Annotated in this window: 58 protein-coding genes and 2 tRNA genes (2 of these 60 only partly in view); 21 read left to right on the top strand and 39 right to left on the bottom strand. The window is 65.0% G+C overall.

Features of this window, described 5'->3' with window-relative positions:
* The 4 genes in view from ASF79_RS01965 to ASF79_RS01950 are tightly spaced (at most 1 nt apart) and all read left to right on the top strand, a layout consistent with a single transcriptional unit that may run on beyond the window.
* Positions 1–783, top strand: partial view of a glycosyltransferase family 4 protein gene (locus ASF79_RS01965; RefSeq protein ID WP_055851354.1) — the 3' portion only. It extends 279 nt beyond the left edge of the window; the window shows 783 of its 1,062 coding nt (coding positions 280–1,062); its start codon lies beyond the left edge, outside the window; it ends in the stop codon at positions 781–783.
* Between the two features lies 1 nt (position 784).
* Complete coding sequence (locus ASF79_RS01960) at positions 785–1,825, top strand: glycosyltransferase family 4 protein (RefSeq protein ID WP_055851350.1); 1,041 nt, start codon at positions 785–787, stop codon at positions 1,823–1,825.
* Complete coding sequence (locus tag ASF79_RS01955) at positions 1,822–3,063, top strand: hypothetical protein (RefSeq protein WP_156366129.1); 1,242 nt, start codon at positions 1,822–1,824, stop codon at positions 3,061–3,063. The genes ASF79_RS01960 and ASF79_RS01955 overlap by 4 nt, the downstream gene beginning before the upstream one ends.
* Positions 3,056–3,763, top strand: coding sequence for an SGNH/GDSL hydrolase family protein (locus ASF79_RS01950; protein WP_082495631.1), 708 nt, complete (start codon positions 3,056–3,058; stop codon positions 3,761–3,763). The genes ASF79_RS01955 and ASF79_RS01950 overlap by 8 nt, the downstream gene beginning before the upstream one ends.
* A gap of 237 nt (positions 3,764–4,000) precedes the next feature.
* Here ASF79_RS01950 and ASF79_RS16995 read toward each other — a convergent pair whose 3' ends face one another.
* The 9 genes from ASF79_RS16995 to ASF79_RS17265 all read right to left on the bottom strand — a co-directional run bounded on the left by ASF79_RS16995 (position 4,001) and on the right by ASF79_RS17265 (position 13,646).
* Positions 4,001–5,131 carry a glycosyltransferase family 4 protein gene (locus ASF79_RS16995; RefSeq protein WP_082495630.1) on the bottom strand — a complete coding sequence of 377 codons (1,131 nt, stop codon included), beginning with the start codon at positions 5,129–5,131 and terminating at the stop codon, positions 4,001–4,003.
* Between the two features lie 22 nt (positions 5,132–5,153).
* Complete coding sequence (locus ASF79_RS01945) at positions 5,154–6,134, bottom strand: GDP-mannose 4,6-dehydratase (protein ID WP_055851336.1); 981 nt, start codon at positions 6,132–6,134, stop codon at positions 5,154–5,156.
* A gap of 5 nt (positions 6,135–6,139) precedes the next feature.
* Complete coding sequence (locus ASF79_RS01940) at positions 6,140–7,126, bottom strand: GDP-mannose 4,6-dehydratase (RefSeq protein ID WP_055851333.1); 987 nt, start codon at positions 7,124–7,126, stop codon at positions 6,140–6,142.
* Positions 7,127–7,366: 240 nt separating this feature from the next.
* On the bottom strand, positions 7,367–8,854 hold the full coding sequence (locus ASF79_RS01935) for a sugar transferase (RefSeq protein ID WP_055851329.1): 1,488 nt from the start codon (positions 8,852–8,854) through the stop codon (positions 7,367–7,369).
* Positions 8,851–9,552 carry an arsenate reductase/protein-tyrosine-phosphatase family protein gene (locus ASF79_RS01930; RefSeq protein WP_055851326.1) on the bottom strand — a complete coding sequence of 234 codons (702 nt, stop codon included), beginning with the start codon at positions 9,550–9,552 and terminating at the stop codon, positions 8,851–8,853. Before ASF79_RS01930 ends, ASF79_RS01935 begins: the two co-directional genes overlap by 4 nt.
* Before the next feature lie 27 nt (positions 9,553–9,579).
* Positions 9,580–10,986 (bottom strand): polysaccharide biosynthesis tyrosine autokinase, encoded by a 1,407-nt coding sequence (locus tag ASF79_RS01925; RefSeq protein WP_055852987.1) that lies wholly within the window; start codon positions 10,984–10,986, stop codon positions 9,580–9,582.
* Between the two features lie 577 nt (positions 10,987–11,563).
* Positions 11,564–12,631: an acyltransferase family protein gene (locus tag ASF79_RS01915; RefSeq protein ID WP_055851319.1), complete on the bottom strand. Its 1,068-nt coding sequence runs from the start codon at positions 12,629–12,631 to the stop codon at positions 11,564–11,566.
* 27 nt (positions 12,632–12,658) lie between these two features.
* Entirely contained in the window at positions 12,659–12,874 is a 216-nt protein-coding gene (locus ASF79_RS01910; protein WP_055851316.1) for a hypothetical protein, read from the bottom strand.
* A gap of 55 nt (positions 12,875–12,929) precedes the next feature.
* A complete protein-coding gene (locus tag ASF79_RS17265; protein WP_162239054.1) occupies positions 12,930–13,646 on the bottom strand; it encodes an SGNH/GDSL hydrolase family protein in 717 nt (238 codons plus the stop codon).
* Positions 13,647–13,865: 219 nt separating this feature from the next.
* Here ASF79_RS17265 and ASF79_RS01900 point away from each other — a divergent pair, with 219 nt between their 5' ends.
* Positions 13,866–14,528 (top strand): CPBP family glutamic-type intramembrane protease, encoded by a 663-nt coding sequence (locus ASF79_RS01900; RefSeq protein ID WP_055851310.1) that lies wholly within the window; start codon positions 13,866–13,868, stop codon positions 14,526–14,528.
* 147 nt (positions 14,529–14,675) lie between these two features.
* Here the strand turns inward: ASF79_RS01900 and ASF79_RS01895 are convergent, their stop codons facing one another.
* From ASF79_RS01895 to ASF79_RS01870, 6 genes are all read right to left on the bottom strand, one after another.
* A complete protein-coding gene (locus ASF79_RS01895; RefSeq protein WP_055851306.1) occupies positions 14,676–15,206 on the bottom strand; it encodes a hypothetical protein in 531 nt (176 codons plus the stop codon).
* 86 nt (positions 15,207–15,292) lie between these two features.
* Positions 15,293–15,919 (bottom strand): hypothetical protein, encoded by a 627-nt coding sequence (locus ASF79_RS01890; protein ID WP_055851303.1) that lies wholly within the window; start codon positions 15,917–15,919, stop codon positions 15,293–15,295.
* 86 nt (positions 15,920–16,005) lie between these two features.
* A complete protein-coding gene (locus ASF79_RS01885) occupies positions 16,006–20,595 on the bottom strand; it encodes a metallophosphoesterase (RefSeq protein ID WP_055851301.1) in 4,590 nt (1,529 codons plus the stop codon).
* Positions 20,596–20,740: 145 nt separating this feature from the next.
* Positions 20,741–21,010 carry a hypothetical protein gene (locus ASF79_RS01880; protein ID WP_055851297.1) on the bottom strand — a complete coding sequence of 90 codons (270 nt, stop codon included), beginning with the start codon at positions 21,008–21,010 and terminating at the stop codon, positions 20,741–20,743.
* Between the two features lie 334 nt (positions 21,011–21,344).
* Positions 21,345–21,761 (bottom strand): hypothetical protein, encoded by a 417-nt coding sequence (locus ASF79_RS01875; RefSeq protein ID WP_055851293.1) that lies wholly within the window; start codon positions 21,759–21,761, stop codon positions 21,345–21,347.
* Between the two features lie 182 nt (positions 21,762–21,943).
* Positions 21,944–22,399 carry an SRPBCC family protein gene (locus ASF79_RS01870; RefSeq protein ID WP_055776268.1) on the bottom strand — a complete coding sequence of 152 codons (456 nt, stop codon included), beginning with the start codon at positions 22,397–22,399 and terminating at the stop codon, positions 21,944–21,946.
* 135 nt (positions 22,400–22,534) lie between these two features.
* Between ASF79_RS01870 and ASF79_RS01865 the strand changes: the two genes are divergently transcribed.
* Both ASF79_RS01865 and ASF79_RS01860 read left to right on the top strand, forming a co-directional pair.
* Positions 22,535–23,389: an endonuclease/exonuclease/phosphatase family protein gene (locus ASF79_RS01865; protein WP_055852986.1), complete on the top strand. Its 855-nt coding sequence runs from the start codon at positions 22,535–22,537 to the stop codon at positions 23,387–23,389.
* A gap of 9 nt (positions 23,390–23,398) precedes the next feature.
* Positions 23,399–24,049: a hypothetical protein gene (locus ASF79_RS01860; RefSeq protein ID WP_055851290.1), complete on the top strand. Its 651-nt coding sequence runs from the start codon at positions 23,399–23,401 to the stop codon at positions 24,047–24,049.
* Positions 24,050–24,308: 259 nt separating this feature from the next.
* Here the strand turns inward: ASF79_RS01860 and ASF79_RS01855 are convergent, their stop codons facing one another.
* From ASF79_RS01855 to ASF79_RS01840, 4 genes are all read right to left on the bottom strand, one after another.
* Positions 24,309–25,184: a hypothetical protein gene (locus ASF79_RS01855; RefSeq protein WP_055851286.1), complete on the bottom strand. Its 876-nt coding sequence runs from the start codon at positions 25,182–25,184 to the stop codon at positions 24,309–24,311.
* Between the two features lie 123 nt (positions 25,185–25,307).
* Complete coding sequence (locus ASF79_RS01850; RefSeq protein ID WP_235500661.1) at positions 25,308–27,137, bottom strand: choice-of-anchor G family protein; 1,830 nt, start codon at positions 27,135–27,137, stop codon at positions 25,308–25,310.
* Between the two features lie 685 nt (positions 27,138–27,822).
* Positions 27,823–28,566, bottom strand: a complete 744-nt coding sequence (locus ASF79_RS17630) for a signal peptidase I (protein WP_055851279.1) — start codon at positions 28,564–28,566, stop codon at positions 27,823–27,825.
* Positions 28,567–28,606: 40 nt separating this feature from the next.
* A complete protein-coding gene (locus ASF79_RS01840) occupies positions 28,607–29,359 on the bottom strand; it encodes a SipW-dependent-type signal peptide-containing protein (RefSeq protein ID WP_055851275.1) in 753 nt (250 codons plus the stop codon).
* A gap of 272 nt (positions 29,360–29,631) precedes the next feature.
* Between ASF79_RS01840 and ASF79_RS01835 the strand changes: the two genes are divergently transcribed.
* Both ASF79_RS01835 and ASF79_RS01830 read left to right on the top strand, forming a co-directional pair.
* The gene (locus tag ASF79_RS01835) at positions 29,632–30,825 is read left to right on the top strand and encodes an SGNH/GDSL hydrolase family protein (RefSeq protein ID WP_055851272.1); all 1,194 of its coding nucleotides are present in this window, start codon (positions 29,632–29,634) and stop codon (positions 30,823–30,825) included.
* A gap of 40 nt (positions 30,826–30,865) precedes the next feature.
* Complete coding sequence (locus ASF79_RS01830; RefSeq protein ID WP_162239053.1) at positions 30,866–31,315, top strand: SseB family protein; 450 nt, start codon at positions 30,866–30,868, stop codon at positions 31,313–31,315.
* A gap of 111 nt (positions 31,316–31,426) precedes the next feature.
* On the opposite strand, the gene ASF79_RS01825 is transcribed toward ASF79_RS01830, so the two are convergent.
* Both ASF79_RS01825 and ASF79_RS01820 read right to left on the bottom strand, forming a co-directional pair.
* On the bottom strand, positions 31,427–32,245 hold the full coding sequence (locus ASF79_RS01825; protein ID WP_156366126.1) for an SGNH/GDSL hydrolase family protein: 819 nt from the start codon (positions 32,243–32,245) through the stop codon (positions 31,427–31,429).
* 21 nt (positions 32,246–32,266) lie between these two features.
* A complete protein-coding gene (locus ASF79_RS01820) occupies positions 32,267–32,956 on the bottom strand; it encodes an endonuclease/exonuclease/phosphatase family protein (RefSeq protein WP_055776302.1) in 690 nt (229 codons plus the stop codon).
* A 164-nt stretch (positions 32,957–33,120) separates the two neighbouring features.
* Between ASF79_RS01820 and ASF79_RS01815 the strand changes: the two genes are divergently transcribed.
* Positions 33,121–34,131 (top strand): LLM class flavin-dependent oxidoreductase, encoded by a 1,011-nt coding sequence (locus ASF79_RS01815; protein ID WP_200933514.1) that lies wholly within the window; start codon positions 33,121–33,123, stop codon positions 34,129–34,131.
* Between the two features lie 160 nt (positions 34,132–34,291).
* Here ASF79_RS01815 and ASF79_RS01810 read toward each other — a convergent pair whose 3' ends face one another.
* Positions 34,292–34,588, bottom strand: a complete 297-nt coding sequence (locus ASF79_RS01810) for a hypothetical protein (protein ID WP_055851258.1) — start codon at positions 34,586–34,588, stop codon at positions 34,292–34,294.
* A gap of 59 nt (positions 34,589–34,647) precedes the next feature.
* Entirely contained in the window at positions 34,648–35,208 is a 561-nt protein-coding gene (locus ASF79_RS01805) for a dihydrofolate reductase family protein (protein WP_055851255.1), read from the bottom strand.
* 93 nt (positions 35,209–35,301) lie between these two features.
* Between ASF79_RS01805 and ASF79_RS01800 the strand changes: the two genes are divergently transcribed.
* On the top strand, positions 35,302–35,586 hold the full coding sequence (locus tag ASF79_RS01800; RefSeq protein WP_055851252.1) for a DUF1905 domain-containing protein: 285 nt from the start codon (positions 35,302–35,304) through the stop codon (positions 35,584–35,586).
* Positions 35,587–35,631: 45 nt separating this feature from the next.
* On the opposite strand, the gene ASF79_RS01795 is transcribed toward ASF79_RS01800, so the two are convergent.
* Positions 35,632–36,006 (bottom strand): VOC family protein, encoded by a 375-nt coding sequence (locus ASF79_RS01795; protein ID WP_055851249.1) that lies wholly within the window; start codon positions 36,004–36,006, stop codon positions 35,632–35,634.
* Between the two features lie 69 nt (positions 36,007–36,075).
* On the bottom strand, positions 36,076–36,519 hold the full coding sequence (locus tag ASF79_RS01790) for an SRPBCC family protein (RefSeq protein WP_055851246.1): 444 nt from the start codon (positions 36,517–36,519) through the stop codon (positions 36,076–36,078).
* Between the two features lie 70 nt (positions 36,520–36,589).
* Between ASF79_RS01790 and ASF79_RS01785 the strand changes: the two genes are divergently transcribed.
* From ASF79_RS01785 to ASF79_RS01775, 3 genes are all read left to right on the top strand, one after another.
* Complete coding sequence (locus ASF79_RS01785) at positions 36,590–37,525, top strand: linear amide C-N hydrolase (RefSeq protein WP_055851242.1); 936 nt, start codon at positions 36,590–36,592, stop codon at positions 37,523–37,525.
* A gap of 129 nt (positions 37,526–37,654) precedes the next feature.
* Positions 37,655–38,674: an SDR family oxidoreductase gene (locus ASF79_RS01780; RefSeq protein WP_055851240.1), complete on the top strand. Its 1,020-nt coding sequence runs from the start codon at positions 37,655–37,657 to the stop codon at positions 38,672–38,674.
* A 10-nt stretch (positions 38,675–38,684) separates the two neighbouring features.
* Positions 38,685–40,133 carry a phytoene desaturase family protein gene (locus ASF79_RS01775; protein ID WP_055851237.1) on the top strand — a complete coding sequence of 483 codons (1,449 nt, stop codon included), beginning with the start codon at positions 38,685–38,687 and terminating at the stop codon, positions 40,131–40,133.
* 27 nt (positions 40,134–40,160) lie between these two features.
* On the opposite strand, the gene ASF79_RS01770 is transcribed toward ASF79_RS01775, so the two are convergent.
* On the bottom strand, positions 40,161–40,871 hold the full coding sequence (locus ASF79_RS01770) for a hypothetical protein (RefSeq protein ID WP_055851234.1): 711 nt from the start codon (positions 40,869–40,871) through the stop codon (positions 40,161–40,163).
* A 170-nt stretch (positions 40,872–41,041) separates the two neighbouring features.
* Between ASF79_RS01770 and ASF79_RS01765 the strand changes: the two genes are divergently transcribed.
* Positions 41,042–42,226, top strand: a complete 1,185-nt coding sequence (locus tag ASF79_RS01765; RefSeq protein ID WP_055852983.1) for a M20/M25/M40 family metallo-hydrolase — start codon at positions 41,042–41,044, stop codon at positions 42,224–42,226.
* Between the two features lie 10 nt (positions 42,227–42,236).
* Here the strand turns inward: ASF79_RS01765 and ASF79_RS01760 are convergent, their stop codons facing one another.
* Positions 42,237–42,818: a TetR/AcrR family transcriptional regulator gene (locus tag ASF79_RS01760; protein ID WP_055851232.1), complete on the bottom strand. Its 582-nt coding sequence runs from the start codon at positions 42,816–42,818 to the stop codon at positions 42,237–42,239.
* Between the two features lie 96 nt (positions 42,819–42,914).
* Here ASF79_RS01760 and ASF79_RS01755 point away from each other — a divergent pair, with 96 nt between their 5' ends.
* Positions 42,915–43,829 carry an SDR family NAD(P)-dependent oxidoreductase gene (locus tag ASF79_RS01755; RefSeq protein ID WP_055851229.1) on the top strand — a complete coding sequence of 305 codons (915 nt, stop codon included), beginning with the start codon at positions 42,915–42,917 and terminating at the stop codon, positions 43,827–43,829.
* A 59-nt stretch (positions 43,830–43,888) separates the two neighbouring features.
* On the opposite strand, the gene ASF79_RS01750 is transcribed toward ASF79_RS01755, so the two are convergent.
* Positions 43,889–44,578, bottom strand: coding sequence for an SOS response-associated peptidase (locus ASF79_RS01750; protein ID WP_055851226.1), 690 nt, complete (start codon positions 44,576–44,578; stop codon positions 43,889–43,891).
* 154 nt (positions 44,579–44,732) lie between these two features.
* Here ASF79_RS01750 and ASF79_RS01745 point away from each other — a divergent pair, with 154 nt between their 5' ends.
* Positions 44,733–45,824 (top strand): NAD(P)-binding domain-containing protein, encoded by a 1,092-nt coding sequence (locus tag ASF79_RS01745; protein ID WP_055851223.1) that lies wholly within the window; start codon positions 44,733–44,735, stop codon positions 45,822–45,824.
* A gap of 6 nt (positions 45,825–45,830) precedes the next feature.
* Here the strand turns inward: ASF79_RS01745 and ASF79_RS01740 are convergent, their stop codons facing one another.
* Both ASF79_RS01740 and ASF79_RS01735 read right to left on the bottom strand, forming a co-directional pair.
* On the bottom strand, positions 45,831–46,148 hold the full coding sequence (locus tag ASF79_RS01740; RefSeq protein ID WP_055776340.1) for a DUF7882 family protein: 318 nt from the start codon (positions 46,146–46,148) through the stop codon (positions 45,831–45,833).
* A gap of 17 nt (positions 46,149–46,165) precedes the next feature.
* On the bottom strand, positions 46,166–46,663 hold the full coding sequence (locus ASF79_RS01735; protein ID WP_055851219.1) for a MarR family winged helix-turn-helix transcriptional regulator: 498 nt from the start codon (positions 46,661–46,663) through the stop codon (positions 46,166–46,168).
* A gap of 114 nt (positions 46,664–46,777) precedes the next feature.
* Here ASF79_RS01735 and ASF79_RS01730 point away from each other — a divergent pair, with 114 nt between their 5' ends.
* Together ASF79_RS01730 and ASF79_RS01725 are read left to right on the top strand one after the other, a co-directional pair.
* Positions 46,778–47,356, top strand: coding sequence for a TetR/AcrR family transcriptional regulator (locus ASF79_RS01730; protein ID WP_055851217.1), 579 nt, complete (start codon positions 46,778–46,780; stop codon positions 47,354–47,356).
* Between the two features lie 83 nt (positions 47,357–47,439).
* Positions 47,440–47,931: a CarD family transcriptional regulator gene (locus ASF79_RS01725; protein ID WP_044442618.1), complete on the top strand. Its 492-nt coding sequence runs from the start codon at positions 47,440–47,442 to the stop codon at positions 47,929–47,931.
* Positions 47,932–48,178: 247 nt separating this feature from the next.
* On the opposite strand, the gene ASF79_RS01720 is transcribed toward ASF79_RS01725, so the two are convergent.
* From ASF79_RS01720 to ASF79_RS01700, 5 genes are all read right to left on the bottom strand, one after another.
* A complete protein-coding gene (locus ASF79_RS01720) occupies positions 48,179–48,595 on the bottom strand; it encodes a hypothetical protein (RefSeq protein WP_055776347.1) in 417 nt (138 codons plus the stop codon).
* A 127-nt stretch (positions 48,596–48,722) separates the two neighbouring features.
* The gene (locus ASF79_RS01715; protein ID WP_156366125.1) at positions 48,723–49,478 is read right to left on the bottom strand and encodes a hypothetical protein; all 756 of its coding nucleotides are present in this window, start codon (positions 49,476–49,478) and stop codon (positions 48,723–48,725) included.
* Positions 49,479–49,541: 63 nt separating this feature from the next.
* Positions 49,542–50,759, bottom strand: a complete 1,218-nt coding sequence (locus tag ASF79_RS01710) for a UDP-N-acetylmuramate dehydrogenase (RefSeq protein WP_082495625.1) — start codon at positions 50,757–50,759, stop codon at positions 49,542–49,544.
* Complete coding sequence (locus ASF79_RS01705) at positions 50,756–51,205, bottom strand: MaoC family dehydratase (protein ID WP_055851212.1); 450 nt, start codon at positions 51,203–51,205, stop codon at positions 50,756–50,758. Before ASF79_RS01705 ends, ASF79_RS01710 begins: the two co-directional genes overlap by 4 nt.
* Positions 51,202–51,648 carry an FAS1-like dehydratase domain-containing protein gene (locus ASF79_RS01700; protein ID WP_055851209.1) on the bottom strand — a complete coding sequence of 149 codons (447 nt, stop codon included), beginning with the start codon at positions 51,646–51,648 and terminating at the stop codon, positions 51,202–51,204. The genes ASF79_RS01705 and ASF79_RS01700 overlap by 4 nt, the downstream gene beginning before the upstream one ends.
* Before the next feature lie 60 nt (positions 51,649–51,708).
* On the opposite strand from ASF79_RS01700, the gene ASF79_RS01695 reads away from it, so the two are divergent.
* Positions 51,709–52,407 (top strand): hypothetical protein, encoded by a 699-nt coding sequence (locus tag ASF79_RS01695; RefSeq protein WP_156366124.1) that lies wholly within the window; start codon positions 51,709–51,711, stop codon positions 52,405–52,407.
* A gap of 82 nt (positions 52,408–52,489) precedes the next feature.
* Here ASF79_RS01695 and ASF79_RS01690 read toward each other — a convergent pair whose 3' ends face one another.
* The 4 genes from ASF79_RS01690 to ASF79_RS01675 all read right to left on the bottom strand — a co-directional run bounded on the left by ASF79_RS01690 (position 52,490) and on the right by ASF79_RS01675 (position 54,271).
* Positions 52,490–53,299: a TrmH family RNA methyltransferase gene (locus tag ASF79_RS01690; protein ID WP_055851203.1), complete on the bottom strand. Its 810-nt coding sequence runs from the start codon at positions 53,297–53,299 to the stop codon at positions 52,490–52,492.
* An 11-nt stretch (positions 53,300–53,310) separates the two neighbouring features.
* Positions 53,311–53,988 (bottom strand): CDP-alcohol phosphatidyltransferase family protein, encoded by a 678-nt coding sequence (locus ASF79_RS01685; protein ID WP_055851200.1) that lies wholly within the window; start codon positions 53,986–53,988, stop codon positions 53,311–53,313.
* 87 nt (positions 53,989–54,075) lie between these two features.
* Positions 54,076–54,149: transfer RNA gene (locus ASF79_RS01680), tRNA-Met, on the bottom strand.
* 50 nt (positions 54,150–54,199) lie between these two features.
* A tRNA-Thr gene (locus ASF79_RS01675) sits at positions 54,200–54,271 on the bottom strand.
* 118 nt (positions 54,272–54,389) lie between these two features.
* Between ASF79_RS01675 and ASF79_RS01670 the strand changes: the two genes are divergently transcribed.
* On the top strand, positions 54,390–55,524 hold the 5' portion of the coding sequence (locus tag ASF79_RS01670) for a glycoside hydrolase family 13 protein (protein WP_082495623.1). The gene runs 611 nt beyond the window's last position; only the first 1,135 of its 1,746 coding nucleotides appear in the window; it begins with the start codon at positions 54,390–54,392; the stop codon falls past the right edge of the window.

The raw sequence follows: 55,524 nt of genomic DNA, 5'->3' as shown, positions 1-55,524 counted from the left end.
GGCATGGTGGTTCATTTTCAGGGCCCCTGGGCAGCAGAAAGCGCGGTCGCCGGGGCCAACAAGCTTGTGACACGCGCCAAGACCGCAGTGGAACGAAGCTCGTACAAGCACGCCGACGCCTTCGTTGTACTCTCCCGGCCGTTCAAAGAGATCCTCGCCAACGACTACGGCGTGAGTGCCGACAAGATTCACATCATTCCGCCCGGGGTCGACATCGACGACTTCGAATTCAGCGAAGAGACGACGAACTCAGGTGCCGCCCCGCGTGTTCTCTGCGTTCGGCGGCTGGAGAAGCGCATGGGCATCGACGTGCTCATCAAGGCCTGGGCCGAAGTAGACAAGCGCATTCCGGGCGCCGAGTTGCGTATCGTCGGCTCCGGAACTTTCGAGCAAGAATTACGGGCCATGGCGGCGGCGAGCCCGGCGAAGATCACTTTTCTCGGCCGTCTCGACGACGAGACGCTGCGTCAGGAATACAGGTCAGCGTCAATAACGGCGGTACCCAGCCTGGCGCTCGAGGGTTTCGGCCTCATCGCACTCGAGTCGCTGGCGACTGGCCGCGCGCCGATTGTGACGGATTGCGGCGGGCTTCCCGATGCCGTGCGAGGGTTGGATGCGTCCCTCATCGTGCCACGGGGCTCCGTGGAGGCCCTGGCCGATCGCATCGTTCATGCCTTGTTGGGCCGAGTGCCGTCGGCGCACGAATGTCGTGCCCATGCCGAAACATTCGCCTGGAATGTCATCGCGCAGAGACATCTCGCGCTGTACGAGGAGGTGCGCTGAGATGATGAAGGTGGTGCTACTCAGTCTCGAGTGGCCTCATGAGGGCCATGTCGGCGGTGTTGGCCGCTACGCGTTCAGAATCGCCGATGAGCTGAAAGAGACGGTCGATCTCACCGTTGTGACGCTTGCCGGCGGCACGCCGCTCGAGGGCGCGACGATGGTCTATGTTCCTCGTGCCACGGGACGCATCGGCAGATATTACCTCACCCCGCTACGGCTTCGCCGCTTGATCGCCTCGCTAAAGGCCGACGTGATTCACGCGTTCGGTGACGACTGGGCCCTGTCGAAGAACGGAGCCCCGATCGTGAGAACCTTCTTGGGCTCGTCGTTGGCAGAAGCACGGGCATCGAAAGGCCTGCGCAGCATCAACCACTACGTTCTTGCCCTCACCGAAGCGCGCTCCAGGGCTCGGGCAGCATTCCGCATCGCTATCGGCCCTGACTCGTTCGAGACGTTTCGTTGCGACATTCTCATGCCCCCCGTCACCGCGGTTCCGCCGCCGGCCGGTGTAGGGAAAACTGACGGCCCTTCCGTTGTCTTCATCGGGTCGTTCCATGGTCGCAAGCGGGGTTGGCTCGTTGCGAAAGCTGTGCGGGAGGCACGCGCTACGACAGGCCTGCCCATCACCCTCACGGTGATCGGACCCGCGGGTGACCAAGCGAATTGGCCCGCCGACACTATGCACCTCTCCGGAGCCTCAGACGAAGCGGTGAGAGAGGCCGTCGCTTCGTCGTGGGTCTTGATGGCACCGTCCGAATACGAGGGCTTCGGCATTCCGCTCTACGAAGCGATGGCACTGCGCACTTATGCAATCGTGACCGACAACCCGGGCAGCTCGTACATCTACAACGCTGTGAGCCCGACCCCGCCGATCAGTCTCGTGCCCGAAACCGAGCTGCAGGGTGAGCTCGAAAAGCATATTCGAGGAACGGGCAGCCTCAGCACGGCGGAAAAGCAGAGCGCCTCCGCTGTCTCCGACTATCTAGTATCTGAGGCGTCCGCAGAACGGCTGGTGGAGATGTACGGGCGCCTATCTCGATGATGAAACTGCTGCGGTCGTTCTTCGACGGGAGCCGGCCTTCATCTGGGCGCTTCTTCCAGACGGCGTTTGTGACATATGCGGGCATGGGTCTTAGCCTTGTTTCCGCCCCGCTGCTCGCACGCACGCTAGGCCCTGATGGTCGAGGCGTGCTTGCGGGCGCTTTCGTATCCGTTCAGGTTCTGTCGTGGGTGGCGTTCCTGGGTCTGCCCCGAGGCCTGGCGTTGCAAGACCACAAAAGAGCCTTCATGTCGGGAGTGGGCGTCCTTGTCGTAGCTGGGCTGGGACCCATAAGCGCCCTCCTCGCGTTCCTCAGCGCCGACATTCTGTCAAATGGCGACGAGAGGATTTCGCTGGGCATCCGCATCGCCGCCGGTGTCCTCGTCTTCTCGGGGATTGGTCAAATCGGGCTCGAACTCGTGCTCGTCAGCGGTCGTATCTGGCCGTTCAACCTCATCAGAGCCTCTACCCTCGTATTTCCTTCACTGGCGTACATCGTCCTTTGGGCGTCAGGGACACTCACACTTGAAATAGCCTTTATCGTCACCCTCGCCGGGAATGCCCTGGGCAATCTCATCGGGTGCGTATTCGCAATATCTGGCATCAGACGATCCAATCGCACTCCAGTGCCTTGGAACTTCAGCTTACGTTTCTGGTCAACGTCAGCGTTCGACAGCGTCGGCGGGAGGCTCGATCAGTTACTCCTATCGGCGTTGAGTCCTGCGAGCGTTCTAGGAATGTATGCCGTCGCGATAACGTGCGCGAGTGCTTCTGGTGGGCTCACTCAAGCTCTCAACCACGTCACATACTCAAAATTTGCCAGCGCGCTAAACGCATCGACCGACAACGGCGCGTTGTTACGCAAACGCACCACAAGTGGTGCATTGCTTTCAGTCATAGTGGCCGTCCCCGTCGTCACTCTGGTCTACTTCTTCGGCGAGACACTTTTTGGGGTTGGATATCACGGCCTGGCGCTGGTGACGGCAATCCTGGTTGTTGCGCAGTTCCTCAACGATCAATGGCAGTTGCGTGTATACATGGACTCAGCGTCCGAGAATGCGTCTTCCTTGACTCTTGCTTCCGCTGCAGGCCTCTTGGCGCTGGCACTCTCCGCCTGGGCCTTCTATAGTTTCGGCGACCTGGACGGCCCCGAAATGGCCGTTTGCGTCGTCATCTTCGGTGTTGTACGACTCTCGATGCGAAGTGTGCTTAGAGGCAGGAGCACGAATCCCCGTGGCTGAGGTATTTTGCGTTTTTGGAGACTCAATCGCGAACGGTATGGGAACGAGAGGTCAATCGTATGGTCGACTCGTTGCGACACAGCTCGGCCTCGAATTTCGCGACTTTTCAGGCACGGCACGTCCAATATCGGAATCATTGTCGAATCTGCGCAAGTCGCCATTGCAACCAACGATCGCCGTTGTAGCACACGGTGTAACGGAAGCAATTCCACGCCCGACGCCTCAGATGGTCAGGCTCGTTCCCGACCGGTGGAGACAGCTCGGCTGGATGGATCCGCGCCCTTACTACTCGGCGGCGCTCAGAAGGCGCATCCTGCAAAAGATAGACTCTTCTGCTCGCTGGCGGGTAAAGAATCTTTTAATCCGCATTGGCGGGAGCTACTCCGTGATGCCTTACGCCGAATATGCCACAACCTTGAATGAGCTGGTGACTGAACTCCAGGACCGAAGTACACGGGTTATCGTCGTGGGACCTCCCGATATCTCTGAGCGATACTTTCCCGGCGCTGCAGCGGCCGAGAGGCTATACGAATCCGCTGCTCAAGCATTAGACGTCGAGACCCTTTCGCTGTCAGGTGTCCTGGACCTACGCTCGGACTACTTCGGAGATCAATTCCACCCGAATGTTCAAGGTCACGAAAAGATTGCGTCGAGTCTCGTCTCGCTGCTGAACGATGGCCCCGTCGCTGTTCCCGAGTGATCGCTACATTGTCCGTGGGGACGGAACTGCCCTGGGTCCCGAAGGCCGTCCGTAGGAATGCCGTTTGAGGAGCCCCCAGCTTGCGAGCCCCTGATGATGATCACTCAGCCATGAGCTGTTTAGAGACCACACATCGAAGACACCGGTTGTTGGGACCGGCGCCGTATCGGCGTTTATCTGGGTCAACGTGGTGTCGACGGCCTGCTGAGGTCTTTCCCTGTGTAAGCAAGTGTCGTTCTACGACGCCTCGCGGATAGCAGCCCCGTAAACCTCTGAGACGAGGGTTTCGGCATGGTCAGCGCTGTTCGGCCAGTCTTCGAGATGCCGCCGGGCGGATAAGCCCATACGCTCAGCCTGGCCGGTATCAGACGTGACATATTCAATCGCCTGCGTCAGGTCAGGCACATCTCCTGGCTTCGTCGCTAGCCCTGTTTCGCCCGGCAGCAGCCAATCGAGAATTCCGCCACTCGCACTGGCAATTACTGGCCTCCCCGCCCACGCTGCCTCTAACCCCACCAAACCAAAAGGTTCAGGCCACCGTCCAGGCATGACAACAACCGCCGACTCTTGATAGAGCCGAGGTAGCTCGTCTTCAGCTGCCCATCCATGAAAGTCGACACGGCCAGGAGCGAGGGACGCAGCCATCCTCTCTAGCTTGCTACGTAGATAACCATCTCCGACAATCCTTAACGACACGTTCGGCAATACCCCAACCGCTTCGATGAGGTCCTCCACTCCTTTCGGTCGCGCCAATCGTCCGAAATAAGTCACGAGGCCCGGGCTTGCCAATCCGTAATCAACATTGGCGTCGAAACGAGTAATTGGGCACGGGAGAATCATAACTTTGGAATCGGAGACCCCGTTGAGGACCGCCGTCTCGCCGACGTATCGCGAATACGCAACGACGGCGTCTGCTCCAAGCACACTTTTTAGATTCCGGCTGGTTGCGCGATAGTCGCTGAGTCGCTTATCGACACGGGGGGAGTGCGAACAGCTGGGCCAGTGCGCAACACAGGCTATGCCGTGGGCTTTGAAACATGGCTTTCCATCCCTGAGATACCTTGTCCGCGATGAGCATGCAAAATCGTGATTGTGGAGCGAGCGGACAATTGCTGCGGCACCATCCCAGCGATGTCGCCAATAGTCATGAGCATGGATGATGTCAGGCAGGAATTCCTCCGACGAGCCTGCCTCAATGACGTCAAGTGAACCTGGATCATGACGCGCGCACTCAACTTTCACCTCGTGCCCAAGTCTCTTCTGTTCTTCGACGAGGGCAAGTAAGTAGGTGCCGATACCTCCAGAGCGCGTGAAATCTTGAACAGAGTGAAGGATGCGCATATCAATCGATCCGAGGCGGAACGTCATTCAGCATTGCAGAAATCACGCCTTAGCCCTCGTAGCCTTCGCCCTTGACCATTGCCAGATCGTGATCAACCATTGAGTCGACGATGTCGTCGAAGTTCTTCGTCGGTCTCCAGCCCAGCACCTCGCGTGCTCGCGCTGAGTCGCCGACTTGTTCCACCGGATCAACCGGCCGCGAGAAAGACGAATCGATCGAGACGACCGCTCGCCAGTCTGAAATGCCCACTCGATCAAACGCTCGCTCCACAAATTGCTGAATAGAGTGAGTTTCGCCCGTCGCGATGACAAAGTCATCAGGCTCGGCTGCAGACGCAGCGAGGCGCAATGCTTCCGCAAAATCTGGAGCCCATCCCCAATCCCGCCGGGTGTCTAGACTCCCGAGGTCCAGGCGATCCTGCAATCCGTTAGCGATGCGCGCAGCACCCGCTGTGATCTTTCGTGTCACGAAGGCTTCGGGCCTACGCGGGGACTCGTGGTTGTACAAGATGCAGCTGCTCGCGAAGAGCCCCCGCTGCCGATAAACCCCGACCATGTGATGCGCGTAGGCCTTTGCGGCACCATAAGGAGAGGACGGATTGATCGGCGTCGACTCAGTCTGGGGTGATTCGACGGCCTGACCGAAGAGCTCGGCACTCGACGCCTGCACAAGCCGCACTTGCCTGCCAATTCTCTGCTGCAATTGCCACGCGGACTCGAGGAGTTGGGCGACCGGCAGGGCGTTGACCTCAGCCGTGTATACAGGCTCCTGCCACGAACGGAAGACCGAGCTGACAGCCGCGAGGTTATAGATCTCGTTGGGCTGAACCTCCGATACGATGCGATCCAGTGAAGCTGGAGCGGCTATGTCAGCCTCATGCAGCACTACATCGCGTTGGGTGTTCTGCGGAAGATCTGCCGCGGACAGCGACCTCACCACGCCCTCCACCCGATAGCCACGAGAGAGAAGTGATTCCACCAAGTACGAACCGTCTTGGCCGGATATTCCGGTGATGAGAGCTGTGGGCATTGCGGCTAGATCCTCGCCAGACGCTTCTGCTCGGCGACATCGTTGTGAACCATCATGGTGACGAGGGAAGGAAAGTCGACCTTCGGTTCCCATCCGAGTACGGTCCTGGCCTTGGTCGAATCGCCAATCAGCAGGTCGACCTCAGCAGGACGCATAAAGCGAGGGTCCTGCTTGACGTAGGGGACCCAGTCGTCGATGTTGACTGCTTTGAATGCCAGTTCTAGAAGCTCCCGAATCTCATGCGTCTCGTTGGTGGAGATGACATAGTCGTCGGCCTCGTCCTGCTGGAGCATGCGCCACATCGCGTCAACGTAGTCGCCGGCAAATCCCCAGTCGCGACGGGCGTCGAGGTTGCCCAATGTGATGTCTTGCTGCAGCCCCAGAGAGATTCGAGCAACTGCCTGCGTGACCTTGCGAGTAACGAATTCGGGGCCACGACGCGGGGATTCGTGGTTGAAGAGAATTCCAGACGACGCGTGCATGCCGTAGGACTCTCGATAGTTGATGGTCATGTAGTGGCCGTAGACCTTCGCGACACCATAGGGCGACCGCGGCCAGAGCAAGGTGTCCTCGTTTTGGGGCACTGTCTGCACCTTGCCAAACATCTCCGAGCTCGACGCCTGGTAGAACCGAACTTTCCTCGGATCGTCGTTCGAGTAGAGCCGCACCGCCTCGAGCGCGTTCAAGACCCCCATTCCCGTGACTTCGGAGGTGAGGTGAGCATTTTCCCACGAGTACGCAACAAACGAGATCGCGCCGAGGTTGTAGAACTCGTCGGGCTGAGAAGACTGCAGCGCCCTCAGCAGACTCGACAGATCAGTGAGGTCACCAGTCAGGATCTTCACACCGGGGACCGTAGTCTCCACTAACTCACGCTTCGGATTGTTCTGGCCGCGCATCAGCCCGAACACCTCATAGCCCTTACGAAGCAGAAGCTCTGCGAGGTAGAGGCCGTCTTGACCTGTGATTCCTGAGATTAGGGCGCGAGGCATGAGTTTCCTTATCGATGGAGGGATAGCGGTGGAAGTGTGCTTTTCGGCGGAAACTGGGCGGCGCGTCGATAGCCCCGACGACTGACCGACGACGTTGCGCTCGGCATGCTTCGTAGATAACAAACCCCCCAGAGTGTTGTCGCCATCGTAGCGGCTCTAAATAACGTTGATGTTGCCGGCTCGTTGCGCAATCTGACACCCGCTCTGGCTTTCATCGAGACGCATCCCGGCGAAGGTGTGTCAATAGGCTCCGTTGCGACCGATAACCGCCCTCGCGGTGCGCCACAGAATGTGGATGTCTCCAGTGATAGACCAATTCTCGACGTAATACAGGTCCAACCTCACCGTGTCCTCCCACGAAAGATTCGACCGTCCGCTGACCTGCCATAGGCCCGTAATGCCTGGTTTCACTAAGAAGCGTCGATGCACATGAGGGTCATATTGATCCACCTCACGCTCAAGCGGTGGTCGTGGCCCTACGAGCGACATATTGCCCCTCAGTACATTGAACAGCTGGGGCAGCTCGTCTAGGGAAAATCTGCGGAGAACCCTGCCAATAGGTGTGACTCGCGGATCATTCTCCATCTTGAATAAGACCGGGTTGCCCTTATCGTGATGCTGAGCTCGAAGTTGATCGAGCAGATCTTCAGCGTTGGTCACCATCGATCGAAATTTGAGCATAAAAAAGCGGGAGCCGTTGATCCCGACGCGCTCCTGACGAAATAAAACCGGCCCTGAGGAAGTCAGCCTGACGGTAAGGATAATTATCACAAGCAGTGGCGACAGAACAAGGATGAGCATCAAGGACGCCGCGATGTCAAACGCCCTCTTTGTGAACTGCTTTGAGCCCGTGTAGCGAGGCGTCTCCACATGGATCAGAGGCAAGCCGGCCACCGGACGCGTATGAATTCGGGGACCCCCAATGTCGGTAAGACTCGGTGCGACAACGAGGTGCTGTCGACCTGGTTCGAGTCCCCAACTGATCTCGCGAATCTTCTCAGCAGAAAGACTTTCGCTGCTCGCAATGACCACCGTATCTGCGCCGGTGCTTGCCATAGCCTCGTCGAGGCGATCGATGCTGATGAAGCAGGGAATGGAGGTGTCTTTCAAATACCCAGCTACGGACCCGTCGGGGATGCAGGCTCCGACGACGAGATACCCTGCCGAGGGCGAGCGAGCCAACTCTTTTGCAAGGTAGGTGGTCGACTCCTCAGATCCCACAAGAAGAACCCGGGATGAGTACTCGCCTTGAGCTCGTTTCACACCGAGCCATTGGCGCCACATCCACCGGGAGAACAGCAATACCACGACCCCCAATGGGAAAGCGATCAGGATGTAGCCCCGTGCAAAATCTACTTTGAAGAGGAATGCAACGATCGCAACGATGCCGAATAGACGAATGCTCGAATCGGCGATAAGCCGATATTCCTGGGTGCCGGTACCCAGAACCCGATAGCTTCGCGTGCCGAAGATGCCCAGTAGCAACATCCATGCAACAACAATGAGTACAGACATCGTCGAGTAACTCAGCGCAAACCCGTTGAAGCGCCCACTAATCTCGACATCGGAACTAGTCAGCCCGAACCAGGCGATCTGCGTTCCGAAGATAACCCAGATAAGAACGAGCAGGTCGGTCGCTACGAGGGCGTAGGCATACCGCCTGCGCCAATCGCTGGTCGCTCGTACGGCGCCAGGACCTGCGAGACCGTGGGCCTCTTGTTCAATCATTGTTCTCCCGCTTCAGCCGAGGGAAAGGACGCGGGCCCAGTTGCGAGATTACCATTACGCAACGCATCGTCATGTCCGGGCTTTTGGGTGGCCAGTGTGGCCGACTCAAGACTTTGACTCACCGCCGTGACTGCCGAAAGGATGAGCCTGCCCGCTTCGTCGTAGGTCTCGAGGGATCGGCGATAGGGATCGACGATGTCGTCGTCGCCGGGTTGCGTGACGACGCGCGACTGCCCCCTCATCGAGGCGACGACGGCGATCAAGCTACTCAGCCCTTCTCGGTTCCTGGGACTGGCCGCCGCATTGGGCATACGTTCGCCATACGTCTCTAATAGGCGGTGAAACTCTCGCAGCGTGAATGTCTTGCGGGACGCTCTCGGCACAAGCGACACGACAGCGGCCCGGTGTTCACGCGCAGCAACAAGGATAAGGTCAGCTCGTTGGACTCCTGCCGTCGTCAAGTCCCTCGCAGTGTGATCAGAAGGGTCACCGCCGAGAGCCTGCGATATGGTCGCCGCCTCAGGCGTCATGGGCCTGCCTCTAAGTGCATGAATTCCCGCGCTGCGCGTGCTGACGAAGTCAGACAACGAGCGCGTCTGTGAGCGAAACAATTGTTCGGCCAAGGGCGAACGACAAATGTTGCCCGTACACACGAATAGCACGTCGAAGAAGTTACCTTGGGCATCTGGCTCGATCATGACGGCACTCCTGTTGACGTTGCTCGCTTACTTTGAGGCGATCTCGCCCGGCAACAAGGCATCGTCGCCGTATGTATACCCGTACCCGTATCGACCGTGACCGTACGCGTCGGGCCCTTTTGTCGGAAGCATAGTCAGAACCACTCCCGAGACCGGCGCATCCACATTCGCGAGAGCAGTGAAAGCCCCCCTTAGTTGGTTCTTCTGAGTCCGCCCGGCAGCGCAGACCACAATTGTTCCACCCACGGTTCGAGCCAAGATTGCGGCATCAGTGACGGGCAGCAACGGAGCGGAGTCGAAGAGAACAACGTCGAAGGCTCGGTTGAATTCGCTGATCAGTTTGAGGAGCGCATCCGACCCGAGTAGCTCACTCGGGTTCGGCGGAATGGTTCCTGCCGGAAGTACGAACAAGTCACGCTGACCCCATGGCTGGATGACGTCTTCCGGCTCGGCGCGCCCGATGAGCAAATCGGTTAGTCCGACTGCCCCCTCAAGTCCCAGGTACTCGTGGATCTTGGGACGGCGCAGGTCCGCGTCGACCAAAAGCACTCGTGAACCAGCATCGGCTAGAGCGATCGCGAGATTGACCGCAGACGTGCTCTTGCCCTCACTCTGAATTGAAGAAGTAATGACAAAAGATCGGTTCTCACGCCCGATATCCAGGTACTGGAGATTCGTTCGGAGCGTGCGAAACGACTCAGCCCGAGGACTGCGAGGATCGTCGTGAACGATAAGAGGGCGTTCCGCCGCCTTCGGGTCGAAGACGATTCCACCCAGGATCGGGGCATCTGTAATTGCCTCGACATCGCGTTCGCTGCGAATCCGATTGTCAGATGCCTCGCGCAGAACGGCAATAGCTATTCCCAGGGCTAGACCGACCAGGCCGCCAAGCCCGATATTCAAAGGGATGTTCGGGCTCACCGGCACCTGGGGCACCTCTGCGTGCTGGACGAGCGTGAGCTTGACCGGCGACGTTGTCGCGGAGGCCGAGTTGGCGGGCGTCTCGATCTTTTCGACCACCTGAGTCAAGCTCTCGGACACGGAAGTGGCAATTTGCGACGCGAGCGCTGGATCGACATTGGTGACATCGATATCGATCAATGTTGTATTCAGGGGCGCTGTAGCAGTCACCATGGACGCAAGTTCAGCGCTGCTTAGATTCAGGTTGAGTTCGGCGATCACCGGGAGCAGGACTATCGGCGTTGTAGCCAAGTCGGCGTAGGTCTTCACTCTCTGTTGGGAGAACGTGTTTCCTTGCTGAAGATCAGAGACGGACGACCCCCCAGATGTAGACACAAATACCTTGGCCGACGAGCTGTACTTCGGTGTCTGCAGAATCGAGAACCCAGCCGCTGCGCCAATTCCGAAGAAGAGCAAAACGGCGATCAACACCCAACTCTTCTGCAGAATACGTACGTAGTCGCGAAGCTCCACGTCGGCGGCCTTCCCCTCAGGTCGATACAGCACGGCGGCGCAAAACCCCCACCGTCATCGTGCCACAATTTGGTCGGCCTCCTCGTTTCATCCTGTAATGCGGAATTAACGTGATCCGTTCTTCATCTCTCGGTGTCTCTTCGTCGGCGCGGGCGGACCCTTGCCACCCTGAGATCGTGGAGTGCACCATCTGCCCTCTTCAGATCGAGGATCGAAACCGTGTGGGTCTCGAACCGCCAGCGAATCTCCGCCGACGTTCGACCTTCACTGAGGAGCTTGTCGATCGTGGCCCAGGTGGCCACAGGCGACCCCTGCGCGCGGGCCCAACCAGACGCTGCGTCATAGACACGTTTTACTCGAGGGCGAGCCTTCTCGCTACCGAATATCTTTGCAATGCGGGGCGGAATTTCGTCTGACACTTTGCCATCTCCGTTACGCTCATGGTTGCTTAGAGCGCGTGGAGATCAGTCGAAGTTTGCCGCGCAACGAGCATCGTGGTTGTGACCGACCGACGACGCTGCCCCACGACCGATGTTAGTCGTCACGTGCTGACGAACACAGCAAAGCACTCGCCCAATTAGGGGGCAACTTGTTTTCGAGCCCCCGATTTTGACATAAACCGTTGGAGCTTTAGCGCCGGCCGCTCAACCGCGAGCCAGCTGAGCCAGGCGAAAGGCACAGTCAAGATGACCGAAGCGATCGCAAAGAGCCAGATCGGAAGAGTGGCGCCGCCGAGGACCAAGATTATGATCTGCTGCACGGGGAAGCCATAAACGTACATGCCATAGGAGATGTCGTTACGACGTCCGATTCGAGTGAAAGACCGCGGCAGGCGACTACCAAGGTAGATCATGGCGTAAGCAATGGGCACCGCCGCGAGGGGCTTGAAGAGACCAGCGATGGCCAGCACGACCGCGAGCGCGACGAGAAGCGTTGCGAGGATGACTGACGAAGGAACCTTCTCTCTATACCGATAGAGCAATGATCCCGCCAAGAAGAAACTGGCAAGACTTGCGAAATTGTCAAGCACCGGAGCGGGGAACGTCCCTGGCCAGAGTCGAAACGTTACCGAGACCGTGGTTGACAAGACGAGTAACACGACCAAAGACGCCCCGAGTAAGCGCTCGGGTATGAGCGAGACCAGCAGGCCGATGAGCACGTAGCAGAGAGCCTCGTAGAAGAGAGTCCACAAGGGGATGTTCCACACATATGGAAAAGCATTGTCGACGAGAGTGTGATCGATTGTGGTCTGCTGCACGAACAGGCCCGCGTTGGAGAGCACGTAGGTAACGGCGCTTTCCCAGTCCACCGAATTCCTCGGATCGACCAGCGTTGAAAGCGGCGCGAACACAAGCGCCACCACGATGAGCGCCACCACGAACGCGGGATAAATTCGCAAAAATCTGCGCCACAGATAGCCGACGAGTGATCTTGAGCGGAGTCGACTTGAGGTGACCAAGTAGCCGGAGATACAGAAAAACCCCGCCACCGCCACCAACCCAGGATCAGTGCCGTTAAGCATGGGCGGCACACCAAGACCGTTCACAAGCCACGAATGGCTCATGATGACAGCAGTGGCAAGGAGTAGACGGATCGCGTTGAGACTGTTGCGAGAAGGCTCGAAGACGTCGTCTATCGTCTTCATGCCCAGCCCGTCAGTTGTCGTCGATTCTTAAGCGTTGATCGGCAGCACGAAGCTGGCGAGAGCATCACTTGGTGATGCAAACGGCCCAGTCCACGCGTGTCGCGTGTGCAGGGTGGCGCTTTTCGTGTGCCAGCCGTCCGTCATGAGGTAGACCGTCGCGATCCTTCTTGGTTGTAGCGAACCGCTGCGAACCATGATGAATGCCATCGTGCCGGTTACCGATTCGAGATACACGTCGTTCATGATCAACTCCCCCAGTTGTCCTGCTCAGAATAACGCGTGGTGCGTTACCAGGGGATTACTTTTTTTGCACTAATGACGGCAGTTGAACCGCAACAGCCTCGGCCAAAATCTGTGAACCCTGTTCATTCGCAACGACCCCGTCGGAGGATAACCCCGCCGCCCAAGTACCGTTCGGCGCCGCAACTGGTGTATTCAGATCGAGGACGGCGTAGCCAGCCGTGGCAGCAGCGGTCTGAAGCAGATCGTTGAGCGCCACGACACTCTCAGTCTGGTCGTCGGACGGTGGCACGAGGGCGACGATGGGAGTCGCCCCACGAATGGCCACGGCCTTCCATAGGTTCTCGACACTCGATGCAACTGTTCCGGGCAAGGCGCCTTCTGCGACATCAGTTGACCCGGCCTGCACGATGACATAACCCGTAAGGGTAGTCGTTGCATCAACGGTCTGTTGCAGCTCCGCTACCGTCAGCGGCGACTCCGGAATGGTGGTCGAGCCGAGCACGGAAGCCGCCGTTACCCCTGACACCGAGGATGCGGCGACTGATCGGCTCCACCACGAGTCTGGAGCTAGGGCATTCTGATCACCCAACAGAGTTACCGAAGCAAGCGCTGCGGTCGTGGGCGCAACGGTCGGACTTGGTGTTGCTAGACCAAACGACGTCGCGGCCGGCCTCGACGTAGGGTCGGGGTTGATCCCTGGGCGCAGCGAAACTCCAGACAAAGCAAGCGCCGCCAGAACTAGTGCGGCGGCTGCAATGATGCCCAGCGCCATGTAGTCAGCGGTGCGCCCCAGCCTTCCGCTGTTCGGCCGTCTGCGCGTCGGTTTGTTGGCCATGAAATCCCCCGGCTATAAGAGGGTTCCAGCCTAACCGGCGATTTTTGTAGACCGCACCCGCCAATCTGATCGCAATCGAGCATCCGGTACGTTGGTCATGTGACAGTGCCTCGGGGGGAGACACCGCGAGCGCGGTGGGGAGTGCTGGAGAGCGCGGTGGGCTTTGTTGCCGCCTTTATTTTTATCACCTTGCTGATTGCTTGGCTGCGGGGAGCGATCTACTACGACCCCCATGCTGTGCTTCTACTCAGTTATGCCGTTGTCTGGGCACCGTTCCTGGGGGCGGTAGTAGTCGCTTGCTATTTGCGGGGAACGGGTTCTCTCGCTCGCGACATCGGACTTCGAATCACCTGGCTTGACCTGTTCTTCGGAGTAGGGGCAGGACTTCTCGCCAGGGCCGTCGCCGGCATTATCGAGATTGCCTTGACCGGACGGATGGTGGGACTCGGCGTTACGTTCGGCGACACGGTTTACGACGCGTGGTGGCTGTTCGGAACAATTCTGGCTCCGGTGCTCATCGCCCCGTTCATCGAGGAGCTGTTCTTTCGGGGGCTCATGCAACGCGCTGTTCAGCAAGTTAGTACCGGTCTGCTCGGTTCGCGGGCGGCGACGACCATTGCGATCTTGTTGAGCGCGCTTTTGTTCGCTCTGCTCCATCTCACCCAGGCTTCAAATCCGACCGCAGCGCTTATCCTGGGCGCGTCTGCCTTCGTATTCGGCCTGGCTGCGGCCACGATTGCTGGGATCACGGGACGGATCGGTGGGTCTGTCGTCGCGCACATCGTGTTCAACGGCACTCTCGTTCTGACGTCTCTTTGATTTCGCCGCACGGATGGTTGCACAGCCACCAGACGTCGGCACTGCAACGCTTCGTTCCACGCGAGCTAGCCCTTGAACTTGGCGCGTACCACCGGGGCAGCGGAACGCGGGCGCGATCGGCTAGCGTCGCGCTCAGGCCGCCACCGTCTAAAAGTACGGCTGCGGACAGCTCTTCTCTGCCGTGTGCAGCTCGCGGAGCGGCACGTCTTCGAACGGCGTCCAGTATGCGCCGCTCGCGTCGTACGCCTCGAAGCCCGGAGGCTGCCGCATCTCGTAGCCCAGATCGATGAGGCAGTCGCGCGACTCGAGAACCGTCTTGTAGATGCCCATACGCTCGTCGCGCGTGTAGTCGCCATAGGCGAATTGGTCACCCTCCGCGCTGCACGCATCGGAATCCGCGGCGAAGGAATCTTCGACGTCTCCCATGATCATCATCGTCGTCGAGGCGCTACCCTCCTCGAGATCGACCTCCATCGGCCACCCCTTCGCCCCCATGCAGTTCGCGAAGTCGGCGACGAGCTGAGCCTGCGAGATGTGCGGCGTGGGCGGCGTGGGCGGCGTCGCCCGCGAGATCTCGTCTCCCGCCATGGCGAACCCCACGACGGCTACGCCGCCGAGAAGACAGACGACAGCGACGGATGCCCATCTCAGAGCGTTGCCCGCAGGGCGTTTCGTCATCACCCGATGCTCTCGGATCGACGGCCCGACTGCAATCGTTTGTGCGTGGTCAAAGCAGCGCCGACGGGACTCGGCGTCTCACACGATCAGCCGCAGTACTCCTTAGGAGCCGAGGCGTGATCAGAAACGTGGATGCCCTGAACCGATCCCTCCGACATAGCGAAGGTGATGTAGCCACCCGAGCCATTCGTGATGACGTAGGCACCGTACGACGCGTCGCCGTTCAACAGAGCGTCGGGGTACACGGCAAGAATGTCGGCCTCGGTCGAGCCGACCCGGATGCCCTCGGCCGTGTGCGGCGCCTGATCGGTCAGGGGTTCCCGCCCGAACGTTGTCACCACCAGATCCCACGGAACATCGTCGGTATGAGCGACCCCGACCTGAGGCTGGATACCCGAGGTGTACAGGGTGAGCGGAGGGCAGGCTTCTGTCAGTCGCTCCGGCGCAGGGATGATCGCTGCGATCTGCGAGAACGATTCACTGAACTCGATGGGGCCGACGCCGGTGTACGTGATGATCCAGTCGGCGGTGTTGTCCGTATAGACGGGTACGGCAGGAACCGCCGGCGCGGCATCGGGAGTGGGCGATGCCGTGGGCACAGGAGTTGGCGTCGATGACGGAGTGGCCGTCGGTGTCGACGTCGGGTCCGCAGACGACGACGCGCATCCGGTGAGCAAGAGCAGCAGAACAGGCACTGCGAGGTATCGACGCATATCGCCATCCTGGCGGATCGGCGGAGGTGCCGTCGTAACGATCCGACGACACCCCCGGGGTGGTCTCGATACGGTCGCTGCGCGACCTACTCGACCGGTGAGGACGGGCGCGCCGTTCGGCGTCGCCAGGCCACCCGCGCGCCGGCCAGGCCGGCCAGCAGCAGAGCCAGCGCCATCCACAGGCCGACCCTCGGGTCTGCACCCGTCGCGGCCAGGGTCTCAGACGAAGACGAACCCGAACCCGAACCGGCCGGGGCGGCCGCACCCGGCTGCCCACCGGCATCCGGAGCACCAGGCTGAGTCGGATCACTCGGCGTGCCGGGGTCGCTCGGCTCCGTCGGAACCTCCGCCGCCACCACCCGGAACGTGCTAACACCCGACGTGAACTGCGCTCCGAACGGGTCGCTGACCTTCACGTACCAGCCCACCTCGCCGAGCGGCGCGGTCGGCCAGGCCATGGTGGCCTCGGTTCCGCTGGCGACTCCGGCGACCGAGCCGATCGTCTGCGTGGTCTGCACCTCGGCCGTGAACGCGTTGGTGCGCAGGGTCTTGGTCTTCGGCTGGATGCCCAGAGTCGCGTAGGGCACCACGAATTCTTGGTGCTCCTGCTCGAGAGACGGGTCTTCGGAGTCGTAGTCGTCGAGCGACGGCGAGTAGGTGCGCACCGTCATCTTCTGACCCACGTTGTCGAACTGCATCAGGCGCAGGTAGCCGAGGCCGCCCTCTGCCAGGCCCTGGTAGTCGAACAGCATCTGCGTCACCGTGCGGTCCGGCACGCCATCCGCGTTGTCATCGAACTGGTCGTAGCGCGTGAAGGCGTCGTGATAATGACCAGACATCACCATCATGACGTTCGGGTTCGTGGCGATGACCTCGTCGTAGATGCGCTGCGGCACCGGGCCGAGTCCACCCGTGGTGAGCATGTACTCGTGCAGGTTGATGATCGCCTTGCGCTCGGGGTACTGCGCGAGCGTCGCGTTCATCCACGCGATCTCGGCGTCGCCCGGAGCCCAGCCCATGTAGAGCTGAATGAAGTCGATGCCGCCGGCGCTGATCAGGTCGTAGTGACCGCGGTTGTCGAGGTGGCTGCCGCCGTACCAGGGGTTCGACTCGAACCGCTGCTGCCCGAACCACTGGCTGTACTGCGTGTAGTCGTTCGTCATCTGGTTCACATCGTGGTTGCCGGCCAGCACGCCGTACGGCAGACCCGCGGCATCCAACTTGTCGTAGGCCGCGTCGGCCCGCACCCACTGGTCGTTGATCAGGCTGTTGTCGACGATGTCGCCGGTGTGCGTCACGTACTGCAGGTTGAGGTTGTCGCGCTGCGTCAAAAAGAAGTTGTGGATCGCCTCCTGGTGCTTGTAGTTGTTCGGGTCGGCGTTGTAGTACTGCGTGTCTGACTCCCACCCGAGGGTGAAGTCGTAGTCGCTGCGCGGGGTGTCGGATGCGTTCAGCGGCGTGATCGGGGTGTCTCGCGTCGAGCGCGGTGCACCCGAGAAGCCCTCCGAGTGCTGCACCAGCACCTGCATCGCTCCGTTCGCGGTGTGGTCCGCGGCGGCGACGGTGGCGATGAGTCCGAACTCCACGTCGTCGGAGTCGACGGTCACGTGCCGGTCGATCTCCTCCCACACGCCGGTCGTCACGTTGCGCACGTACATGAGCACCTTGGCGCCCGTGTTCGCCGAGCCTGTCCAGGTGAGCTTCGTCTGGTAGTCGGCACCGGCGTCGGCCGGAATCGCCACATCGAAGACCTGGTACGGCAGCGCCGTGTCAGAGCTGATCTCGGTGTCGAGACCGTCCACTCCGCCGAGCGCCGACACCTCGTCGGCGCTGAGCGCACGGGCGGCTGCCGGATCGGCGTCGACCTCGGTCGACACCTCGGTGGTGCCCAGGCGGCTCGAGACTCCGCCGTTTGCGGCGTCGAGCTCGTAGCCCCGCGAGAACTCCACGGCGAGCGTGTCACCGCTCGGGTCGTCGACGCGGGCCTTCAGCTCGGCCTTGCCCTCGAGCACCTCGGCGCCCTCCTCGGGCAGAACGGTGATTCCCGACGGCTGCTCCACCGGCGTCGTGAAGACCACGCTCGTGTCGGTCACGTTTCCGACGTTGTCGGTGCCCTTCAGCGCGAGGGTGTGTCGGCCTCCGGCCAGATCGACGCTGGATGCTCGATACGGCAGCTTCACGGCCTGGCCATCGAGGGTCGCGACGAACGCGCTCACGCCCGATCCGGCATCCGTGGCCTCGCCGGTCATGACGAACTCGCCGCGATACTCGCTCTCGGCAACCATGTTGGTGGTCACCGCGGGGGCGGTGTTGTCGACGTTGACCGTGCGCTCGACGCGCTGGTCGCCGGCGGATGCGCCGATCACATGTGCGCCGTCAGCGACCGTGGTCGTGTCCCACTGGTGGGCCACCGAGCCGAACGCGTCATCGGGAAGCGTGAACACCGCATCGTAGAAGTCGAGCTTGCCGGCGGAGTCGCCCATCTGCAGAACGCGCGCCGGGTCGTCGTAGCCGGCGGGGCGCAGTGCCCGCCCATCCGGAAGCACGAGCCTGAGGTTCTGGATCGTGAAGTCGTCGTTGTTCTCGACGCTGAGCTCGGGCGCCGCCTTCGTGCCGGCCCACACGCTGAGCGTGAGCGGCTGGCCCGCGGTGACGTAGCTCAGCGGAACGGCGGTGGTGATCGTCTCGGTTCCCTCGAAGATGCCCTCGTCGAAGATGGTGAGAATGTCGGTGCCGATGAGCACGCCGTTGCGGAAGAAGGTGTTCACTCCCCCGGCCTCGAAGGCGAAGTAGGGCTCACGCTCGAGCGACCGGGTGGTGTCGGCCACGGCCGCTCCATCGATGTCGAGGGATGCGCCGGGCGGGGTGCTCGCAGACGCCGCGACGCGGGTCGTCTTGTTGAGCCACTGGCCCTCGGTCACGTTGAGGCGAACCGGGTCGGTGTTGCCCTGCGTCACGGTGACGCGGCGGGTCTCGGTGGTGACGGTGTTGGTTCCGTCGCGCACCTCGACCGAGTACTCGAGCCAGGCCTTGCCGTAGAGGTCGACGCCGGGGATCTCGTACGCGTAGCGCGAGAGCGGGTCATTGGGATCGGTGTCGGCGGGGTCGACGCGCTGGCCGAGCAGGTCGATGACCATCGGCGTGGTGTCGACGTCGTTGCTCACCGTGAGGCGCACGGTGCGCACCTGGCGGTCGTCGGTGATGGTGAAGTCGATCGGAAAGTCGACCGCCGGGTCGACGGTGTCGCCCGTGTTGTCGGTGATCGCGGGCGCCTGCGCATCCGCCGGCACGACCACGAGGCCGGCCGGAACCTGGTCTGCGGTGACCGAGCCAGGGGTGGCCGGCGCCTTGCGCAGCAGGGTCTGCTTGGTGATGTCGGCGGCGTCGAAGCCGTACTGAATGCCCTGCTCTGCGTCGACGTCATCGACCGTGGAGACCATGTTGTAGTACGCGCGGTTGAGGGCGAAGCCGGTGTTCGTCACGATCTGCATACCGCGGGCCGAGCCGTTGGCCATACCGGCCGAGACCACGTCGAGGAGCTGGTTCTGCGTGAGCGTCGTGTTGAAGTGCGCGTTGAAGTCGGCGAGGCCGAGCGTGCTGTTCGACGGGTTCTTCACCCAGAGCACGAGCTTGCCGCCCGACGGAATGATGACGTCGCGGGGCGTGCTCGGCCACAGGGCGGTCGACGAGTTCGTTTGGTCAGTGACCGGGTAGAGGTAGCGCAGGCTGTAGTCAGACCAGTCGATCGCGCTGTCGCTCGAGTTGTAGACCTCGATGAACTCGTAGCCGTCGGCGCTGCCTACGTTGGTGGAGTCGGGCAGCAGCTCGGTGATCTGCAGCGGCGAGGCCACGAGGGTGGGGTCGGGGGCCGGCGCCGGGTCGGCCGGGGTGGTCGGTTCGGTGGTGGGGGCCGTCGTCGGGGCCGTCGTGGGTTCCGTGGTCGGTTCCGTCGTGGGTGCCGGGGATGTCGTGGGCTCGGGCGACGTTGTGGGCGTCGGTTCCGGGTCGGTCGGCGCGGGCGGCAGGAGCACGGCAGGGTCGACGACTCCGGGGCTCGGAACGGCGGTCGACGCCGCGAGCGTCATGCTGCGCTGCGTGGAGTCTGCGGGGCGCGAGAACTGGGCGACGCGATCGACGGCGACCGAGCCGGCCGGGTAGAACGACCACGAGATGGCCGTGCCGTCGGCGCCGACAACGCGGATTCCGCGGCCACCGGCGTTGGCCATACCGGCCTGGCCGGTGACGGGAACGACGGTGTAGGCATCCGGCGTCGTGCCCGTGACGCCCGCCCAGTAGGCGCGGAAGTCTGCCGTCGTGTACTTCGTCGTGTCGACGGAGCCCGAGGTGTAGTTGAGCCACAGCACGACGGGGGTGCCGGCGGGAAGCACGGTACCGGCGGGAGCGGTGAACGGAACGTCTCTGGTGCGGTCGTCGGAATCGACGTATGTATAGGCGAGCGACAAGCCGCCCGCGCCGACCGTGATGTCGCTCGCCGAGGTGTTCACGACCTCGACGTACTCGAACGAGTCGACGCCGGTGTTGTCAGGCGCGATCTCGGTGACGATCACCTCTGCAACCGGCGGAGCCGCGAAGGCGGGAACCGCACTCGATCCGATGAGGGCCGCGGCGAGAGCCGAGGCGAAGATGGGCAGAGCGAACAAGCGTGAGCGAAGCAACGTGGAAACCCCAGAGATGAACGAACAAAACTCCTCGAACCTATGAGTTCAAGGTCGTTTCTCAGGGAACTTTAAGGGAGACAGTCCGTGAACGGCCGGTGTCCTACAGGGGCAGCGGCCTATATCTCGCCGAAGTTGCGAGCAGTTATCGCCTCGAGCGGCGCTCACCCACGGTCAGTCCTGCCCAGAAGGCGGCGGCCAGCAGACCAAACACGAGGATGACCACTGCATAGATTATCGGGTTCGTCACCATGTGCACACCGTCGGGTGTGAACACGTCACCCGATAGCGGCGAGTACGCGAACCAGCCGAATGAGACGGGTTGAGCGGCGAGAAACACCGCAGCCACCGATCCGACTAACACGGCGACGATAGCGACGACCAGCAGGAGACGTTTCACGGAGGCGAACGTCATGCCCCTACCGTACGGAGTTCTCAGCGCGAGAGGGCGATCGATGTCAGCTGTCCGCCACTCGAATCCGTGCGCCCCGAAATGCGCTTATCAGCAGATTTGAGAGCATTTCGCGCCGAATGGATGGGCTGCCTACCCGACAGTGCACTCCGTACCAGCTCGCGTAGCGCCGTATCGCCCTTCCCGGCGTTGACGAAGGGCAGTTTGGCTCCACACGATCGCGGGTTGCGATTCATGTCGCGCCATTTCGCCCTTCGAGAGCGACGGGATGGGCAATACGGCGCCACTCGACGAAGAATCGATGTTGGCGATGCGACACCACGCGACGCGAAGGGGCTCAGCGCGAGAGGGCGACGAATACCAGGGTGAGGCTGATGCCGGCAACGACGACGAGGCCGCCGAGCTTGAGTACATCGGGAGACGGCATTGTGAGCGAGCGCCGCGCTGCGCGGGCCTTCTGCGCGAAGGAGGACTGAGCGGGTGACTTCGCGACGGGCGACGCCGCGCGGGGCTCGGTAGTCGCCTTGGCTGCGGAGCGTGTTGCCGGCGCGGCGTTCTCGGCGGCAGCATCCGGAGCCCGGCGACTCGGCGTCGGCTCGGCACGCTTGGCCGGAGCCTCGGCTGGCAGAAGCGCGGGAGCCGCTACCTTCGGGGCCTCGTCGACCGGGGCAGCAGCGCCCTCGGCATCGTTTTCTTCCTCGCCGAATTCGGCGAGCAGAGCGTCGAAGGTGAACTCGCGCTCAGCAACAGTCATGTTTGCGTGATCGCGGGCGGGCACAGGGGCAGTCATGGCATCCGAGCTGTGAGAAAAGAGGTGAAAAGTAGAAGGCGCCCATTCAGCGTAGGGGGTGAACCAACGCCTTCTACTCCTCCAAACATAAGGATTTCTCAGCTCTTTGTAAAGTCGAGCTGAATTCGGTCGAAATCAGGCGTGAACTACGCCTGCACCTCGCCGCGCCATGCGCCGTCGGGGTGCTGCTCCGACTCGATGTACTCCTTGAAGTTCTTGAGGTCTTTCTTCACTGCGTGGCCGCCGACGCCCACTGCGGAGCCGAGCTTCTCGAGCAGGCCCTTAGGCTCCCAGTCGAGCTGAACAGTCACGCGGGTCTCGGTGTCGGCGAGCTTGTGGAACGTCACGACGCCGGCGTGGTCGACCTCGCCACCGGTGCTGTTCCAGGCGACGCGCTCGTCGGGGTGCTGCTCGGTGATGTTCGCCTCGAAGGTGCGCTCGACTCCGCCAACGCTCACCTTCCACTCGGTGAGGGTGTCGGTCACCTGCTGGATGGACTCGACCTCGTCGAGAAACTTCGGGAACTCCTCGAATTGCGTCCACTGGTTGTAGGCGACGGAGACGGGAACAGAAACGTCGACGGTCTCGATGATCTGGGGCATAAGAGTAACTCCTTGAATTGCGTTATCAGCTTGTCCGTACGTTCACGACGTTACGTCGCCCGGCCTATCGGCAGACACCCCCTTGACGCGCGGCTCATGCAGCACAAGACATGCAGCGCGGCCTACGCTGGCCCCATGACTGACGCCCCGATCTTCGGCCCGGCCCACGCACCCGACCTGCATGTGATGACCTACAACATCCGGCGTCGTATGCGGCAGAACGCGCCCGGGAGCCCCGATCTGTGGTCGAGGCGCCAGCCCCTGCTGCGTCAGCTCATCTCCCGCGAGCGCCCCACCGTGCTCGCCACCCAGGAGGCCCTGCCCGACCAAGCCCTCTTCATCTCGGCGGTGCTCGGCCCGCACTATCGCCGCATCGGATACGGCCGCAATGCCGACGGCACCGGCGAGGGATGCCCCCTATTCTATGACTCGCGTCGGCTGCATCTCGAGAGCTGGCAGCAGATCGCCCTGTCAGAGACACCGGATGTCGCGGGGTCGCGCTCCTGGGGCAACCTCATTCCGCGCGTGGCCGTGGTCGCCCGCTTCATCGACGTGAAGACGCACGAACCCCTTCGCGTGGTGAGCACGCACTTCGACCACATCTCCCGGCGCGCTCGACTGCGCTCCGCACAACAGCTCGCCGCCCTCGCTGCATCGAGCGACGAACCGATCATCGTGATGGGCGACATGAACACCGACGTCGGCACCGTTCCGTTCGACGCGATCGCCGGCGTCGACGGCCCCCTCGTGGATGCCTGGGCCGCGGCGGACGTTCGGCTCACCGCCCCGTGGGGAACGTTCTCGAACTACCGCTCTCCCAAGACCGGCACCAAGCGCATCGACTGGATCCTCGTGAGCCCCGAGCTGCAGGTGCGCGAGGCGGCCATCAATACCTCGCGTTTCGACGGCGCAGCCGCATCCGATCACGAGCCCGTGCAGGTGCTGCTGCGGCCGCGCAAGTCCCCCGCGGGCGACGCCGCCGCTGGATAGTCTTCAAGGGTGATCACCGACACCTTTCTTCGGCGGCCGAGCGGCGCGGACGAGATCGCGGCCGATGCGCTGCGCGTTCTCGGCGTTCTGAGCGTGGTCGCGGGCGGAATCGGCTGGGGCTTCGTCGAGGTGGCCGTCTTCGCGCTCACGCTGCTCGGCATGCTCGTGCCCCGCTTTCTCGGCGTACGCCCCGGCTTCGATATCGCCATCGGCGGCACCCTGCTGGTGGCCGCCTGGAGCGGCGTCTTCGAGCTCTACACCTCGATCGACTGGCTCGACGTGGTCATCCACTTCGCCGCGAACGGGGTGCTCGCCGGGCTGATCTTCGTGGTGGCCGCACGCGTCGGCATCGTGGCCGACGTCGCGCCGGGAACCCGTTCGGCCATTCGCTCGGCGGTGCTGACGACCGCATTCGGACTCTCGGCGGGCGTGCTGTGGGAGATGGGCGAGTGGGCCGGCCACACCTACATCGACTCGGCCATCTACGTGGGCTACGACGACACCATCGGCGACCTCGCGGTGGGCGGGATGGGCTCGTTGCTCGCGGGTCTCTGCATCCGGTGGCTCGCAGCCGAGAGCCGGTGGCCGGCGCCCGCCACTGAGGGCATCGAGCACGGTGCCAGTAGACAAAAGAGGAGCGCCGGCTCTCTTGGGGGTTGAACCGGCGCTCTCTCGATACAAAGCTATGGACTACCGGAGCCCATTACTAGGAGGTTGAGCATTTTTCACCCCTGTTTTCACCCCTTGTCGGTGTGGTCTCGGCGCTAACGGAGCACGTTTTGAGCAACGCGCCGACGTCGACGGTCACGTTGGCGGCGTGTCGAGCGATTCGTGCTCCGTTAGCTCACTCGCCGACTCGACGCGAAGGGTAAGTGTCCCTAGTTAACCCGGCCGACGGCGAGAGGCCCGCGCCGCTCGGTCAGCCCAGGCGGTCGAGGCGGTCCTGCGCCTGCTTTGCCCTCTTCTTGGCCTGCACCTCGGCGCGCTCCGCGGCCTTTCTGTCTCGCTCCCCCACCTGGATGTCGTGGTAGACGCGCGCCAGATCCGACTCCACGCCGCGCAGCTGCTCCTCTATATCGGTGCGCTCCGTCTCGAGCTCCGCGCGGCGGCTAGCGAGGTCGGCCAGGTCGTTCGCCAGGTCGGTCACCGACTGATGCGCGGTGGTCACGTCGTCGAGCGCACTCCACGCCGCATCCTCGGCGGCCTTGCGCTCCCGCTCGCTCGCCTCGGGGTCGGCCGCGGATGCCTTCGGTCGCGCCGCCCGGGTGCGTCGCCCCGCCGAGACTCCCTCGGGCGGCAACGCGGCCGCGCCGTCGAGCCGCACCGGCTCCCACCCCGTGACCGCGAGCCCGCGCACCAGAAGCCCGTCGCGCACGAGCGCAGCGGCATCCGGGTCTGTCATCGCCGCCTGCAGGGTCTGCGAGACCTCGATCATCGCGGAGCCGCTGAGGGTGACGTCGGCGGCGTCGGCGAGTTCGCGCGTGCGGCCGGATGCGCGAGACAACGCCTTCTGCCGCTCTGCCCCGAGCGAGCGCAGGGCCACCGGATCGCGGTCGTCCTGCGCCTCGCGCAGCCGCTCGCCGAGCTCGAGCAGCTCGTCGAAGAGCGCCGCGTCTTCTCGCACGAGCGCGCTGACCGCCCACGCCGGGGCCTGCGCCCGGGGCAAGCGCTTGATCGCTGCGGCATCCGATCGCTGCGACGCGTCGCGCGCGGCCTGATTGCGGGCGGCGGTGAACTCGGCGGGCGGCAACTCGTAGAGGGCTCTTGCCACGCGCCGCAGGTCACTCGAGGTCATTCCTCTATGTTCGCTTATCGGCGCAGCTCGCGGGCAGGGGGTCGTGTTTGTGCCCGAATACCTCCATGTGTCGAAGGGGGCTTCGACGGAATGGAGGTATTCGGGCACAGTCGTGGCGGGCTCCTAGCGGGGGGAGCTGGTTCCCACCGACGACCGGGCCAGGTCGAGCTGCACCGTGGTGCCCACCGCGGTGAGCCGCAACGCGGCCACGTCGTACTGCCCCGTCGACTGCGTCGCCGCATCCGGGCCCGGAACCGACCAGGCCGGCTCGGGGTTCGCGTTCGCCGGGTCGGGGCTGTTCTGTGCGTTCGCGGTCAACGACAGCAGGGCGTCCTCTCCGAAGAGGCCCCGCGTGGCGTTGGCCACGAGGGTGATCACCGGGGCGGTGAGCGCAAGGAGCGCCGCACTGGTCGTCGACACCACGCTCGTGGGCCCGGTGAAGAGCGCCGCGTTGAGGGCGGTACCCAGGGCCTTGGCCACGTTGCTGGTCAATCCACCGGTGAGCGAATTGAGCAGCAGACAGAGAGCGGCCGTGGCAAGACCGCCGCACGCCGCGCCTCCCGCGAGGGCGATCGACGAGGTCACGACCGGCGATCCGGTCAGGAGCGTGTTGAGCGAGACCTGCGGAATCGTCAGCGTGATCGACGCTACCGCCGGCCCCGTGCCCTGCAGCACGTTCACGACGACCTTGCCCGACACCGTCAGAGCGGCGAGCGAGGCCTGAATAGCGCTGTTCAGATCGTCGACGTAGTTGCTGAGAGCCTGCGTCGTCGCGGCGGTGAGCGCGTTGATGACGGCGTCGTTGATGAGCAGCTGCGTGTTGGGGTCGAGCCCGTTGATCCCGTTCGTTCCGTACGCCGCCCCGAGCAGTCCGTCGAGGTCGACGCCGATCTGCCCCGTGGCGAGATCGATCGATACGATGCCCGCGTCGTCGGAGATGGTGTCGTCGAGCAGGGCGTTTACGGCGGTCAGATCGAGATTCACCGAGAGCTGACTGATCGAGACCGACCCGAGCCCCAGACCGAGCGTGCCCAGCAGAGCGGTGAGCGAGGTGGTCAGGCCGCTCGTCAGAGATGTCAGCACCCCGGCGTTGCCCGCGAGGCCCTCCACCCTGCCGTCGAGTCCGTTGATGACTCCCGTGGTGCCGGTGACGAGGGTGCCGACCGTCGGCGAGGTCAGGTTCAGGTCGACCCCGGCCACGGCGTACTCGCGCTGCAGCGACGAGAGGATCGAGCCCGTCCAGCTCGCGGCACACGCGTCGAGAGTCGCACTCGAGGCCACGGCGCCCACCTCGAGCGAGGCGTCGGCGAGGCCGGCGATCTGCGCGCTCAGATCCTGCCCCAGCGCCGACTGCACGATCTCGCTCAACTGCAGAGTGGCGAAGGTGGGCGGGTTCGGGCCCGGTTGGCTCGCCGTGGTCTGGATGGCTCCGCTGTTGGACACCGCGCCGGCCGCACCAGTCGAGGTTCCATCCGCGTTGACCTGCACGTAGCTGTTGTCGACACCGAGGTCGACATTCAGTGGAAGCAGGAGGAGGTCGCCGAGGCTGACCTGCAGAGCGTCGAGAGCCGTGACCGTGAGCGGATTCGCGTAGGCGTTCTCACCCAGCGAGTTCGACTGCGGCGGCGGCGGCGCGATCGAGACACCGGATGCGTCGTTCACTCCGCTGATGCCATCGAGCTCGGCGAGGTCGTCGAGGTCGATGCCTGCCAGGCTTCCGCCCAGCAGCTTGCCCGACGCCCGCGTGGTGAACGGCGAACCGTCTGGGCCGCAATCGAGCGTGCCCACGGTCGCCGAATCCCACTCGGCGTCGAGCCACGCGGCATCCGTCGGTGCAGCCTGAATCGAGGTGCCCACCCCGACGGTGATGGCGACCACCCCGGCGAGAGCGCCGATGAGGCGCCGCGTCGTCGAGCGCGAGAGGGTGCGGCGGGTGGTGCTGCGCGGGGTCATGACTCGCTCCTTCGGGGGGGTGAGGGTTCGGCGGTAGCGCACGATCATGCCGAGCGCGATGGCGCCGGAGCCGATGAGAACAACGGCGAGCGCATCGAGTCCGGTGTTGGCGAGTCCGCCTCTGCCACCCGCTCCCGCGCTGCCCGGCGTCTGCGAGCCAGGCGGTTGCGTGCCGGGGGTCGTGGGAGTCGTCGGAATAGCGTCGTCACCCTCGGCGAGAACGTTGAAGGCGAAGTCGCCCTCGAGCCCCATGAGGCTCTCGTCGCGACTGAACGAGACGTCCGGCATCCGCACCTCGACGAGGATGTAGCGGGGGCTGCCCGCCTCGAGCGTGCCGAGGTCGAACCGCACTTCGCCCCCGGTTTCGGTGCCCGGGTCGACAGACATGATCGCCTGCGGGTTGTCGGGGCAGACGGGGTCTGGCGGATCGAACGAGACCGGCTCTGCCGGCATGCCCGACCACTCTTCGTCACAGAACCCGATGTCCATCGAGACCCCGTTGGGGTGAGCCATCAGCTCTCCGCCGGAGTACATCTCGAGGGCGAGGCGAGCTGTCGGAGCGTTCTCGAGGCTCACCTCGATCTGCCCGAAGGCGACATCACCGGGGCTCATGTCGAGGAACTCGAGCGGATCGGGTGACTCGCTGAGGTTCAGATAGCCGGGGGCGCCGGGTTGCGGGTCGGGATCACCCGGCAGAGTGAGAGCCGCGGATGCCCGGGCTGAGACGAGCGCGATGCCCGCCACCATGAGCAGTACGGCGAAGACCATGGCGAGCGCTGTCGCGGCTCGGCGTCTGGCGGATGCGGGTTGAACGCGCATGGCGTCTCTCACCTCTTTGTGGTTCGGTGGTGCGGGATGTCTGGGTGCGGGGCCAGAAGGCCCATAAGACAAGGGCGCCGGCCCCGAGAGTCACGGCGACCAGAGTGATCGGGCTTCCGATCGCGTCGCTGACGGTCTGTCCTCCGGCGACGGAACCGAGAATGACCTTTCCCGTCTTCACGTGATACGGAAAGAGATCGGGGATCGTGTTGGCGTCGCCCTGCATCGAGACGATGCGACCGGTCGGCACGTTCGGGTCGGGCTCGATGCCGATGATGCGGTGGGTGATCGGCAGTCGTTCCCCTCCTCGTTGAAGGGTGACGACCTGCCCGATCTCGAGCTCGGATGCCGGGACCTCTCGCACCAGGGCCAGTGAGCCCGTCGGAATCGTCGGGGCCATGGATCCGGTGGCGAAGGTCACGAGTGAGAATCCGAAGAACAGTGTCGCGATGCCCCAGGCGATGGCGGCGAGGCCGGCCAGCCCGGCGAGCGCCAGCGCCGCATCCCGGATTCGCGTGACGACGGTCGCGAGCCGTCTCGGGCGACGAGACCCACCGTGTGCATGGGGATGTTCACGGTGGGTCCCGCGGATCTCGGCGACTCGGCTCATCGATTCGCCTTCCGCTCGTCAGCCTCGAGGGTGGTGCCGGTTAGTCGAGCTCGGAGGCCGAGACGAACTGCCAGGCGGGAGCGACTGTTCGACCTTGGAGGGTGTCAGCGGCGTCATCCGGCAGCGAGATCTCGAAGCAGTAGTTGAGCTGGTTGCCCGAGTCTGCTGTCAGAGCGTTGACCGTGGTCCCGGCGGTGCTGAGTGCTGCCGAGGTCGTGGCGCTTCCGACGACATACGTCGCGGTCGCTCCGAACGCGGCGTCGGTGCACGCAGCCGGAGCCGCATCCCGTGCGGTGGTGGCGACGACGACGCGAAGCTGCAGAGCACCCGCGAGCAAAGCGTCGGGGTCGACCGTGGGAATGTTGGTTGCGCTGACCGCTCCGCTCAAGCGCACGCTCGGTGCTGCCACCGAACCGTCTGCCGTGCTGAGCGACACCGGGGCGTAGACCGAGTCACCCGGGGTGAGGCTGAGTGCGCCCGGGGTGAAGGTGAGCGATCCACCGGGGTTGCCCTCCTCGTCGATCCACTCGTCGGCCGCGAACGGCGACGACGTGTTCTGCTGCACCTCGAAGGCGCTGGTTCCGACACCCGGCGTTCCCGGGCCTCCGTTCGCTCCGGCCGTTCCACCGACGACCCATTCCGAGTCGTTCCACACGGCCAGTGTGACCGTGGCTCCGACGCCCAGCACGAGGCCGGCCGCGAGAACCGCGAAGGCCTTCTGCTTCCTGGAACGCTTCGTGAGTGACGGTGCGACCGGAGACTCCGGTGCGTCGAACTCTGATGTCTGTGACATGACTGATCTCCCCAAATGTGATGAAGCCGCCCCTGTTGTGGCCTCTGAGGGTTGAACGATGACATGAGAGGAACTCACGATGGGGCTCGAAAGAGCTCTTCACGTAGTCGCGCGGGCCGAGTCGAGTAGTGCCGGCAACGGGGCGGTAGCGGGCAGCTTCGGCGACGGTAGCGGGCCAGTACGCGCCCCGTAGCGAGGGTCGGTAGTGCCCGCAGAAAGAGTGGGTAGAGACAGCGTGACAACCCGTAGTATGTGCGCAGGAGGTTTCCACTATGACGTCACACACCACTGCCACGCGCTCTCGCGCCCGCTTCTTCACCGCTCGCTTCATCGGCGCCGCCGTCGTCGCCGGCGCACTCGTCACGGGCTCGGTGCTCACGGCTTCGGTCGCCTCCGCAGCTCCTGCCCCGGGTGTTCCCGAGGTGACCGCGGGTCTCGACTACGTGGCGCTCGGCGACTCCTACTCGGCGGGCCTGGGGCTCACGCCGTCGACCGGACTGCCCACCCCCGAGTGCGGCCAGAGTGCGGTCAACTTTCCCCACCAGGTGGCCACCGCCTACGCGCTGAACCTCACCGACGTCACGTGCTCCGGCGCCGAGACCGGCGACATCACCGTCGACAGCCAATTCGGCAACATCTCTCCTCAGATCGCCGCGCTCAGCGCCGACACCGATGTCGTGACGCTCACGATCGGCGGAAACGACCTCGGGTTCACCGACGTGATCCAGACGTGCCTGGCGCAGACCGCCGACGGCCCGTTGCTCTTCCCCACTCAGGATGGCGTATTCCTGCCCAACTGCAACGCGGGCTACGCCGCGCAGGGCGTGGACTCGCTCGCGCTGAAGATCTCCGCTCAGGTCGCTCCGTCTTTGGCCAGCACGTACGCCGCCATCGCCGCCGCGGCCCCCAACGCCAAGGTGTTCGTGGTCGGCTACCCCAGCATCTTCCCCGCCACCATTCCGGCGGCCGGCTGCTTCACCACACTCGGCAGCGCTCCCAGCACCTTCCCGTTCACCACGGTCGACACGGCGTACCTGCACTCCGTCGAGGTCAAGCTGGATGCCGCCATCCAGAGCGCCACCCAGACAGCGGGCTTCACCTACGTTCCGTCGTTCGCCTCGAGCTTCGGCCACGACGCCTGCGTGACCGATGGAACCGCCTACGTCAACGGCGTCCTCCTCGGCGACGGCGGCCTGCAGCCAGGAACGCTGCACCCGAACACCCTGGGCGCCACGCTCCTCACCGACTCGGTGAGCACCGCTCTCGACGCCGCGTTCCCGGCCCCGATCGTCGTGCCGACGCCGCCGACCCCGCCCGTCGCATCCGGACCCGCGGCGGTGACGCCGAAGCCCGCCCTGGCGAACACGGGCCTCGACGGCGGACTCGTCTCGGGAGGGCTCGCGCTCGCGGTGCTGCTTCTCGTAGGTGGCGCTGCCGTGACCGTGGCGCGACGCAAGGCCGCCTAGCCCCGACTGCGAGCTTCGGCACCGTCGATAGGCTGGAGTGGTGACAGACTCCAGTGCCTCCGACGACGCCGACTTCGATGCCCGACTCGCGGCGGACACCGTGCACAACGAGCTCGAGCAGTCGCTTCTCGACGGCATCCGGGGCGAGGTGCGTCAGACGGTCTTCATCTCGGCGTTCCTCACGACGCCCGTCTTCGCGCTGAGCCGCACCGAGACATCCGGCGAGGCCGCCGAGGGATTCAGCCCCCTCGTGCTCAGCACCGTGGGCGGCGCGCCGATGCTGCCGCTCTTCACGGACCTGGCGCGGGTTCCGGGCGACTATCTCGAGATCGCCCCGCACACGGTGGCCCTCACCGGAGGGCGCTTCGTAGCCAGCGTCGCCGACGAGGTGGGCATCGTGGTGAACCCGGGGCATCCGATCGGCTTCGAGTTGTCGCCGGGCGCCCTCGCGGCGATCAGGCGCGACTTCGCCGAGTCGCAGCAGGGCTGAGCGGCCGCCGCCGCCGCGCATCCGCGCCTGTTCGGTCTATCCGCGCCCGGTCGTCCGGCAGCGCATGCGCCGAACCGGAGCGGATACCCTGCGACAGGCTCACGGAGCGGACTACGGCAGCTCCGCCAGCTGGCCAACGCGTCCGGCCAGGATTCCGGGCAGCTGCGCGAGCACCTCGTTCGCCTGCCGGGTCGCGCCGGTCAGATTCGCGTGTTTGCCGTCGTCTGAGGTGCCCGCCTGCCACCGGCCACCGGTGTCGGCGACCGGGGTGTAGACATCCAGAACCGCGATGCCGGACTGCTGGGCCGCCGCGGCCAGCAGCCGATTGAGTTCGATCACCTCGGCACCGACCTGGCTCGACGGCGGCACGAGAACAGCGATCGGGGTCGATCCCCGGTCGCGCACGCCCGACCACAGGGCCTGGATGTCTGACGCGGCTCGGGTGGGCGAACTTCCGGCGAGAAGGTCGTTGGTTCCGGCCTGCACGAGCACGTAGCCGCCCTGGGCTCCGGCCGCCGCCTCGTCGAGACCGGATGCGATGGTGTCGGCCACCGCGCCGGGTTGCGATGCGAAGGCCCCCATCGAGACCCCGCCGATGGCGTTCGCCTCGACGGTCTGCCGCCACCACGATGCGGCGAAGTAGGCGTGCGAGTCGCTGAGTACCGAGAGCGGGACGACCGACTGAGGAGCGGCCGGGGTCTCCGAAGGTGGCGGCGTCGAAACGGTCGGGGCCGCTCCCACGACCAGGGTCCGCTCCCCCGCGCCGGTGAAGCCGGCGTGCAGGCCTGTGGCGAGCGCCGGCCAGAGTGCGATCAGCGCAGCGATCACGACAGTGCGCCAGAACGGCCCCCGTGCCGCGCGCTGCGACGCCTGGCGGGCAGCAGAGCGGGAGCTCGGCGGGCGGCGCGGCTCAACGGAAGAGTCGCTCACGGCCGAATAGTCGGTCTGCGGCTAGTCGCCGACGACCTCGGCCATGTCATACTCGGCCTTCACCAGAATCGGCAGGTGGTCGGAGTCGCCCTGCGGAAGGGTCTTGACCTCGTCGATGCGGAAGCCGTTCGAGGTGACGAAGTCGAAGTGACCGCGCACCCACTTGTAGCGCAGGTAGGTGACGCTGTCGCTGAGCGACAGCTCGTAGCCCGAGTCCTTGATTCCGGCGCGCAGCTTGTTCTGGAACAGCGGGTAGTTGAAGTCGCCCACCATCAGGATCGGAATGTCGACGCCGATGCGCTGCAGCTCTTCGTGGGCCGCGGTGATCTGGGTTCGACGCAGAGAATTGGATGCCGTGAGCGGCGCGGCGTGGAACGATGCGGCGACGAAAGAACGGTCGGTCTGGCGATCGAGAAGCCGGGCGCCGAGGAGGCGCTGGGTTCCGGGTGACATCACCCGGTCGTGCATGGACTTCTTGAGCGTGAACGTGGTGCTGTCTTCGACAGAGAAACGCTCAGCGCGGTAGTAGAGCGCGAGACCCAGGCGGTTCTCTGTGGTGGCGTGCGACATGGTCAGGTGCCCCATGGTCGACGGCAGCGACGCCGTGTCGGCCTCTTGCACGCAGAAGATGTCTACATCGAAGTCATCTGTCAGGGCGGCGAGTTCGCCACTGGCGCTGTTGTTCCGCAGGTTGTAACTCAAAACGCGCATTCCGGATGGTCCTCTCGCAGTTCTGCTAGACGACAGACTATTCGTCACGGGCTGGGATTTGGATCGGTTGCGGCTGTGCCTTTCATTGTTTACGTCGTCTTAATCCGTGGGTTCAGTGCACACGGGAACGGAATACAGCTCGGCTTTCATGCGTTTACATCGACATGAAGAAAATCGGGTTCCTCTCGTTCGGCCACTGGCAGCCCATCCCCGGGTCGCTGACGCGCACCGCCGCCGACGCGCACCTGCAGATGATCGAGCTGGCGGTCGCAGCAGAAGAGATCGGCGTCGATGGCGCCTACATGCGCGTGCACCACTTCGCGCGCCAGTTCGCCTCGCCCTTCCCCCTGCTCTCGGCCATGGCAGCCCGCACCTCGAAGATCGAACTGGGTACGGGCGTGATCGACATGCGCTACGAGAACCCGCTCTATATGGCCGAGGAGGCGGCGACCGCCGACCTCATCTCGGGCGGCAGGCTGCAGCTCGGCGTCAGCCGGGGATCACCCGAGACGGCGCTCCGCGGCTCCGAGTCGTTCGGCTTCGTTCCGCAAGACGGCACGACGGATGCCGATCTGGCCCGTGCGCACACCGAGCTGTTCCGCGCGGCCATCACCGATGCGGGAGTCGCCATGAGCAACCCGCAGATGACGGGCGTGAGCCAGCCCCTCGGCATCCTGCCCCAGTCGCCCGGTCTGGCCGACCGCATCTGGTGGGGTTCGGGCACACGCGCCACCGCTGTCTCGACGGCAGAGCAGGGCATGAACCTGATGAGCTCGACGCTGCTCTCGGAAGACACCGGGGTGCCCTTCGGGGACCTGCAGGCCGAACAGATCGCGCTCTATCGCGCGGCATGGAAGGACGCCGGCTGGGAACGCGAGCCGCGCGTGTCGGTGAGCCGCAGCATCCTGCCCATCACCACGGATCAGGACCGCGCCTACTTCGGCGACATGAGCCGAGACCGCGAAGACCAGGTGGGCTACCTCGACAACGGCATCGCGCGCTTCGGCAAGAGCTACGTGGGCGAGCCCGACGCGATCGTGAAGGAGCTGCTCGATGACGCCGCCGTGCGCGACGCCGACACCGTGCTCGTGACGATTCCGAACCAGTTGGGTGTCGACTACAACGCGCACCTGCTCGAGACGATCGTGAAGGACATCCTGCCCGCGCTGAACTAGGGTTCGCCGCCGAGTGTGACTCCAGGTCGCAGATTCGAGCCCACCCGAGTGTGCAATTTCGGTCGGTCGTGGGCCTCAGCACCGACACAAAGTGCACATTCGAGCGAGCGCGACTCCAGGTCGCAGATTCGAGGAGGCCTGTCGCGGCTAGACGTGCTTGTCAGTCGAACGGAGGCGTTCCGGTGACGACGCCTCCGTAGGGCCACTGAACCCAGTCATCGAAGCGGCCCTCTGTGAAGGCGCGCGACGCCAGCATGTCGGCCTCCTGAAAGTCGCGCTCAGCGTCTCGAGAGACACCGAGAGTCGGCCGCAGGTCATCGAGTCCAACGGTCACGACGTGTCCGGGCTCAACGAAGACTTCGAAGAGCATCGGCCGGCCGTACTTCAGGATGCCGAGGAAGATCTTTCGTTCCTGCACCTGGCGAAACCATTTCGGCCGTTCGATCTGATGGCTCATGCCTCCATTTTCGTCCACGGCGCAGTGGACAGACAGACTCGCGACGAAGAGCCGAATACTCACCGGCGCACTCGGTAGCGAAGGTAGGCGACTCCCGAGTCGAACGAGCGGGTCTCGAGCAGTTCGAGGTCGATGCGCTGCTCGTCGCGGGCGAAGAACGGCAGCCCTCCCCCGACCAGAACGGGATAGACCCGCATGTGGTACTCGTCGATCAGGCCGAGAGTGGCGGCCTCGGCTGCGAGGGTTGCGCCGCCGATGGCGATATCGCCGTCGCCTGGCTCTGCTCGGAGTCGCGCGATCTCGTCGGCGAGGCCGGAGTCGGCGAGGCGCGCGTTGCCTCGGACTGTAGAGAGTGATCTCGAGAAGACCACCTTCGGCAGCGCATTCCAGAGCCCGAGCCACTGCTGCACCGGGGCCGCGAGCGCGGATTGGTCGACCGTCTCCCAGTAGAGCATCGCCTCATAGAGGAGCCTGCCCATGAGATGCACCCCGACCTCGCGGATCTCGTCGAGCGCGACATCGAATACCTCGTCGCTGAGACCCGGCCAGTCGAAATCACCATCGGGCCCCTGCACGAAGCCGTCGAGAGACACGCTCATCGAATAGGTCACGCGGCGCATGAGGCCTCCCGTCGTTGGGCTGTGAGCTCGATATTACGTCCGTCGAGGCCCAACCGCTCGCGCCCCAACTGGATCGTCTCGATAGTGTGAAGTATGGCTACCGACGAGGCGAGCAAGGTGGAGTTCGACGCGAAGATCGGCGTCGACGTCAAAGGCGAGACGTGGAGTTGCATCGAGATTCCCGACTCGGTGGAGCTCTTCGGAACCGGACGGAGCGTTCGCGTCGACGCGACGATCGACGGGATCGCCCTCGAGAACGTCGGGGTAATGCCCACCGGCGCGAACGGTCACATGGTGTCGTTGAGCGCCAAGGTTCGCAAAGCTCTCGGCAAGGACGTGGGCGACGAGGTGCATGCGGTGATCACTCGGCGAGCATGACCCCCGCGTAGCCCTCGGAGGAGCGCAGAAGTCCCGAGGGCGCTGCTACTTGGCCTGGCCTATGCCGAGCGCGTTGCCGTCGGGATCGATCAGATAGGCCACCCAGGCATCCCCCTGGTCGGCGATGCCATCGACCGTCTTCAGCTCGTCGGTGTCGTAGTTCTCGGGCTCGACGCCGCGGTGCTTCAACTCGTCGAGCTCGGCACGCAGGTCGAGCACCCGCCATTCCGCCTGCGTCTGCTCGTCTTTCGTGCCGACGGTCGATGCCGTCACCTTGAGACGCGTGTTTCCCGAGGCATAGGTGATGGCGGTCTCTGTGGCCTCGATCACGTCGAGGCCGAGTCGCTTCTCGTAGAACTCGCGCGAGGCATCCAGATCTTTCGAGAGAAGCACAACGTCGACGGGGTGGTCTTTCAGCATGATGGAGCCTTTCGATCGATGGTTCGGGTTCGGGGTGAGAAAGCGACAGCTCAGGCAGCGACAGCGCAGCTACTTGCCGTCGGCCTTTCCCTCGGCGATGTACGCCAGGCGGCGCAGCGTCTCGATGTTGCGCACGTAGAGTCCGATGTCGAGCAGCGCCGGCGGAATGTATTTTCCCGGCCCCGCGACGGCCTTCTCGATGATCCGCACGACGCATCCGTTGCCCCGCGGCTTCACGTCGATCTGAACCGACGCCTCGCCGATCGGCCAGCCCTTCGCGACGATGAGCATGTGCCGGGGCGGATCCCACTCGTGCATCGTGGTCTCGTCATCGATCACCGCGGGCCACGAGCCGAACGAGTGGTGCAGATGCGAGCCCTCGGCAGGCCACGCCTTCTCGACCTCGCGCATGCGCGACGATCCCACCACCCATGTCGGAAACAGCCATCCGTCGGCGAGTACGGCGAAGACGTCCTCGGGGGAACAGTCCATGAGTCTCACGTTTGTCGACATGACTCACCAGCATCCGGCATCCACGAACGGGGGTCTAGGGGTTGCGGCCCACGAGCAGTAGTGTCGGCGCATGTGCACCCGTGTCTTCTGGAATGACAACCCGATCGCCAAGGTCACCTCGCGGTGCATGGACTGGGAGGTCAGTGACGAGCCCGAGCTCTGGTTCTATCCGCGGGGCCTCGAGCGTTCGGGCGGGCCGCAGCCGGATGCCGCCCGGTGGCGATCGCTCTACTCGAGCGTCGGGCTCAGCATGTGGAACATCGGCACGTCGGACGGCATGAACGAGAAGGGCCTCGCGGCGCACGCGCTCTTTCTCGACGACATCAAGCCGCCCTTAGGAACCGACGCCCCGACGATCGTCATCGCGATGTGGGTGCAGTACGTGCTCGACCACTTCGCCACCGTCGCCGAGGTTCTCGAGCACCTCGACGACGTGCGCATCATCGCGCCGCCGATCAGGGGGCAGTACATGGGCGCGCACCTCGCACTCGAAGATCCTTCGGGAGACTCGGCGATCATCGAGCCCATCGACGGCGAGCTGGTCGTGCATCACGGGGCCGAGCACACCGTCATGGCGAACTCCCCCGGCTACGACGAGCAGCTCGCGAATCTCGCCCGCTACGCGCCGTTCGGCGGAGACCTCACTCCCCCGGGCGACATCACCTCGCTCGACCGCTTCGTGCGCGCGAGCTACTTCAGGCACTATCTGCCCGAGCCGGCGAACGTCACGGAGACGGTCGCGGGGGTGTTCCGCATCACGCAGAACGCGGCGGTTCCGCCGGGTGCGCCCTACAACGACGGAGGCGTGTATCCCACGTGGTGGCACGCGGCCAGCGACGTGACCAATCGCGTGTACTACTTCTGGTCGACGCACAGCCCCTCGGCCATCTGGGTCGACCTGGCCCAGCTCGCCGACGGCAGAGAGCTGCTCGCTCTCGACCCGCGCCGGGAGGGTCTCATCGGCGACGTGACGGCTCGACTCGCCGGCGCCGACCTCGCCTACTGATCAGGCCAGCATTCCCCCATACGCCATGCATCGAATCCTGTCGACGGGGCGACGGGGCGCACCGGGTGGGCACAGACTCGAGTGAGGCGGCTGGTATCGGCCTGCCCATCTGAAGAGCAAAGGACTGTCATGACCCGTGGAGTAGCCGTCGTCACCGGAGGAACCGCCGGACTCGGCCGTGCCATCGTGAGGGAACTCGCCGATCGAGGATGGGATGTGGCCGTGCTCGCGCGCGGCGAAGACGGTCTCGCCGGCGCCGTCTCCGATGTCACCATCCGCGGCGGTCGTGCCCTCGGCATCAGCACGGATGTCGCGGACCGCGACGCCGTCGAATCTGCGGCCGACCGCGTGGAGACCGAACTCGGCCCCATCGAGCTGTGGGTCAACGACGCGATGGTCGGCGTCTTCGGCGACTTCCTCACCACCGAGCCCGCCGACTTCGAGCGCGCGACGCAGGTGAACTACTTCGGCTTCGTCAACGGCACCCGCGCGGCACTCTCGCGCATGGTCCCCCGCGAGCGCGGCCACGTGATCCAGATCGGATCAGCGCTGGCGCACCGGGGCATCCCCCTGCAGGCGGCCTACTGCGGAGCGAAGCACGCCGTGAAGGGCTTCACCGAGTCGGTCACCACCGAGCTCATCCACGCCAAGAGCCCCGTGCGTATCTCGACCGTCGACATGCCCGCGCTCAACACGATCCAGTTCAACTGGGTCAAGTCGCAGCTGCCTCACCACCCGCAGCCCGTGCCGCCGATCTACCAGCCGGAGGTCGGGGCCAAGGCCGTGGCCGACGTCGCGGATCACCCGCGCCGCCGCACCTGGGTGGGCGAGCCCACCATCAAGACTGTGCTGGGCAACCGCTTCGTCGCGGGCTGGCTCGACAACTACCTGGCGAAGGTCGGCTACGACGGACAGCAGGCTCCCGAGAAGGTCGAGGCGATGCTGCCCAACAACCTCTACGAGCCCGCGTCGGGCGACAAGGGCGCGCGCGGAATCTTCGGCAGCGACGCGCGAAACGGAAGCCCGGCGACCTGGGCGATCGGCCACCGCAAGACGATGGCCGCGGCCGCGATCGGCCTCGGAGGTGCCGCCGTCGGCGGTGCCGTCGTTGCGGCCACCGCTGTGGTCTCCCGCTTGCGCCGGTCGTAGGCTGGGCCGCATGAGCGAAGTGGATGCGGTCGTCGTCGGCTCCGGGCCCAACGGTCTTGCCGCGGCCGTGACCCTGGCCCGTGCCGGGCTATCGGTGCGTGTCTACGAGAAGAACTCGACGATCGGCGGGGGCGCTCGCACGAAAGAGCTGACGCTTCCGGGCTTTCTGCACGACGTCTGCTCCGCCGTTCACCCCATGGCCCTGGCCTCGGGATTCTTCCAGCGCTTCGGCCTGCAGGAGCGCATCGAGCTGGTGCTTCCCGAGGTGTCGTACGGGCATCCGCTCGACGGTGGACGCGCCGGAATCGCGTACCACGACCTCGCCCGCACGGTCGCAGCTCTCGGCCGCGACGGCGCCGCGTTCCACTCACTGATGGCGCCGCTCGTGGAGCGCGCCGATCAGGTTGCGCGGCTCGCGGGCTCGAATCTGCTGATGGCTCCGCGTCAGCCCATCACGGCCGCACTCTTCGGCCTGCGGGTGCTCGAGCAGGGCCTGCCCACCTGGAACGCCCGTTTCCAGGGCGATGTCGCGCCCGCCATGCTGGCCGGAGTCGCGGCCCACGCCATCCGGCCTATGCCCAGCCCGGTCACCGCCGCGGCCGCGCTGAGCCTCGGCAGCTACGCGCACGGTCGCGGCTGGCCCGTGCCGGTCGGCGGCAGCCAGGCGATCGTGGACGCGATGGCCGACGATCTCGTGGCGCACGGCGGGCAGATCGAGACGGATGCCGGCATCCGGTCGCTCGATCAGCTGCCGTCGTCGACGGCCGTGCTCTTCGACACGACACCGCGCGCGGTGGCCGACATCGCGGGCCGACGCCTGCCCACGCTCTACACGAAGGCGCTGCGCGAGTTCAGCTACGGCAACGGCGTGGCCAAGGTCGACTTCGCCCTGTCGGGACCTGTGCCCTGGACGAACGCCGAGCTGCACAAGGCGGGCACCGTGCACGTCGGTGGAACTCGCGCCGAGATCGCCGCGTCCGAGGCCGAGGTCGCTTCGGGGCGGCACACCTCGAATCCCTACGTGCTCGTCGCGCAGCCGTCGAGCTTCGACTCGACGCGCGCGCCCGAGGGAAAGCACGTGCTCTGGGCGTACACGCACGTTCCGAAGGACTCGTCGATCGATCAGACCGAGGCCATCATCAGGCAGATCGAGCGCTTCGCCCCGGGGTTCCGCGACCTGATCCTCGGCGCGGCGAGCATGACCGCGCGCGATATGGAGAACTACAACCCGAACTACATCGGTGGCGACATCGCTGCGGGCGCCGCCACCCTGGCCCAGCTGGTGCGTCGCCCCGTGCTCTCGTTCGACCCCTGGCGCACTCCGGCGTCGGGAATCTACCTCTGCTCGTCGTCGACGCCCCCCGGCCCCGGCGTGCACGGACTCGCCGGCTGGTACGCCGCGAAGAGCGCTCTGAAGCACAGCTTCGGAATCAGGTCGACCCCGTCGCTGGCTCCCTGACCTCGAGGGCCGTGCCCTGTCGGCGGCTCAGGCCGGGATCGCGTCGAGTTCGCCGACGGCTTCGGCGGTGGGAACCGCGCCGGCGGCGGCCGCCGTGTCGTGACGCCGCAGGGTGCGGCTGATCTTGCGCACCTCGTGGCGGGCCATGCGCTCGAGCGTCGAGTCGGGGTGCGCGCGGCGCACGTCTTCGAGAGCCTCGACGGTCAGCTGGGGCCCCACCACGCGACGCAGTGCGTACATGGCCTGCTGCGCGACGTCGACGTCGTGGACGAGCTCGCGTAACACGCGCTCGGTCTCGGGGGCGCGACGGAAGCGCGGCAGTCCGAGCACGACCTGCTGCCGGTTCATGCCGTAGCCCGTGTCTGCGGCGATAGCGAGAATCACAGACGCTGCGCTCAGCGGCGCCGCGTTCACGAGCGCCTCGCCGAGTTGCCATCCGACGCGTCCGCGCCGAACCGCACCCCACTCGACGAATGACGCGTGCAACGCCTCGAACGCCACGGGCCGCGCCGCGGGGTTCTTGAGGTGCAGGGCGACGGTCTCGATGACTCCGGGATCGGTGAGCCGGGGCAGAACGTCGATCAGCACGGGCGTGGCCGCCTTGGAGTCGAACGAGGAGGTGTCGAAGTAGCGGCGGTCGTTGACGAAGCGACCGAAATCTTCTGCGCCCGCGACCGAACGGTCGGCGAGAAGACGGCGCACGAGGGCGCGCTCATCGGTGGTCGAAACGACGGACATATGAGCAGGATACATCCGATAGCTGAGGATTTATCGACACGCGTGTCTCATCACTCGATATGTCGTCGTGTCGAGAGCCCTCGGGGTCGTGTCGAGGCGGTATGCCGGCTGCTCGCGCCTTCGCGGCAACCCGTTCCACGGCGCAGCCGCCGTCGCGAGACAATGGAGTCATGAGCGAGATCGTCGACAGCCCAGGGCAGAGCACTGCAGACACCGACGAGTCCGAACTCATCTCGCTTCTGCGGCGACTCGTCGAGATCGATTCGTCGAATCCCGACCTTGGCAGCACGGGCCGCGGAGAGGCGGCCGTCGCTGATTTCATCACCGAATGGCTGGCGCCCCGTGGATGCGACATCGCACGACTCGAGGCGACGCCCGGTCGTCCGTCGATCGTGGCGACCTGGCGCGGTTCGGGCGGAGGCCGGTCGCTGATGCTCAACGGGCACATCGACACCGTCTCGCTCGACAGCTACGACGGCGACGGCCTCGCCCCGGTGATCCGCGACGGCTCGATGTTCGGTCGAGGCAGCTACGACATGAAGTCGGGAATCGCCGCCATGATGGTGGCCGCTGCCGCGGCCGCAGAGCGACCGCATCGCGGCGACATCATGCTTGCGCTCGTCGCCGACGAAGAGTTCGAGAGCGCCGGCACCGTCGAGGTACTGAAGCAGTTCACCGCAGACGGCGCCATCGTCGTCGAACCGAGCGACGGCGAGGTCACCCTCGCACACCGCGGTCTCGTGTGGCTCGACGTCGTCATCACGGGCCGTGCCGCCCACGGCTCCCGCCCCGACCTCGGCCGCGACGCGATCGTTCAAGCGGGCCGTTTTCTCGCCCGTCTCGGCAACCTGGCGTACGAGCTCACGACCCGCCCCGAGCATCCGTTTCTCGGCGCGGCCAACGTGCACGCGTCTCTCGTGCGCGGCGGCGTCGAGATGTCGAGCTACCCGGCCGAGTGCACCATCGGCATCGAGTGGCGCACGCTGCCCGGGCAGGATCTCGACACGATCGTCGGCGAGATCGACGCACTCCTGGTCGCGGTGTCGGCCGAGCATCCGGGGTTCACGTACCGCATCGTGCCGGGCCTCACTGAGCCGCCGTTCGAGGCCGACCGCTCGTCGGCCGTCGTGCGGAGCGTGCTTGCGAACGTCGAGGCCGTCACCGGCAAGCCGCCCGTTCTGCGGGGCGAGCCCTTCTGGACCGACTGCGCCCTACTGGCCGAGGCCGGCATCCCCGCGGTGCTCTTCGGAGTGACCGGGGGCGGAGCACACGCGGCCAGCGAATGGGTCGACCTGGCATCGGTCGAGACGGTCGCGAAGGTGCTCGAGCGCACCATCGACGACTTCTGCGCGTAAGAGTTCTGAGCTAGACCGCCAGCACTCCGAGGGCGTCGTTGGTAAGCGTCCCGAGATCCTCGTCGCTTTCGGCCCATCGCTCGATGACCGAGGTCAGAATGGCCGTGATCGCAGCCGCAAGGGCGTGCGCCCGTAGAGGTGTCGAGTGCGGCATCCGTTCGGCCACTAGAGTCACGAGATCATCTTGGGCTTCTCGCCCGGCCGCAAGCCAGGCGGATCGCAGAGCCGGGGCCTCGAGAATCACGCGGAGGAGTCGTCTGTGCTCGTCGATTCCGGCGGATTCGACAAATCCAGCTACAACCGCGTCGTGGAGTGACAACTCGCTTCTCTTGCGAATGTTGCTGACGAGCTGGCCCGGGCCATTCGCAAGTTCCCACGTCAACGTCTCATCTTTGCTGGCGCAATAGCGGTAGAACGTCCTCATCGAGACGCCGGCCGCCGCCGCAATCTGCGCCACCGTTGTCTCGTCGTAGCCCTGTCTTTCGAACAACCCGAGGGCCGCATCGGCGATATCTCGATAGGTGACCGCCCGACGCCGCTCGACGAGTGAGGTGCCGCGGTCGGCGCTTCCCCTGCCTGCAGCGCTCTCCATGTCCCTAGCTTATGAGTATTGTCATTCGGCACACAGCGTCATGGTGGCAGACTGTGCCATGAGGTGGATGTGCCTCGTTTTCTCGAAGGAGTGAAAATGCCTGAAGTATCTTTTGACGGCCGCGTCGCCATTGTCACCGGAGCGGGAGGCGGGCTCGGGCGGGCGCACGCCCTCGAGCTGGCAGCACGAGGGGCAAAGGTGGTCGTTAACGACCTGGGCGGTGACATCACCGGCACCAACGGCGGCACAGCCATGGCCGACCAGGTTGTCGGCGAGATCCGTGCAGCGGGCGGAGAAGCCGTCTCGAATTATGATTCCGTCGCCACCGTCGAGGGAGGCAAAGCCATCGTGCAGACGGCGCTCGACGCTTTCGGAACCGTCGACATCCTCGTCAACAACGCGGGCAACATCAAGAACGCCCCATTCAGCGATACGTCGCCCGAATCGGTGGAATCTCTCCTGGCGGTGCACGTCAAGGGAGCATTCAACGTGACGCAACCCGCCTTCGACATCATGCGCCGCAACGGCTACGGCCGAATTGTTTTCACGTCATCGGCGGCAGGCCTCTTCGGGTCGATCCATCAGGCGAACTATGCCGCCGCCAAGGGAGCCATCTACGGCCTCGCGAACGTCGTCAGCCTCGAGGGCGCGCCCTACGGCATCCTCGCGAACACCATTCTGCCCGCGGCCGAAAGCAGGATGGCCGCCGACATGAATCCGGAACAGTTCGTCGGCATGCCCACTTCTGCAGCTCACGGCGAGCCGGAGATGATTTCGGCGATGGTCGTCTATCTCGCAAGCGAGCAGAACACACACTCCCACGAGTTGTATTCGATCGCCCGCGGACGCTACGCCCGTGTATTCATGGGCGTCGCTCCAGGATGGCACGTCAAGGCCGACGAACCGGTCGCGAGCGCGGACGACGTGGCCGCGCACATTGCGCAGATCCGAGACCTCGACGGCTACGCCGTTCCGGGCTCGATGATCGAGGAATTCCGTCTCGTGCCCTGACACCGATCAGACACATCTCTCGGCCGGGCCGCTGACCTGAGGGCGATCGTCGGTCGCACTCAGGCCAGCGGCTCGATCAACTCGGGGCCGTTGTTGCGCACGCTGTTGACCTGCTTCGACACCTCGTAGTGCTCGAGCTCGTGCGCCACCTCGACCGATTCTGCGTCGAGCAGGTGCAGAAGCGCGTCGGAATCGAGGTCGGCGCCCAGCCAGTCGTCGTAGCCGTTCGGGGTGAGAAACGCCGGCATGCGGTCGTGCACCTCGCCCGGCGCGACGTGCGCGTCTCGGGTGATGATGGCCATCGAGATCACCCACCGATCGGGGTCGTCGTCGGGCTTCGACTTGTCGCGCCAGGCCGAGACGATACCGGCCATCGCGAGCGCCTGCCCGGGCGCATGGATGAAGTGCGGCTGCTTCGAGCCGTCGGGCAGGATCGTCCACTCGTAATAGCCCGCCGCCGGAACGATGCAGCGCTGCGTCTGGAACGCACGCCGGTACATGCCCGAGGTCGCGACCGTCTCGATGCGCGCGTTGATCGGCTGGGGCCGCTTCGTGAGGTCGGGGTACCAGCCGGGCACGAAGCCCCAGCGCACCGCGTCGAGCTCTCGGGGATGCTCCTTGCGCTGCCGAACGACCGCCACATCATCGGTTGGGGCCACGTTGTAGTTGTCTTCGAGGTCGGGCAGGTCGTGCATCAGGCCCGAGAGCAGGTCTGCCGAGGCCCTGGCCACCACAAATCGTCCACACATGCGTCCAAGCTAGCCCCGTGCCTCCGACAGCGGAACGCCCGTTTTCAGGAGAATCGACGGTGCCGCGTACGAAAACCGCGTATTCGGCGCGGTTTTCCTGAGTTGGGGCGCGGCGGTCGGCAATAAATCGCTCGCTCGAGCGGTTGAGGCGCACGTGAGCACAGCACTCCTCCGAGACACCCGCGTCGTCATCATCGGCGCCGGCCAGGCAGGGCTCTCCGTCGCCTTCCACCTGCGCCGCCTCGGGCTCGTCGCCGCCCAGGACTTCGTCGTCCTCGACCGCGGACCGCACGCCGGAGGCGCCTGGCAGTTCCGCTGGGAATCGCTGCGCCTCGACACCGCGCACAAGGTCGACGATCTTCCGGGCATGTCCGAACTCGGAATCAGCTTCTCGACCGCAGATCAATCGCTGCCGGCGCGCGACGTGGTGAGCGACTACTACGGGCGCTACGAAGAGCACTTCGCCCTCGGAGTCGTGCGCCCCGTCGAGGTCACCGGCGTGTCGAAGATGCCCGATGGGCGCTACGAGGTGCAGACCGATCTCGGCCCCGTTCGCGCCGAGGTCATCGTGAACGCCAGCGGAACCTGGGCGCGACCGTTCCTCCCGTCGTATTCGGGGGCCGGCGCCTTCGCGGGCATCCAGCTCTCGACGCCCGAATACAGGGCGGCGAGCGACCTCGCGGGCCTCGATGTCGTGGTGGTCGGTGGGGGAACCTCCGCCGTGGGGTTCCTGCTCGAGCTCGAGGGCGTCGCCGCCTCGACCACCTGGGTCACACGCAGGCCCGTGGAGTTCATCATGGACGAGCATTCCAAGGTCGCCGCCGTCGAGCGCGCCGATGCGGCGGCCCGCGCGGGATTGCCGATTCCGAGCGTGTCGAGCGGCACCGGGCTGCCCGCGAGCGCTCGCAACGTCGCCGGCCGCGAGCGCGGCGTTCTCGTGGACCGGCCGATGTTCGCGTCGATCGAGACAGACGGGGTGCGCTGGGCCGACGGCTCGTTTCAGCACGCCGATGCGATCATCTGGGCGACGGGATTTCGGGCTGAACTCGCCCACCTCGCACCGCTCCATCTGCGCGAGACGGGAGGCGGAGTAGCCGTCGAGAAGGGCAGGTCGTTGCGCGATCCGCACGTGTTTCTGGCGGGGTTCGGGCCGCAGGCAAGCACGATCGGCGCGAATCGAGCGGGTCGGGTCGTGGCCACTCAGGTGATGGATGCCCTGGCGGCCGCGAACGACCGCGAGGAATGACGCGGACTAGGTCTGCGGACTCGTTCCGCCGGGCTCAGCGATCAGGACCATTCCGTTGGCACTGTTCGCCGTCACCATGAGCGCCTCGATCCACGCGCGGTTCACGGGTGGCTGGCGGTTGCCGTAGAAACGGATGTGCAGGGGAATCGTCGGATGCATCCAGATCGAGCTGCGCCCGTTGCCTTCGTCGGAGTTGTGCTCCCAGTTGAAGAGGAAGGATTCTCCCCGTCGGAATTTGGCGTTGACCACGACGCGCATGTGCGCGAGCACACGATCGTCGATGTCGATTTCGAGGCCGGTCGGGCCGTAGATGAGTTTTCCCACCTATTTAGTTTATCTAGCTATTTATCCGACTGCGACACCGCATCGCTCATTCGCTCGAGAAAGGCGGTAATGACCGTGGCCTCGGCCGGGTCGAGGCCCCGCGCGACGGCCATCATGCGGTGATGCATGTCGCCGAACACCTCGCCCATGTCGGAATGGGTCATGGGCGTTGCGACCAGCACCACGGCGCGTCCGTCGCTCGGATGCTTGGTGCGGCTCAGATGCCCGCTCGCGACCAATCGGTCGACGAGCACGGTCGTGGATGCCGAGGAGATGCCGAGGTGGCCGGCCAGGTCTTTCGGGCTCACCGCCCGCGAATCGCGCTCGGCATTCACCACGAAGCGCAGTGCCGTGATGTCGGTCTCATTCAGACGCAGCGCTGCACGGGTTCGACGGCGCATCGCCATCTCCGCCACACGGTAGCGGCGGAGTGCATTGAGCGCATCGACACCGGTCTTCAGCTCGGTATCGTCGCCATACCAATAGCCCGAAGCTCGCACCTCCGCCGATTCCATGCATTGATTCTACGGTGAGGTTGCTAGGCGGACTAAGTATCTCTCATTCTTCTCGGACAGGTGTCCGAGAAATCGTGATAGACTGCCCTGATGTCAACTGTTCGGAGTGCTGTAATGCCCGACAGTTTTCGATCTTCCTCCGAGGCTCCGGCCGACCCCAGAGCGGCACGCACCCGGCAGGGAATCCTGGCCGCGGTCGCACGGCTCCACTCCGCCGATTCCGGCGACATCTCCGTCAGCGACATCGTGCGCGAGGCGAAGATCAGCCGCAGCTCGTTCTACGCGCACTTCTCCAGCCTCGACGACCTCGCGGTCGCTCTGCTTCGGCAGGAGCTCGCCAGCGTCGCCGCGCCGAACCCGGATGAGCCCGACTCCGCGGCCAGCCTTCGCGAGAGCTACACCCGTCTCGTGCAGCACTTCGCTCAACGCGAGTCGCTCTACTCTCACGCTCTCGGCCTCCCGCTCTCTCGACGAGCGTTCGACGAGGTGATCGCGGCCTACGCCGAGCAGGTGCTGGCGTCGTTCGACGCGCCCACCTCCGGGGCCTCCGCCATCCGGGCCCGTCTTGCCGCGACCTACGTCGCTGGCGGCACCGTGAGCCTGCTCAGCGCCTGGGTAGCCGATCACCACTACATCAGCGAAGACGAGCTGGTCGACCAACTCATCGACCTGCTGCCCTCGTGGCTCACCTGACTCCTCGAGTCTGACCTCCGGTCAGCGCTCACCTCAGATCTCACCTCCACACACCACGTCACATAGAAAAGAGAAGCCCAGCCGTGAAATTCGATATTGGAGAGACCCTCGTCTACCCGCACCACGGAGCGGTCACCATCACGGAACTCGAGACCAAGAAGGTCAAGGGCGAAGACAAGCGCTACATGACGCTGCGGGTGCACACGAGCGATCTCATCATCAAGCTTCCGATCGACAACGTCGAACTCGTCGGAGTGCGTGACGTGATCGACGCCGCCGGTGTCGACGAGGTCTTCGCCGTTCTGCAGAACGACTTCGTCGAGGAGCCCGGCAACTGGTCGCGTCGCTACAAGGCGAACCAGGAGAAGATGGCCTCGGGCAGCGTGCACCGTGTCGCCGAGGTCGTTCGCGACCTGTGGCGTCGCGAGCAGGCTCAGGGCGTTTCGGCCGGCGAGAAGCGACTGCTGCTCAAGGCTCGACAGGTGCTCATCTCAGAGCTGGCACTCGCGCGCCGGGTCAGCGACGAAGACGCATCGCTGCTGCTCGACGAGGTGCTGAACGCGGTCGTCGTCTAAACTTTCGCAGCCCCTCGTATCGAGGAAAGCGTGGCAGAGGCCGACCGGTCCCCCCGGACCAGATCCCCACATCCCTGTCGGCCTCTGCCTATTAGCTCAAGTTAGACATTTCTGAGAGCGGTTGCAACGTGACGATGTCTCACGTTACGTCGCGAGTCGCTGTGTGAGCCCAACGGCGGGCATCCGGTGTCTTAAAAAGAGAAGCGGGCCCGGGGTGCTGCACCCCGGGCCCGCTTCGTCGATCGTGCTAGTTGCAGACCTTCGAGAGGGCCATGAAGGTGTCCTGAACGTCGGTCGAGGCCTCGGTCAGAGCCTCGGTGTCGGCGGATGCAGGGTCGACCGAGAACGTCTTGAACTCGCTGACGAGCGAGCTCAGAGCCTCGTCTGCATCATCGGCAACGTCTTTGACCTCGTCGTTCGAGACCTTCGACACGTTGTCGGAGAACTTGTCGGAGACCGTCTGAAGGGCCTTCGCCGCACCCTCGGGGTCGGTCGCGGCGTCGGAGAGGCTGCTGGTCAGCTCGCTCTGCAGGTCGGTGAGACCCGTCTCGAGAACCTTGCAGGCGTCGGCCTTGCTCTGTCCGCCGGCGCAGCCGGTCAGCAGAAGTCCGGTGATGGCGAGCGCGCCGATCAGCGAGGTGGTCTTGGTGCGCGAAATTCGCATTGGGAGGTACTCCTTTTTGGGGGGTGCTTGGTGTGAAAACCCTAGCAGTCAGCCGTAAACGGGCCGAGCCGAGGGCATGGGCAGTGCTCACCATTGACATCGCTCACCGCCCGACGCGAGGCTCCATTCACGGTGTGGGAACAGCCAGGCTGACGCCCGCATCGGCGTCGGAGAACTCCACGCTCGTCCAGGCATCGGCCTCTCCGGCAACCGGGATCTCCGCCTTCAGGAGGTGGCCGGTCTCGTCGATCCAATAGCGGATCGTCGACGCCGCATCGCTCGGCGGCGCCGTAGCCGGAGCATCCGACGTGGGGCCGGCTAAGACGTCGACCGGCACGCCGTCGACGTCGTCGGAACGCAACCAGAGGGCATCCGTCTGCTGCAGAAGCTGGGGGTTGTCGGGCCTGTCGTTGCCGAGACTCAGCAGCACCGAGACGACGTTCGAGAGGCTCGTCGCCGACGGGTCGAGGGGGCTGTCCGTCCAGCCGTCGGCGGGTACGGGCAGTGGCGCCTCATCGAGCGTCGACGGCTGATAGCCGAGCGTCTGCGGCGTGAAGCGCAGCAGGCCGGTGTCGGCCGCGCCATTCACCGTGGTCGACGCGAAGCCGTAGCCCGCCGCCGCCGCATAGTCGACCCAGCCCGAGAACGTGACCGGCTGCTGCCCCTCGATACTGAACGTCACCGCACGCACACCGCTGTCGAAGTTGTTGAAGCGAAAGATCGCGAGCCGCTGCGCCTGCTCCGTCGACAGCCTCGAAGCCGCCGCCTGGCTCGACGCCGCAGCATCCGGCGCATCTGACGGGGTACAGCCCGACACACCGAGGACACCACCCAGGAGCACCGCCACCACCAGGGGGCGCACCCCATGACTAATTCGAACCACCCGCCGAGGCTAGCGCATGATCCGGCGCAATAACGTCACTGTGGGCTATACGAAGACAGTGCGCTAGATGAAGACGGGCTCCGGCTGCAGCACGACGCCGAACTCCGCCGACACGCGATTCTGAATGTATCGCGACAGCTCCGCGATATCGGCGGCTGCGGCGCCGCCGGTGTTCACGATCGCGAGCGTGTGCTTCGAGGAGATCGCCGCGCGGGATCCTGGCAGCGAGAAGCCCTTGCCGATGCCCGCGCGTTCGATCAACCACGCGGCGCTCAGCTTGACCTGCGGTTCCGTCGAGGCGGACGCGGATGCGGCTCCGCCGAGCGGACCCGACAGATCGACCACGAGACCGGATGCGGGGTCGGGCAATGGCACCACGACCGGGGCCGGCTCGGCCTCGACGAGCCAGCGGGGCGCATCCGACGGCAGCCCACGGGCGAAGTTCTCAGAGACGATTGGGTTCGTGAAGAACGAGCCGGCACTCACGGAATCGGGATCCGCGGCGTCGAGAACCATGCCCTTCGACGACCGCAGCGACAGAACGGCCGAGCGCACGGCGCCGAGGGCTACCCGGTCACCCACGGCGACGCCGAGTGCGGCGGCCAGCTGCGGGTATGCGATCGGGTTGCCGAGAGCGAGCGGTCCGAGCGGCTCTGCGGAGTCGTCGGAGTCGGTCAGCGAGAACGTGACCGAGAGCACGACTCCGCGCCGACCCTTCTTGAACACGCTGGTGCGGTACCCGAGCTCGAGATCATCGCGGGCGATGCGCTCGACGCGGCCGGTGCCGTAGTCGAGGAAGTCCACCGAGACGATCGAGTCGCCGGCCTCCTGCCCGTAGGCGCCGATGTTCTGAATGGGCGATGCGCCGGTCGATCCGGGGATGCCCGAGAGCGCCTCGAGCCCCGACCAGCCCTGTTCCACCGTGTAGGCGACGAGGTCTTCCCACGGTTCGCCGGCCTGCACGCGCAGCCGAACGGTGCCGCTCGGCGCGACGATGCGCGCCACTCCTCTGGTCGCGACGCGCACGACCGTGCCATCGAAGCCTTCGTCTGAGATGACGACGTTGGAGCCACCGCCGAGCACGAACCAGTCGTCACCCGAATCCCACACCCCGAGCACGCTCTGCAACAACTCGGGCTCACCCTGCGGCTCGATGATGCGGGCCGCGGGGCCGCCGACCTTCAGCGTCGTCAGGGGGCCGAGCGGAACATCCGCGGCCTCGACCGAGCCGTTCGACTGCCCCTCGGCGTGCGGTTCCGGCCGCCCGTGCCGCCCGCTCATACGGATGCGGAGGGCGCCAGAGAGACGACGGCCTGCGCCTTGCCGAGAACCGTGTCGCCATTGTAGGTGACCGTCAGGTCGATGCGCGCGGTTCCTGCGTCGGCGTCGATCTTGCCGACCTTCGCGCTGACGATCAGTTCAGCTCCCTCGACGGGGTCGACGAGCACCGGGCGGGTGAAGCGCACCTGGTAGTCGAGCACACGCCCGGGGTCGCCGATCCAGTCGACGACCGGCTGCACGGCGAGGCCCATCGTCAGCATGCCGTGCGCGAGAACGCCGGGCAGGCCCACGGATGCCGCGACGTCGTCGCGATAGTGGATGGCGTTGAAGTCGCCACTGGCTCCGGCGTAGCGCACGAGCGAATCGCGGCTCAGGGCGAAGTGTCCGCCCGCGACCACGTCGCCCGCGGTCAGCTCGTCGGGCGTGAGGGTGATTCCGGCGGTCATTCGTCTCCCCTGACGACGAGGGTGGATGTTGCGGTCACGACGTGCGCGCCCGTCGCGTCGACGATTCTCGACTCTGCGGTGACCATCGAGTGGCCGCCCAGCGACTTGATGCTGGCGACGCTCAGGGTCGCGGTGAGCTCGTCGCCGGCCACGATCGGGCGACTGAACGAGAAGCGCTGATCGCCGTGGACTACCCGCGAGAAGTCGATGCCGGCATCCGGCTCGCTCAGCAGCTGCTTCAACGTGTGCTCCTGCACCACCACCGCGAACGTGGGCGGGGCGACGACGTCGGCGTAGCCGGCCGCTCGGGCGGCCTCGACGTCGGTGTTGAGCGGGCTCGTCGCGAAGACGGCGGCGGAGAATTCGCGCACCTTCTCTCGGCCGACGAGATAGGGAGAGGTCGGGGCGAAGACGCGTCCGACGAGTTCGGGGTTCACTGGCACCCGTCTATTGTACGAACGCCCCGGCCGGGTGTGCTCTGCGGCTGCCTAGACTGATCACCGATGAGCACTCCCCCAGCCCCGAAACCGCAGTCACGCTCGAACCGCGCGCTGTTCCTCGTGCTCGGAATCGGCGGCGCTCTCGGGCTGCTCGTGTCGATAGCGGCTGCCGTGATGGTCTTCGCGCTGGCGACCGGGGTCGTGCGGGGCGGCGATGCGGCCCGCCCGTCTCCCGAGCCGTCGCCATCCGGCACGTCACCCGGCGACGTCGACTACAGCGACCTCACCTTCGGCTCGACATACACGCTGCCCGCCGGCAGCCTCGCCGCCCTCACCTTCCGCCCGCCGGAGGGCACCGACTGGGTCGTCGATGCGGATGCCCCGAGCGATGCCGACACGATGAGCTATGTCAGCGAATCGACCGGATGCAAGCTGCGCATCTGGCAGTCGTCTCTCGACTCCGTCGATGTCGCCGCCGGCGACGACGAGGCGACCTCGCGTGAGGTGGCCTCGGCGCTGCGCACGGAGCCGATCGCCGACGACGCCTTCGCCAAGCACACGTTCACCGGCGGCTTCTCGTCGGCCAAGGTCGAGTTCGTCGACCTGCTCTGGGGCGCATCGAACGGCAACTACCTGGCCGTGCGCGCGTTCGGCGACGCGGGGGTCTTCGTGTCGGTCGGGGTGGCGTGCACGCAGTCGAGCGCGTGGGACGCCGTGAAGAAGGCCGACTCGGGGCTCGGAGTCGTCACCCTCTCGGAGTAGCTCGCCTGCGTTGATCGAGTGGGCGCCGGCGTGGTCTCGATACGCTCGTTCTTCGCTACTCGACCAGCGCTGTCGCGCGAGGTCAGCCCGAGACCGCCCACATCGCGACGGCGCTGGCCGCTGCCACGTTCAGCGAGTCGATTCCGTGCTTCATCGGAATCTGCACCACGGTGTCGGATGCCGCGATCGCCTCGGGCGTCAGGCCCTCGCCCTCCGCGCCCAGCACCAGGGCGAGCTTCTCGGGAAGGCGAGCCTGGAATTCTCGCAGGCTGACGGCATCCGGGGTCAGAGCCAGCGCGGCGACGTGGAAACCTGCGCCGACGAGCAGTTCGCGCGTCTCCGGCCACGCGCCGACGCGCGTCCAGGGCACCTGCAGCACCGTGCCCATGCTCACCCGGATCGCGCGGCGGTAGAAGGGGTCGGAGCACCGCGGCGTGACGAGAACCGCATCGGCCCCGATCGCGCCCGCCGAGCGGAAGATCGCGCCCACATTCGTGGGGTCGACCACATTCTCGAGAACGACGACACGACGGGCGTTCCGGATGAGCTCCGCCGGGTTCGCGAGCGCCGGGCGATTCATCGAGGCGATGAGTCCGCGGTGCAGGATGTAGCCGGTGAGCTCGGCGAGTAGCTCGCCCGGGCCGGTGAAGATCGGCACGTCAGAGAATCCGTAGTCGGCGAGCGCGGCCTGGGCCTCGTCGGTCGAGGTTCCGAGCGCCAGGACCGAGCGGGGCACGTGGCCGGCGCGCAGTGCTCGCTCGAACACAAGCAACGACTCAGCGAGATAGAGGCCGCGCTCGGTTCCTCGCGCCTTCTTGAGGGCGACGTCGGTGAGGTGGGCGTAGTCGCTGAGCCTCGGATCGCTCAGGCTCTCGACGGGAAGTACGGGCACTCGCGCTGTCGCTATCCGCGCCGGTTCGGTGCATCCGCGTCTGGACGACCGGGAGCGGATGCGCCGGACGGGCGCGGATGTCCGCCGCCAGCGCCGCCAGCGGCACCAGCGGCGCCAGCGCGGCCCTCTCGGATGACGATCAGCGCGTACTGGGCGCCGACGAAGACGTGCAGCAGGCATCCGACGACCACGCCGTAGAAGGCGACGACGGCGAGCACCTCGTGGCCGGGGAAGTCGGCATGGCCGAGCAGCAGCAACGGAAGGCCGAGCATCAGGAACGTGGTGCGGATCTTCGAGATGTACGTGATCGTCATCGAACCCTGGCGCTTGTACGCAACGATGATCAGGCCGAGAACCAGGTCGGTCACCGCGATGGCGATGAGGATCCAGAGGGGCAGAATTCCGCTGATGACCAGGGTGAGGCAGACCACCACCTGGCTGGCGCGGTCGGCCACGGGGTCGAGTACGGCGCCGAAGTGCGTCACCTGGCCGAGCTTGCGTGCTGCGAATCCGTCGATCCAGTCCGTGGCGCCCAGCGCGACGAGAACGATGAACGCCCAGAAGTTCTCGTGCCACAGCAGCACGAGAAGCACGAACAGCGGCATGAACAGGATGAGACGGGCGAACGTGATCGTGTTCGGCACGTTCAGAATCCGCTCGCGCTCCGGGTGCGCTGTCGAGGTGTCCACTCTCTGAGGGTAACCGCTGCACGGCCGCGAGCACTGCACGCCACAGGCACGAAAAAGCCCCGAGATGGCGAGATCTCGGGGCTTTCGTAGCGGGAGCGGGACTCGAACCCGCGACACCACGATTATGAGCCGTGTGCTCTAACCACCTGAGCTACCCCGCCGGGCGCCGTCCGTTCGGCAAGCAGCTCGCGCTGCCGCCTGTGGAGGACGGAGCCCCCTGTGGGAATCGGACCCACTACCTCTTCCTTACCAAGGAAGTGCTCTACCAATGAGCTAAGGGGGCGTAACCTGCGCACGACTGATAAGCCGTGCGATTTGGCACCTGTAGAGAATAGCATCACAAACGGCCCAGCCTGAACCGCCGTCTGGGATCGAAACGATTCGAGACTAGAGTGTTGCGCATGACAGTCGAACTCACCGACGCCTCCGGCGCGCCTGAATCCGCCTCGCACAGCTCGCTGGTCGCGATCGGCAGCGGCACCGAGTGGTGGCGCTCCGCCGTGATCTATCAGATCTACCCGCGCTCATTCGCCGACAGTGACGGCGACGGCATCGGCGACCTGCCCGGCATCACGAGCCGCCTCGACTCGCTCGCAGACCTCGGGGTCGACGCGATCTGGCTCTCGCCGTTCTACACCTCCCCCCAGCACGACGCCGGCTACGACGTGGCGAACTACGTCGACGTCGATCCGCTCTTCGGCACCCTCTCCGACTTCGACGCCATGCTCGCTCGCGCACACGAACTCGGACTCAAGGTCATCGTCGACCTCGTTCCCAACCACACCTCGTGGGAGCACGAGTGGTTCAAGGCCGCCCTCGCCGCTCCGGAAGGCAGCCCGGAGCGCGACCGCTACATGTTCCGCGACGGCCTCGGCGAGAACGGCGAGATCGCGCCCAACAACTGGCAGTCGGTGTTCGGCGGCCCCATGTGGGAGCGCACGACCAACCCCGACGGCACGCCCGGCCAGTGGTACCTGCACATCTTCGACGTGAGCCAGCCCGACCTGAACTGGCAGAACCCGTGGGTGCGCGAGCAGATGATCGGCGTTCTGCGCTTCTGGCTCGACCGCGGCGTCGACGGCTTCCGCGTGGATGTCGCGCACGGCCTGATCAAAGAGGCCGGGCTTCCCGACTACACGCCTCCCGCAGACGCGGGCAGCATGGGCGGCGGAGCCTCGCCACTCGAGCCCGGGATCGACTCGGACGACCCGCCCACACCGCCCTATTGGGCACAGGACGGCGTGCACGAGATCTACCGCGCCTGGCACGAGGTGCTCGACGAGTACGAGGGCGATCGCGTCCTCTGCGCCGAGGCCTGGGTCGAGCCGCTCACCAAGCTCGCCCGATGGGTGCGCCCCGACGAGATGCAGCAGGCCTTCAACTTCACCTACCTCGAGGCATCGTGGAACGCCCCGCAGCTGCGCGCGGTGATCGACACGTCGATCCACGCCTTCGGAACCGTCGGCGCCCCCTCCACCTGGGTGCTCTCCAATCACGACGTGGTGCGCCACGCCAGCCGCCTGGCTCTCGGAGCAG

Origin of the sequence: Agreia sp. Leaf335 (assembly GCF_001423605.1) — a bacterium.
Lineage (GTDB): Bacteria > Actinomycetota > Actinomycetes > Actinomycetales > Microbacteriaceae > Agreia.
This window is presented reverse-complemented; position numbering and strand designations above follow the sequence as displayed.

Bases quoted from the DNA above. Each gene is read 5' to 3' on its own strand.
- ASF79_RS01960 (WP_055851350.1), top strand. From the start codon at position 785: ATGATGAAGGTGGTGCTACTCAGTCTCGAGTGGCCTCATGAGGGCCAT.
- ASF79_RS01955 (WP_156366129.1), top strand. From the start codon at position 1,822: ATGATGAAACTGCTGCGGTCGTTCTTCGACGGGAGCCGGCCTTCATCT.
- ASF79_RS16995 (WP_082495630.1), bottom strand. From the start codon at position 5,131: ATGACGTTCCGCCTCGGATCGATTGATATGCGCATCCTTCACTCTGTT.
- ASF79_RS01945 (WP_055851336.1), bottom strand. From the start codon at position 6,134: ATGCCCACAGCTCTCATCACCGGAATATCCGGCCAAGACGGTTCGTAC.
- ASF79_RS01940 (WP_055851333.1), bottom strand. From the start codon at position 7,126: ATGCCTCGCGCCCTAATCTCAGGAATCACAGGTCAAGACGGCCTCTAC.
- ASF79_RS01935 (WP_055851329.1), bottom strand. From the start codon at position 8,854: ATGATTGAACAAGAGGCCCACGGTCTCGCAGGTCCTGGCGCCGTACGA.
- ASF79_RS01930 (WP_055851326.1), bottom strand. From the start codon at position 9,552: ATGATCGAGCCAGATGCCCAAGGTAACTTCTTCGACGTGCTATTCGTG.
- ASF79_RS01915 (WP_055851319.1), bottom strand. From the start codon at position 12,631: ATGAAGACGATAGACGACGTCTTCGAGCCTTCTCGCAACAGTCTCAAC.
- ASF79_RS01910 (WP_055851316.1), bottom strand. From the start codon at position 12,874: ATGAACGACGTGTATCTCGAATCGGTAACCGGCACGATGGCATTCATC.
- ASF79_RS17265 (WP_162239054.1), bottom strand. From the start codon at position 13,646: ATGGCGCTGGGCATCATTGCAGCCGCCGCACTAGTTCTGGCGGCGCTT.
- ASF79_RS01895 (WP_055851306.1), bottom strand. From the start codon at position 15,206: ATGACGAAACGCCCTGCGGGCAACGCTCTGAGATGGGCATCCGTCGCT.
- ASF79_RS01890 (WP_055851303.1), bottom strand. From the start codon at position 15,919: ATGCGTCGATACCTCGCAGTGCCTGTTCTGCTGCTCTTGCTCACCGGA.
- ASF79_RS01880 (WP_055851297.1), bottom strand. From the start codon at position 21,010: ATGACGTTCGCCTCCGTGAAACGTCTCCTGCTGGTCGTCGCTATCGTC.
- ASF79_RS01875 (WP_055851293.1), bottom strand. From the start codon at position 21,761: ATGACTGTTGCTGAGCGCGAGTTCACCTTCGACGCTCTGCTCGCCGAA.
- ASF79_RS01870 (WP_055776268.1), bottom strand. From the start codon at position 22,399: ATGCCCCAGATCATCGAGACCGTCGACGTTTCTGTTCCCGTCTCCGTC.
- ASF79_RS01865 (WP_055852986.1), top strand. From the start codon at position 22,535: ATGACTGACGCCCCGATCTTCGGCCCGGCCCACGCACCCGACCTGCAT.
- ASF79_RS01855 (WP_055851286.1), bottom strand. From the start codon at position 25,184: ATGACCTCGAGTGACCTGCGGCGCGTGGCAAGAGCCCTCTACGAGTTG.
- ASF79_RS01850 (WP_235500661.1), bottom strand. From the start codon at position 27,137: ATGACCCCGCGCAGCACCACCCGCCGCACCCTCTCGCGCTCGACGACG.
- ASF79_RS17630 (WP_055851279.1), bottom strand. From the start codon at position 28,566: ATGAGCCGAGTCGCCGAGATCCGCGGGACCCACCGTGAACATCCCCAT.
- ASF79_RS01840 (WP_055851275.1), bottom strand. From the start codon at position 29,359: ATGTCACAGACATCAGAGTTCGACGCACCGGAGTCTCCGGTCGCACCG.
- ASF79_RS01835 (WP_055851272.1), top strand. From the start codon at position 29,632: ATGACGTCACACACCACTGCCACGCGCTCTCGCGCCCGCTTCTTCACC.
- ASF79_RS01820 (WP_055776302.1), bottom strand. From the start codon at position 32,956: ATGCGCGTTTTGAGTTACAACCTGCGGAACAACAGCGCCAGTGGCGAA.
- ASF79_RS01815 (WP_200933514.1), top strand. From the start codon at position 33,121: ATGAAGAAAATCGGGTTCCTCTCGTTCGGCCACTGGCAGCCCATCCCC.
- ASF79_RS01810 (WP_055851258.1), bottom strand. From the start codon at position 34,588: ATGAGCCATCAGATCGAACGGCCGAAATGGTTTCGCCAGGTGCAGGAA.
- ASF79_RS01805 (WP_055851255.1), bottom strand. From the start codon at position 35,208: ATGCGCCGCGTGACCTATTCGATGAGCGTGTCTCTCGACGGCTTCGTG.
- ASF79_RS01800 (WP_055851252.1), top strand. From the start codon at position 35,302: ATGGCTACCGACGAGGCGAGCAAGGTGGAGTTCGACGCGAAGATCGGC.
- ASF79_RS01795 (WP_055851249.1), bottom strand. From the start codon at position 36,006: ATGCTGAAAGACCACCCCGTCGACGTTGTGCTTCTCTCGAAAGATCTG.
- ASF79_RS01790 (WP_055851246.1), bottom strand. From the start codon at position 36,519: ATGTCGACAAACGTGAGACTCATGGACTGTTCCCCCGAGGACGTCTTC.
- ASF79_RS01785 (WP_055851242.1), top strand. From the start codon at position 36,590: ATGTGCACCCGTGTCTTCTGGAATGACAACCCGATCGCCAAGGTCACC.
- ASF79_RS01780 (WP_055851240.1), top strand. From the start codon at position 37,655: ATGACCCGTGGAGTAGCCGTCGTCACCGGAGGAACCGCCGGACTCGGC.
- ASF79_RS01775 (WP_055851237.1), top strand. From the start codon at position 38,685: ATGAGCGAAGTGGATGCGGTCGTCGTCGGCTCCGGGCCCAACGGTCTT.
- ASF79_RS01770 (WP_055851234.1), bottom strand. From the start codon at position 40,871: ATGTCCGTCGTTTCGACCACCGATGAGCGCGCCCTCGTGCGCCGTCTT.
- ASF79_RS01765 (WP_055852983.1), top strand. From the start codon at position 41,042: ATGAGCGAGATCGTCGACAGCCCAGGGCAGAGCACTGCAGACACCGAC.
- ASF79_RS01760 (WP_055851232.1), bottom strand. From the start codon at position 42,818: ATGGAGAGCGCTGCAGGCAGGGGAAGCGCCGACCGCGGCACCTCACTC.
- ASF79_RS01755 (WP_055851229.1), top strand. From the start codon at position 42,915: ATGCCTGAAGTATCTTTTGACGGCCGCGTCGCCATTGTCACCGGAGCG.
- ASF79_RS01750 (WP_055851226.1), bottom strand. From the start codon at position 44,578: ATGTGTGGACGATTTGTGGTGGCCAGGGCCTCGGCAGACCTGCTCTCG.
- ASF79_RS01735 (WP_055851219.1), bottom strand. From the start codon at position 46,663: ATGGAATCGGCGGAGGTGCGAGCTTCGGGCTATTGGTATGGCGACGAT.
- ASF79_RS01730 (WP_055851217.1), top strand. From the start codon at position 46,778: ATGCCCGACAGTTTTCGATCTTCCTCCGAGGCTCCGGCCGACCCCAGA.
- ASF79_RS01720 (WP_055776347.1), bottom strand. From the start codon at position 48,595: ATGCGAATTTCGCGCACCAAGACCACCTCGCTGATCGGCGCGCTCGCC.
- ASF79_RS01710 (WP_082495625.1), bottom strand. From the start codon at position 50,759: ATGAGCGGGCGGCACGGGCGGCCGGAACCGCACGCCGAGGGGCAGTCG.
- ASF79_RS01705 (WP_055851212.1), bottom strand. From the start codon at position 51,205: ATGACCGCCGGAATCACCCTCACGCCCGACGAGCTGACCGCGGGCGAC.
- ASF79_RS01695 (WP_156366124.1), top strand. From the start codon at position 51,709: ATGAGCACTCCCCCAGCCCCGAAACCGCAGTCACGCTCGAACCGCGCG.